The organism is Pseudomonas sp. RL_15y_Pfl2_60 (assembly GCF_963970595.1).
GTDB lineage: Bacteria > Pseudomonadota > Gammaproteobacteria > Pseudomonadales > Pseudomonadaceae > Aquipseudomonas.
Genome location: NZ_CAXAOE010000007.1, coordinates 56,565 through 114,235, shown reverse-complemented (window position 1 = coordinate 114,235; position 57,671 = coordinate 56,565). Strand labels below are relative to the sequence as shown.

The 57,671-nt window shown below is 56.1% G+C and carries 44 protein-coding genes and 2 tRNA genes (2 of these 46 cut by a window edge); 29 read left to right on the top strand and 17 right to left on the bottom strand.

Annotated elements, in window-relative coordinates:
- The 8 genes from grpE to AACY26_RS18755 all read left to right on the top strand — a co-directional run.
- Positions 1-303: the 3' portion of a nucleotide exchange factor GrpE gene (gene grpE / locus AACY26_RS18790; RefSeq protein WP_339516261.1), read on the top strand. It extends 267 nt beyond the left edge of the window; the window shows 303 of its 570 coding nt (coding positions 268-570); its start codon lies off the left edge, out of view; the stop codon is at positions 301-303.
- 99 nt (positions 304-402) lie between these two features.
- Positions 403-2,316 carry a molecular chaperone DnaK gene (gene dnaK, locus AACY26_RS18785; RefSeq protein WP_339516260.1) on the top strand — a complete coding sequence of 638 codons (1,914 nt, stop codon included), beginning with the start codon at positions 403-405 and terminating at the stop codon, positions 2,314-2,316.
- 364 nt (positions 2,317-2,680) lie between these two features.
- Entirely contained in the window at positions 2,681-3,823 is a 1,143-nt protein-coding gene (gene dnaJ, locus AACY26_RS18780) for a molecular chaperone DnaJ (protein ID WP_089360433.1), read from the top strand.
- Positions 3,824-4,000: 177 nt separating this feature from the next.
- Positions 4,001-4,804 carry a 4-hydroxy-tetrahydrodipicolinate reductase gene (gene dapB, locus AACY26_RS18775; protein WP_339516258.1) on the top strand — a complete coding sequence of 268 codons (804 nt, stop codon included), beginning with the start codon at positions 4,001-4,003 and terminating at the stop codon, positions 4,802-4,804.
- 218 nt (positions 4,805-5,022) lie between these two features.
- Positions 5,023-6,171 (top strand): glutamine-hydrolyzing carbamoyl-phosphate synthase small subunit, encoded by a 1,149-nt coding sequence (carA, locus tag AACY26_RS18770; protein ID WP_339516256.1) that lies wholly within the window; start codon positions 5,023-5,025, stop codon positions 6,169-6,171.
- A gap of 38 nt (positions 6,172-6,209) precedes the next feature.
- Positions 6,210-9,431, top strand: coding sequence for a carbamoyl-phosphate synthase large subunit (gene carB, locus AACY26_RS18765; RefSeq protein WP_339516254.1), 3,222 nt, complete (start codon positions 6,210-6,212; stop codon positions 9,429-9,431).
- On the top strand, positions 9,428-9,904 hold the full coding sequence (gene greA / locus AACY26_RS18760; protein ID WP_339516252.1) for a transcription elongation factor GreA: 477 nt from the start codon (positions 9,428-9,430) through the stop codon (positions 9,902-9,904). Before carB ends, greA begins: the two co-directional genes overlap by 4 nt.
- Before the next feature lie 43 nt (positions 9,905-9,947).
- The gene (locus AACY26_RS18755) at positions 9,948-10,349 is read left to right on the top strand and encodes a DUF4149 domain-containing protein (RefSeq protein WP_339516639.1); all 402 of its coding nucleotides are present in this window, start codon (positions 9,948-9,950) and stop codon (positions 10,347-10,349) included.
- A 168-nt stretch (positions 10,350-10,517) separates the two neighbouring features.
- Here the strand turns inward: AACY26_RS18755 and yhbY are convergent, their stop codons facing one another.
- Positions 10,518-10,829, bottom strand: a complete 312-nt coding sequence (yhbY, locus tag AACY26_RS18750; protein WP_339516250.1) for a ribosome assembly RNA-binding protein YhbY — start codon at positions 10,827-10,829, stop codon at positions 10,518-10,520.
- A 101-nt stretch (positions 10,830-10,930) separates the two neighbouring features.
- Here yhbY and rlmE point away from each other — a divergent pair, with 101 nt between their 5' ends.
- From rlmE to AACY26_RS18660, 18 genes are all read left to right on the top strand, one after another.
- Positions 10,931-11,554 (top strand): 23S rRNA (uridine(2552)-2'-O)-methyltransferase RlmE, encoded by a 624-nt coding sequence (gene rlmE, locus AACY26_RS18745; RefSeq protein WP_339516248.1) that lies wholly within the window; start codon positions 10,931-10,933, stop codon positions 11,552-11,554.
- 241 nt (positions 11,555-11,795) lie between these two features.
- Positions 11,796-13,721, top strand: coding sequence for an ATP-dependent zinc metalloprotease FtsH (gene ftsH, locus AACY26_RS18740; protein WP_339516246.1), 1,926 nt, complete (start codon positions 11,796-11,798; stop codon positions 13,719-13,721).
- A 159-nt stretch (positions 13,722-13,880) separates the two neighbouring features.
- On the top strand, positions 13,881-14,732 hold the full coding sequence (gene folP / locus AACY26_RS18735; protein WP_339516244.1) for a dihydropteroate synthase: 852 nt from the start codon (positions 13,881-13,883) through the stop codon (positions 14,730-14,732).
- 20 nt (positions 14,733-14,752) lie between these two features.
- Positions 14,753-16,090 carry a phosphoglucosamine mutase gene (glmM, locus tag AACY26_RS18730; RefSeq protein ID WP_339516242.1) on the top strand — a complete coding sequence of 446 codons (1,338 nt, stop codon included), beginning with the start codon at positions 14,753-14,755 and terminating at the stop codon, positions 16,088-16,090.
- A gap of 64 nt (positions 16,091-16,154) precedes the next feature.
- Positions 16,155-16,910 (top strand): triose-phosphate isomerase, encoded by a 756-nt coding sequence (gene tpiA, locus AACY26_RS18725; RefSeq protein WP_339516241.1) that lies wholly within the window; start codon positions 16,155-16,157, stop codon positions 16,908-16,910.
- A 4-nt stretch (positions 16,911-16,914) separates the two neighbouring features.
- Positions 16,915-17,298 carry a preprotein translocase subunit SecG gene (gene secG / locus AACY26_RS18720; protein ID WP_339516240.1) on the top strand — a complete coding sequence of 128 codons (384 nt, stop codon included), beginning with the start codon at positions 16,915-16,917 and terminating at the stop codon, positions 17,296-17,298.
- Between the two features lie 10 nt (positions 17,299-17,308).
- Positions 17,309-17,394: transfer RNA gene (locus tag AACY26_RS18715), tRNA-Leu, on the top strand.
- A 98-nt stretch (positions 17,395-17,492) separates the two neighbouring features.
- Positions 17,493-17,569, top strand: a tRNA-Met gene (locus AACY26_RS18710).
- 133 nt (positions 17,570-17,702) lie between these two features.
- Positions 17,703-18,161: a ribosome maturation factor RimP gene (rimP, locus tag AACY26_RS18705; RefSeq protein ID WP_010487552.1), complete on the top strand. Its 459-nt coding sequence runs from the start codon at positions 17,703-17,705 to the stop codon at positions 18,159-18,161.
- Between the two features lie 47 nt (positions 18,162-18,208).
- Entirely contained in the window at positions 18,209-19,690 is a 1,482-nt protein-coding gene (nusA, locus tag AACY26_RS18700) for a transcription termination factor NusA (RefSeq protein WP_339516239.1), read from the top strand.
- A 25-nt stretch (positions 19,691-19,715) separates the two neighbouring features.
- A complete protein-coding gene (infB, locus tag AACY26_RS18695; protein ID WP_339516238.1) occupies positions 19,716-22,214 on the top strand; it encodes a translation initiation factor IF-2 in 2,499 nt (832 codons plus the stop codon).
- Positions 22,215-22,323: 109 nt separating this feature from the next.
- Positions 22,324-22,725, top strand: a complete 402-nt coding sequence (gene rbfA / locus AACY26_RS18690) for a 30S ribosome-binding factor RbfA (RefSeq protein WP_089360426.1) — start codon at positions 22,324-22,326, stop codon at positions 22,723-22,725.
- Positions 22,726-22,729: 4 nt separating this feature from the next.
- The gene (truB, locus tag AACY26_RS18685; protein WP_339516237.1) at positions 22,730-23,647 is read left to right on the top strand and encodes a tRNA pseudouridine(55) synthase TruB; all 918 of its coding nucleotides are present in this window, start codon (positions 22,730-22,732) and stop codon (positions 23,645-23,647) included.
- Between the two features lie 199 nt (positions 23,648-23,846).
- Positions 23,847-24,116, top strand: a complete 270-nt coding sequence (gene rpsO, locus AACY26_RS18680; RefSeq protein ID WP_010487557.1) for a 30S ribosomal protein S15 — start codon at positions 23,847-23,849, stop codon at positions 24,114-24,116.
- 235 nt (positions 24,117-24,351) lie between these two features.
- Positions 24,352-26,457, top strand: a complete 2,106-nt coding sequence (pnp, locus tag AACY26_RS18675; RefSeq protein ID WP_339516236.1) for a polyribonucleotide nucleotidyltransferase — start codon at positions 24,352-24,354, stop codon at positions 26,455-26,457.
- A gap of 245 nt (positions 26,458-26,702) precedes the next feature.
- Positions 26,703-28,121 carry a tetratricopeptide repeat protein gene (locus AACY26_RS18670; protein ID WP_339516235.1) on the top strand — a complete coding sequence of 473 codons (1,419 nt, stop codon included), beginning with the start codon at positions 26,703-26,705 and terminating at the stop codon, positions 28,119-28,121.
- Between the two features lie 206 nt (positions 28,122-28,327).
- Positions 28,328-28,696, top strand: a complete 369-nt coding sequence (locus AACY26_RS18665) for a BON domain-containing protein (protein ID WP_339516234.1) — start codon at positions 28,328-28,330, stop codon at positions 28,694-28,696.
- A 122-nt stretch (positions 28,697-28,818) separates the two neighbouring features.
- Positions 28,819-29,016 carry a CsbD family protein gene (locus AACY26_RS18660; protein WP_339516233.1) on the top strand — a complete coding sequence of 66 codons (198 nt, stop codon included), beginning with the start codon at positions 28,819-28,821 and terminating at the stop codon, positions 29,014-29,016.
- 51 nt (positions 29,017-29,067) lie between these two features.
- Here AACY26_RS18660 and AACY26_RS18655 read toward each other — a convergent pair whose 3' ends face one another.
- The 16 genes from AACY26_RS18655 to AACY26_RS18580 form a co-directional block, all read right to left on the bottom strand.
- Positions 29,068-30,531, bottom strand: coding sequence for a rhomboid family intramembrane serine protease (locus AACY26_RS18655; protein ID WP_339516232.1), 1,464 nt, complete (start codon positions 30,529-30,531; stop codon positions 29,068-29,070).
- A gap of 58 nt (positions 30,532-30,589) precedes the next feature.
- Complete coding sequence (locus tag AACY26_RS18650) at positions 30,590-30,895, bottom strand: DUF2845 domain-containing protein (RefSeq protein WP_339516231.1); 306 nt, start codon at positions 30,893-30,895, stop codon at positions 30,590-30,592.
- A gap of 25 nt (positions 30,896-30,920) precedes the next feature.
- The gene (locus AACY26_RS18645; protein ID WP_339516636.1) at positions 30,921-31,208 is read right to left on the bottom strand and encodes a DUF2845 domain-containing protein; all 288 of its coding nucleotides are present in this window, start codon (positions 31,206-31,208) and stop codon (positions 30,921-30,923) included.
- 11 nt (positions 31,209-31,219) lie between these two features.
- A complete protein-coding gene (locus tag AACY26_RS18640) occupies positions 31,220-34,270 on the bottom strand; it encodes a DUF748 domain-containing protein (RefSeq protein ID WP_339516229.1) in 3,051 nt (1,016 codons plus the stop codon).
- Between the two features lie 100 nt (positions 34,271-34,370).
- Positions 34,371-35,387, bottom strand: coding sequence for a class I SAM-dependent rRNA methyltransferase (locus tag AACY26_RS18635; protein ID WP_339516228.1), 1,017 nt, complete (start codon positions 35,385-35,387; stop codon positions 34,371-34,373).
- A gap of 92 nt (positions 35,388-35,479) precedes the next feature.
- Positions 35,480-36,661 (bottom strand): acetyl-CoA C-acetyltransferase, encoded by a 1,182-nt coding sequence (locus AACY26_RS18630; RefSeq protein WP_339516227.1) that lies wholly within the window; start codon positions 36,659-36,661, stop codon positions 35,480-35,482.
- A gap of 175 nt (positions 36,662-36,836) precedes the next feature.
- Positions 36,837-37,709, bottom strand: coding sequence for an oxygenase MpaB family protein (locus AACY26_RS18625; protein WP_339516225.1), 873 nt, complete (start codon positions 37,707-37,709; stop codon positions 36,837-36,839).
- A 108-nt stretch (positions 37,710-37,817) separates the two neighbouring features.
- A complete protein-coding gene (acs, locus tag AACY26_RS18620; RefSeq protein WP_339516223.1) occupies positions 37,818-39,755 on the bottom strand; it encodes an acetate--CoA ligase in 1,938 nt (645 codons plus the stop codon).
- A 172-nt stretch (positions 39,756-39,927) separates the two neighbouring features.
- On the bottom strand, positions 39,928-41,592 hold the full coding sequence (gene pgi, locus AACY26_RS18615) for a glucose-6-phosphate isomerase (RefSeq protein ID WP_339516221.1): 1,665 nt from the start codon (positions 41,590-41,592) through the stop codon (positions 39,928-39,930).
- A gap of 260 nt (positions 41,593-41,852) precedes the next feature.
- The gene (gene panC, locus AACY26_RS18610) at positions 41,853-42,713 is read right to left on the bottom strand and encodes a pantoate--beta-alanine ligase (protein ID WP_339516219.1); all 861 of its coding nucleotides are present in this window, start codon (positions 42,711-42,713) and stop codon (positions 41,853-41,855) included.
- The gene (gene panB / locus AACY26_RS18605; protein ID WP_339516218.1) at positions 42,710-43,510 is read right to left on the bottom strand and encodes a 3-methyl-2-oxobutanoate hydroxymethyltransferase; all 801 of its coding nucleotides are present in this window, start codon (positions 43,508-43,510) and stop codon (positions 42,710-42,712) included. The genes panC and panB overlap by 4 nt, the downstream gene beginning before the upstream one ends.
- Before the next feature lie 265 nt (positions 43,511-43,775).
- A complete protein-coding gene (folK, locus tag AACY26_RS18600; protein WP_339516216.1) occupies positions 43,776-44,258 on the bottom strand; it encodes a 2-amino-4-hydroxy-6-hydroxymethyldihydropteridine diphosphokinase in 483 nt (160 codons plus the stop codon).
- Positions 44,258-45,664, bottom strand: coding sequence for a polynucleotide adenylyltransferase PcnB (locus tag AACY26_RS18595; protein ID WP_339516214.1), 1,407 nt, complete (start codon positions 45,662-45,664; stop codon positions 44,258-44,260). The genes folK and AACY26_RS18595 overlap by 1 nt, the downstream gene beginning before the upstream one ends.
- 694 nt (positions 45,665-46,358) lie before the next feature.
- Positions 46,359-47,795: a sigma-54-dependent transcriptional regulator gene (locus tag AACY26_RS18590; protein WP_339516212.1), complete on the bottom strand. Its 1,437-nt coding sequence runs from the start codon at positions 47,793-47,795 to the stop codon at positions 46,359-46,361.
- A 34-nt stretch (positions 47,796-47,829) separates the two neighbouring features.
- On the bottom strand, positions 47,830-50,784 hold the full coding sequence (locus tag AACY26_RS18585; RefSeq protein ID WP_339516210.1) for a sensor histidine kinase: 2,955 nt from the start codon (positions 50,782-50,784) through the stop codon (positions 47,830-47,832).
- Positions 50,768-50,944, bottom strand: coding sequence for a hypothetical protein (locus tag AACY26_RS18580; protein ID WP_003244646.1), 177 nt, complete (start codon positions 50,942-50,944; stop codon positions 50,768-50,770). The genes AACY26_RS18585 and AACY26_RS18580 overlap by 17 nt, the downstream gene beginning before the upstream one ends.
- Before the next feature lie 336 nt (positions 50,945-51,280).
- Between AACY26_RS18580 and AACY26_RS18575 the strand changes: the two genes are divergently transcribed.
- From AACY26_RS18575 to AACY26_RS18565, 3 genes are all read left to right on the top strand, one after another.
- Entirely contained in the window at positions 51,281-54,589 is a 3,309-nt protein-coding gene (locus AACY26_RS18575; RefSeq protein ID WP_339516208.1) for a transglutaminase family protein, read from the top strand.
- A 204-nt stretch (positions 54,590-54,793) separates the two neighbouring features.
- On the top strand, positions 54,794-57,289 hold the full coding sequence (locus tag AACY26_RS18570) for a circularly permuted type 2 ATP-grasp protein (protein WP_339516206.1): 2,496 nt from the start codon (positions 54,794-54,796) through the stop codon (positions 57,287-57,289).
- Positions 57,286-57,671: the beginning of a transglutaminase family protein gene (locus AACY26_RS18565; RefSeq protein ID WP_339516204.1), read on the top strand. 568 nt of this gene lie beyond the right edge of the window; 386 of the gene's 954 nt are visible here — the first part of the coding sequence; the start codon lies at positions 57,286-57,288; its stop codon lies off the right edge, out of view. Before AACY26_RS18570 ends, AACY26_RS18565 begins: the two co-directional genes overlap by 4 nt.

Sequence of the window (57,671 nt, the reverse complement as noted above, 5' to 3'; positions counted from 1 at the left end):
CTGTCGAGCCCGGATGATGAGGCGATCAAAGCAGTGCGTGAAGGCATGGAGTTAACCCTCAAGCTGTTCCGTGACACGCTGTCGCGTTACCAGTTGGAAGCGATTGATCCGCATGGCCAGCCGTTCAACCCAGAGTTGCATCAGGCCATGGCAATGCAGGAAAGCGAAACCCTGGAGCCAAACAGCGTGATCCAGGTGTTCCAGAAGGGTTACCAGTTGCACGGTCGTTTGTTGCGTCCAGCGATGGTTGTAGTGAGCAAGGCACCCGCCGCTCCGACACCATCAATCGATGAAAAGGCTTGAAATTAATTTTTTAGCCCCCATTAAACAATCAAGCGTTTTAGTGCTAGCGCAGTTGGCTCAGAACCAGTGCGCAATTATCAAAGTTTCGGGAGAGTAAACATGGGTAAAATTATCGGTATCGACCTGGGGACAACCAACTCCTGCGTCTCCGTTCTTGAAAACGGCAAAGCCAAAGTTATTGAAAACGCCGAAGGCGCGCGCACCACTCCATCGATCATTGCGTATGCAAACGATGGTGAAATCCTGGTGGGCCAGTCGGCTAAGCGCCAAGCAGTGACCAATCCGCACAACACCCTGTACGCGGTTAAGCGTTTGATCGGTCGTCGCTTTGACGAAGAAGTTGTACAGAAAGACATCCAGATGGTGCCGTACAAAATTGTCAAAGCTGACAATGCGGACGCCTGGGTTGAAGTAAACGATCAGAAAATGGCGCCGCCACAGATCTCGGCTGAAATCTTGAAAAAGATGAAGAAGACTGCCGAAGACTATCTGGGTGAAGCTGTTACTGAAGCGGTTATCACTGTTCCGGCTTACTTCAACGACAGCCAGCGCCAGGCGACCAAAGACGCCGGCCGTATTGCAGGCCTTGACGTTAAGCGCATCATCAACGAGCCAACCGCAGCCGCTCTGGCTTACGGTATGGACAAGGCCAAGGGCGACCACACTGTCATCGTTTATGACTTGGGTGGCGGTACCTTCGACGTTTCGGTTATCGAAATTGCTGAAGTTGATGGCGAGCACCAGTTTGAAGTGTTGGCGACCAACGGTGACACTTTCCTCGGTGGTGAAGACTTTGATATTCGTCTGATCGACTACCTCGTCGACGAATTCAAGAAAGAAAGCGGCATGAACCTTAAAGGTGATCCGCTGGCCATGCAGCGCCTGAAAGAAGCTGCCGAGAAAGCCAAGATCGAGCTGTCTTCGAGCCAGCAGACTGACGTAAACCTGCCGTACATCACTGCAGATGCGTCCGGTCCTAAGCACTTGAACGTGAAAATCTCGCGCTCCAAGCTTGAGTCGCTGGTTGAAGATCTGGTTCAGCGCACCATCGAGCCTTGCCGCATTGCGTTGAAAGACGCTGGCGTTGATGTCGGTGCGATCAACGACGTGATCCTGGTCGGTGGCCAGACCCGTATGCCGTTGGTCCAGAAGCTGGTTACTGACTTCTTCGGTAAAGAAGCGCGTAAGGACGTTAACCCGGACGAAGCTGTTGCCATGGGTGCAGCAATTCAGGGTGCAGTTCTGGCTGGCGACGTTAAAGACGTATTGCTGCTCGACGTATCGCCTCTGACCCTGGGTATCGAAACCATGGGCGGTGTGATGACTGCCTTGATCGAGAAAAACACCACGATTCCGACCAAGAAATCGCAAGTGTTCTCGACCGCTGATGATAACCAAGGCGCAGTGACTATTCACGTGCTGCAGGGCGAGCGTAAGCAAGCTGCGCAGAACAAGTCGCTGGGTAAATTCGATCTGGCTGAGATTCCACCAGCGCCACGCGGCGTGCCGCAGATCGAAGTGACCTTTGACATCGACGCCAACGGTATCTTGCACGTAGGCGCCAAAGACAAGGCGACTGGCAAGACACAGTCGATCGTGATCAAGGCTAACTCGGGTCTGTCCGAGGAAGAAATCGAGCAAATGGTGCGTGATGCCGAAGCCAATGCCGAGGAAGATCGCAAGTTTGAAGAGCTGGCGACTGCACGTAACCAGGGCGACCAACTGGTTCATGCAACCCGCAAAATGATCACCGAGGCTGGCGACAAGGCCACCGAGGAAGAAAAAGCGACCATCGAGAAAGCCATTGGCGAACTCGAAGTTGCAGTCAAAGGCGACAGCAAGGAAGAGATCGACGCTAAAGTGGCGGCGCTCTCGGAGGCGACTGCTCCTCTGGCGCAGAAGATGTACGCCGAGCAGCCGCAGCCAGGCGCTGAAGCCCAGCCAGAAGGCAAGGATCAAGGCGCTGATGATGTTGTTGATGCTGAGTTTGAAGAAGTCAAAGACAACAAGTAAGCCCAGGCTTGCTAGGCGCATCCCTGGTGGTTTCAGGGATGCGTTAAGGCTCCAGCCGGTTGTGGCGTGAGTCACAACCTGTATGATCCGCCGCGCGGGAGCTTGCTCCCGCGTTGGCATGTCTGGAGGGAATGATTTGCAAGGCAACGTCTGAAAAATTACTGCGCTAGGTATTACTGCGTTGAAAAACTGCTCAAAATGCTCATTTAGAACAACTAAAGTCGAGCGCGACCCCGGTCGCTTTTTTGCACTTTTTCGCCTTGTACTCCCGTCGCTCGCTACTTTTTTCAGAGGTTCCCAACGCGTTAATCAGAGACGCAGGTGCGATAGCTTTTTAACGATTTGTTCGAGGTGTTGAGGATTTATGTCTAAACGTGACTATTACGAGGTGCTCGGTGTTGAGCGCGGCGCCAGCGAAGCTGAGCTGAAGAAAGCTTACCGACGCCTGGCGATGAAGCATCACCCGGACCGTAATCCTGACGATAAAGTCTCGGAAGAAAAGTTCAAGGAAGCCAACGAGGCTTACGAAGTCCTGTCTGATTCGAGCAAGCGTGCCGCTTACGATCAGTACGGCCACGCAGGTGTTGATCCGAGCATGGGCGGCGCCGGTGCGGGCGGTGCAGGTTTTGGCGGCGCCAACTTCTCCGATATTTTCGGTGATGTGTTCAGCGACTTCTTCGGCGGTGCAGCGGGTGCTGGCGGCCGGGGGCGTGGTGGTGCGCAGCGCGGTAGCGATTTGCGCTACACCCTTGAGCTGGATCTTGAAGAGGCAGTACGCGGTACCACGGTAACCATTCGCGTACCGACACTGGCAAACTGCAAGACCTGCGATGGCTCAGGTGCGAAGAAGGGCACCACGCCTGTGACCTGTACCACCTGTGGCGGTATTGGCCAGGTGCGCATGCAGCAAGGCTTCTTCTCGGTGCAGCAAACCTGCCCGCGCTGTAATGGCAGCGGCAAGATGATTACTGATCCATGTGACTCTTGCCATGGTCAGGGTCGTGTTGAAGAACACAAGACCTTGTCGGTCAAAGTCCCGGCGGGTGTTGATACCGGCGACCGCATTCGTCTCTCGGGTGAGGGTGAAGCGGGCGCAATGGGTGGCCCGGCAGGCGACCTGTACGTGGTAGTGAATGTGCGCGAGCACGCGATCTTCCAGCGTGACGGCAAGCACCTGTATTGCGAAGTACCAATCAGCTTTGCTGATGCCGCCTTGGGTGGTGAGCTCGAAGTGCCGACGCTGGATGGCCGGGTCAAGCTGAAGATTCCTGAAGGCACCCAGACCGGCAAGTTGTTCCGCCTGCGTGGCAAGGGTGTTGCCCCTGTACGCGGCGGCGGTGCCGGTGACCTGATGTGCCGTGTGGCGGTGGAAACACCGGTGCACCTGGATCGTCGTCAGCGTGAGTTGCTTGAAGAGTTCCGCAAGTCGATTGACGGCGACAGCTCGCACTCACCTAAAGCCAATGGCTGGTTTGAGGGCGTTAAGCGTTTCTTTGGCGACCTGTAGCTCGTAGTCGTGCGCGAAGCGCTGTATTAAAAAGCTGCTTAATGTGCAGGTTTACCTAGTAAACTGCGGGTTAAGCAGCTTTTTTATTTGGGCAAAGCGCTTGCGGTATCTGTAGCGTAAGCCGGTAATCTTTAAGTGGGTGCCGGCCCGGGATTTTCAGTTTGGAGTGGTTTGGATATGCAACGTATTGCTGTGATGGGCGCCGCCGGGCGTATGGGCAAAACCCTGATTGAAGCGGTTCAGCAGGCCGAGGGTGCGCGCCTGAGCGCTGCAGTTGATCGCCCGGATAGCAGTCTGGTCGGTGCTGATGTCGGCGAATTGGTCGCATTGGGCAAGATCGGCGTGCAGTTGTCGGGCGACTTGAGCAGCGTACTTGATGATTTCGACGTGTTGATCGATTTCACTCATCCAACAGTTACCCTGAAAAACCTTGAGATTTGCCGCAAAGCCGGCAAGGCGATGATCATCGGTACCACCGGATTCAGTGTTGAAGAAAAGCAATTGCTCAGCGAGGCGGGCAGGCAGATTCCAATCGTGTTTGCGGCAAACTTCAGTGTGGGTGTAAATCTTTGCCTGAAGCTGCTCGACACTGCCGCGCGTGTGCTGGGCGATGAGGTGGATATCGAAATCATCGAGGCGCACCACCGGCACAAGGTGGATGCGCCATCCGGAACTGCGGTGCGCATGGGTGAAGTCGTTGCCAAGGCGCTGGGGCGTGATCTGCAGAAGGTCGCCGTTTACGGGCGTGAAGGCCAAACCGGCGCCCGTGATCGCGAAACCATCGGCTTTGCCACCGTGCGCGCCGGTGATGTGGTGGGCGATCACACGGTTCTGTTCGCCGCTGAAGGTGAGCGGGTTGAGATTACCCACAAGGCATCGAGCCGCATGACCTTTGCCAAAGGTGCCGTTCGGGCAGCTTTGTGGCTGCAGGGCAAGCCGGCAAAACTTTACGATATGCAGGATGTTTTAGAGCTTAACTAAGCACTTTGGCGGGCTCGCCAAAAAGTTGACTGCATTCTGCGGTTTTTAGCGCAAGTTGGGTGGACCAAAAATGCAGTTTCCTGTAAGCTTTCTGCTTTAGTGTGCCCACTAAAAGTTACGCAGAATGAATTCATAAAAAAAGCGGGATGACGGTTCACACGTCATCCCGCTTTTTTACAATCTGCGTTTGCTTCAAGCTTTGATTTTCGGAGGTTTTCTTGAGTAAGCCAGCCCCTAAAGCTGCCATTTTGGCCCTTGCTGATGGCAGCATTTTTCGTGGCGAGGCCATCGGTGCCGACGGCCACACAATTGGAGAGGTGGTTTTTAACACCGCCATGACCGGCTATCAGGAAATCCTTACAGATCCTTCCTATGCCCAGCAAATCGTAACCCTGACCTATCCGCACATCGGCAACACCGGCACCACGCCGGAAGATGCCGAGTCGAACCGCGTCTGGGCTGCTGGTTTGATTATTCGTGACCTGCCGCTGATCGCCAGTAACTGGCGTAACAAGCAATCGCTGCCTGATTACTTGAAGGAAAACGGTACCGTCGCAATCGCTAATATCGATACTCGTCGCCTGACCCGCATCTTGCGTGAGAAAGGCTCGCAAAATGGCTGCATCCTGGTCGGTGAAGATGCCACCGAGGAAAAAGCACTGGAGCTGGCGCGCAGCTTCCCAGGCCTCAAGGGCATGGATCTGGCCAAGGTCGTAAGCTGCACCGAGCAGTACGAGTGGCGCTCAACCGTTTGGGACTTGAAAACTGACAGCCACGCTGAAGTGCCTGCCAGTAAATTGCCTTATCACGTGGTTGCCTTCGACTACGGCGTCAAGCTGAACATCCTGCGCATGCTGGTGGCGCGCGGTTGCCGTGTGACCGTCGTGCCAGCGCAAACGCCAGCCAATGAAGTGTTGGCAATGAATCCTGATGGCGTGTTCCTGTCCAATGGCCCGGGTGACCCTGAGCCGTGCGATTACGCGATTCAGGCGATCAAGGATGTGTTGCAAACCGAGATCCCGGTTTTCGGCATCTGCCTCGGTCACCAACTGCTGGCACTGGCCTCGGGCGCTAAAACCCTGAAGATGGGTCATGGCCATCACGGTGCCAACCACCCGGTACAAGACCTCGACACCGGGGTTGTGATGATTACCAGCCAGAACCACGGCTTTGCTGTGGATGAGGCGACCTTGCCAGCTAACGTTCGGGCGATTCACAAATCCTTGTTTGATGGCACGCTGCAGGGTATCGAGCGTACTGACAAGGTCGCGTTCAGCTTCCAGGGTCACCCCGAAGCAAGCCCGGGCCCGAACGACGTCGCGCCTCTGTTTGACCGCTTCATCGAAGCCATGGCCAAGCGCCGCTAAGCCTGCTGACTGTGACCAACGGATTCGAGTGAGTAAAAATGCCAAAACGTACTGATATAAAAAGCATCCTGATCCTCGGCGCCGGCCCGATTGTTATCGGCCAGGCCTGCGAGTTTGACTATTCGGGTGCTCAAGCCTGTAAAGCGCTTAAAGAAGAGGGTTTCCGGGTCATTCTGGTGAACTCCAACCCGGCGACCATCATGACCGATCCGTCGATGGCTGATGCCACCTATATCGAGCCGATCAAGTGGTCGACCGTGGCCAAGATCATCGAAAAAGAGCGTCCTGACGCATTGCTGCCGACCATGGGCGGCCAGACTGCGCTGAACTGCGCGCTGGATCTTGAAAAACACGGCGTGCTGGAAAAGTTCGGTGTCGAGATGATCGGCGCCAATGCCGACACCATCGACAAGGCTGAAGACCGCTCGCGCTTCGACAAGGCGATGAAAGACATCGGTCTGGCGTGCCCGGTTTCCGGTATTGCGCACAGCATGGAAGAGTCCTATGCAGTGCTGGAGAAGGTCGGCTTCCCGTGCATCATTCGTCCGTCCTTCACCATGGGCGGCACCGGTGGCGGCATTGCCTACAACCGCGAAGAATTTGAAGAAATCTGCGCCCGCGGTCTTGATCTGTCGCCAACGCGCGAGCTGTTGATCGATGAATCCCTGATCGGCTGGAAAGAGTACGAAATGGAGGTTGTCCGCGATAAGAAGGACAACTGCATCATCGTTTGTACCATTGAGAACTTTGATCCAATGGGCGTGCACACCGGTGACTCGATCACCGTGGCGCCAGCGCAGACCCTGACTGACAAAGAATTCCAGATCCTGCGTAACGCATCCCTGGCTGTTTTGCGCGAAATCGGCGTAGAAACCGGTGGTTCGAACGTGCAGTTCGGTATTTGCCCGAACACTGGCCGCATGGTCGTGATCGAGATGAACCCGCGCGTGTCGCGTTCCTCGGCGCTGGCCTCGAAAGCCACAGGTTTCCCAATCGCCAAGATTGCTGCCAAGCTGGCTGTCGGCTACACCCTTGACGAGCTGTCGAACGACATCACCGGCGGTCGCACGCCTGCCTCGTTCGAGCCGGCTATCGACTACGTTGTGACCAAGATTCCACGTTTCGCCTTCGAGAAATTCCCGAAAGCCGACGCACGTTTGACGACCCAGATGAAGTCTGTGGGCGAAGTCATGGCCATCGGCCGCACCTTTCAGGAGTCTTTGCAGAAAGCCCTGCGCGGTCTGGAAGTGGGCGTTGCCGGTCTTGATCCCAAGCTGGACCTGAAAGACCCGGAAAGCGAAGGCACGCTCAAGCGCGAGCTGACCGTGCCGGGTGCGGACCGCATCTGGTACATCGGTGATGCATTCCGTGCAGGCAAGACAGTCGAAGAAGTCTTTGCCCTGACGAATATTGATGAGTGGTTCCTGGTTCAGATCGAAGACCTGATCAAGGACGAAGAGCGGATCAAGACCCTGGGCCTGACCAGCATCGACCGGGATGTGATGTTCAAGCTCAAGCGCAAAGGTTTCTCCGATGCGCGTCTGGCCAAGCTGCTGGGCGTGACCGAGAAGAACCTGCGCAGCCACCGCCATAAGCTGAAAGTGTTGCCGGTGTACAAGCGCGTTGATACCTGCGCCGCCGAGTTCGCCACTGACACTGCTTATATGTATTCGACCTATGAGGAAGAATGCGAAGCGAATCCGTCGACCCGCGACAAGATCATGATCCTGGGCGGTGGCCCAAACCGTATCGGCCAGGGTATCGAGTTCGACTACTGCTGCGTACACGCGGCGCTGGCGATGCGCGAAGACGGTTACGAGACCATCATGGTCAACTGCAACCCGGAAACCGTATCGACCGACTACGACACCTCTGATCGCCTGTACTTCGAGCCAGTGACCCTGGAAGACGTGCTGGAAATCGTCCGTGTCGAGCAGCCTAAAGGTGTCATCGTGCAGTACGGTGGGCAAACCCCGCTGAAACTGTGCCGTGCCCTTGAAGAGGCTGGCGTGCCAATTATTGGTACCAGCCCTGATGCAATCGACCGTGCAGAAGACCGTGAGCGCTTCCAGCAAATGGTTGAGCGCCTGAACTTGCGTCAGCCGCCTAACGCCACTGCGCGCAGCGAAGACGAAGCCTTTGCGGCCTCGAAAGCCATCGGTTATCCGTTGGTGGTGCGTCCGTCCTATGTTTTGGGTGGTCGCGCCATGGAAATCGTTTACCAGGAAGACGAGTTGCGTCGCTATATGCGTGAAGCGGTTCAGGTGTCGAACGACAGCCCGGTATTGCTTGACCACTTCCTCAACTGCGCGATCGAAGTCGATATCGACGCGGTCAGCGATGGTGAGCAAGTGGTGATCGGCGCAATCATGCAGCACATCGAGCAGGCGGGGGTTCACTCCGGTGACTCAGCGTGCTCGCTGCCGCCGTACTCCTTGCCTGCGCACATCCAAGACGAGATTCGTGACCAGGTCAAGAAAATGGCCCTCGAACTCAACGTAATCGGCTTGATGAACGTGCAGATGGCTGTGCAGGGCGAGGACATCTTCGTTATCGAAGTGAACCCGCGTGCATCGCGTACCGTACCTTTCGTTTCCAAGTGCATCGGCGAGTCGCTGGCTAAAGTGGCTGCACGAGTCATGGCAGGCAAGACATTGGCTGAAATTGGTTTCACCAAGGAAATCATTCCGCCGTTCTTTAGCGTCAAGGAAGCGGTGTTCCCGTTCGCCAAGTTCCCGGGCGTCGATCCGATCCTCGGCCCGGAAATGAAGTCCACTGGTGAAGTCATGGGTGTTGGCGACAGCTTCGGCGAAGCCTTCGGCAAGGCCCAGCTGGGTGCCAGTGAAATCCTGCCAAACTCGGGCTGCGCCTTTATCAGCGTGCGTGATGATGACAAGCCACAAGCGGCCGACGTTGCACGTGACCTGATTGCGCTGGGCTTCGAGGTTGTGGCCACCGCTGGGACTGCTAAAGTAATCGAGGCTGCAGGCTTGCCTGTGCGTCGCGTCAACAAGGTGACTGAAGGTCGCCCGCATGTTGTCGATATGATCAAGAACGATGAAGTGACCTTGATCATCAATACCACTGAGGGGCGTCAGTCGATTGCTGACTCCTACTCGATCCGTCGTAACGCCCTGCAACACCGGATTTGCTGCACAACCACCCTGGCGGCGGGTGCGGCGATCTGTGAGGCGCTGAAGTTTGGTCCCGAGAAGACCGTGCGTCGCTTGCAGGATCTCCATGCAGGAATCAAGGCATGACTAAATACCCAATGACCGTCCAGGGCGCGCGCGCCCTGGAAGAAGAACATTTGCACCTGACCAAGGTCGTGCGCCCCAAGCTGAGTGAAGACATCGGCACGGCGCGTGAGCTGGGCGATCTCAAGGAAAACGCTGAATACCATGCCGCACGCGAGCAACAAGGCATGGTTGAGGCGCGCATCCGTGATATTGAAGGTCGCATGCAGAACGCGCAGATCATTGATGTCACGACCATCCCTCACACCGGCAAGGTGATCTTTGGTACCACGGTTGAGATCGCTAACTGCGAAACCGACGAAAGTGTGACCTACCAGATCGTTGGCGACGACGAGGCCAATATCAAGCTGGGCAAGATTTCGGTCAGCTCGCCAATCGCCCGTGCCTTGATCGGCAAGGAAGAGGGTGATGTCGCCGTGGTCAAAACGCCCGGCGGCTTGATTGAGTACGAAATTGTCGAAGTCCGTCATATTTAGGTCGGGTGATGCGCGTGCAGTGCCGCAAGGGGCTGCTTCGCGGATGAATGCGGGGGCGATCAGTTGGTTGATCGTCCAGACGTTCTGGGTGGGTGGTATCTGGTTGTTGCAGTTTCTGGTGCTGCCCGCGCTGAGCAAATTGGGGCTGGCGCCGTTGCTGATCGATGATCTGGCGACGTCGCTCAAGCCGTTATTGCTAGGTTTGGCGGCATGTTGTGCGGGGTTGCAGGCGCTTGTGCTGGTGGCTGCGCTGGGCTTGCCGGCCTTGTGGCGCGATATCCGCGGGCAATTGCTGCTCACGGTACTGTTGATGGTCGCGGGTTACTTTGCCGTGCACTGGATCCGGCTGGAGGCGCCACGCTGGCAGCTGTTCAATTACATGGTGCTGGCGTTCTGTGGCTTGTTGCTGGTGCTGCAGCCGGTGCCCGCTAAGCATGGGGGATAAGGCTTCATCCATCCATCGCTGATGCGATAAACTTATACGGTTGGTTTTGGGTGTTTGATGCTGGTGGACAAGCTGCGCGTTGTCACACCCTGGCGATTCATGCCGGTTAGGCTGAATGGCGCTTTACCCATCCGCCACCAATTGTGGCGGATGGTCGAGCTGCAGGCATTAGCCCTGAAAACGTTTGATGTTCGACAGGTTTTTATTTACGTTCGGATTTTTGCGATAGATCAACGCCATTTTGCCGATGATCTGCACTAATTCGGCGTTAGCTGACTTGCACAACTCATTGATCGCGGTGATACGGTCTTCGCGCTCGGTGATGCGAACCTGTACCTTGATCAGTTCGTGGTCACTAATTGCGCGTTCTAGCTCGGCTAAGACGCCCTCGGTCAAACCATTGTCGGCGACCATTACTACCGGTTTCAGGTGGTGGCCGATAGACTTGTACTGTTTCTTCTGCTCTTGAGTGAGCGGCATAATCTGACCCCTGCGTCTGATCTGGTGAAAATATGGCGCTCAGTTTACCCGAGCGCTGTATTGCTCGCCCAGAAATTCACGATTGTTATTAGAGGTGCCACGTGGCGCGTTCCAAAACTAGCCAGCGTTGGCTGAAAGAACACTTCGATGATCCCTACGTCAAGATGGCGCAGCGGGATGGTTATCGCTCGCGCGCCAGCTACAAGTTGCTGGAAATCCAGGAGAAAGACCGAATCCTGCGTCCGGGCATGACCGTGGTCGACCTGGGCGCGGCGCCCGGCGGCTGGTCTCAGGTGACCAGTCGGGTGATTGGCGATAAGGGCACGTTGATCGCATCCGATATCCTGGAAATGGACAGCATCCCTGATGTGACCTTTATTCAAGGCGACTTTACCGAGGATGAGGTATTTGCGCAGATCCTTGAGGCTATCGGTAATAATCCGGTAGACCTTGTGATTTCGGATATGGCCCCCAATATGAGTGGAGTAAGGACTGCAGATCAGGCTCGTGCGATGTATTTGTGCGAGCTGGCTCTGGATTTGTCCGCGCGCGTGCTCAAGCCTGGCGGTGATTTTTTGATCAAAATCTTCCATGGCGAAGGTTTTGATGCATACCACAAGCAAGTACGTGAGATGTTTGAAAAGGTACAGATGCGTAAGCCGTTGTCTTCACGCGACCGTTCGCGCGAGCAATACATGCTCGGGCGTGGCTATCGCGGTAATTAATCGGCTTGAGAGACTGGCGCTATGAAACCTAGGTCGGGCTTGCCAGTCTTAACCAAACCCAGGTATTACAAGGGTTTGCGGATTGTGTTTTCGCGAGTCGCTGTCGGCGGCTCATAAAGGGTTACAGACAGTGCCTGCAAGAAAGGCGCGTTGTGTAGTAAGTTAGATCGGTACATAACTGGTCGTCATGCGAGGCATGCTCGCGCACGGGCTTGCTTCAGAGGGTAGGTAATTGAACGACATGGCAAAGAATCTGATCTTGTGGCTGATCATCGCGGCTGTTCTGGTAACCGTGATGAATAATTTTTCGAGTCCGAACGAGTCGAATAAGCTCAATTACTCTGAGTTTATCCAGCAGGTTCAAGAGGGCGAGGTCAAGCGCGTAACTGTTGATGGCTACATCATCAGTGGTGTGCATACTGATGGCAGCTCGTTTGAAACCGTGCGTCCGGCTATTCAGGACAATGGCCTGATCAAAGATTTGATCGACAATAAAGTCGATATCGTAGGCAAGCAGCCTGAGCGCCAGAGCATCTGGACCCAGTTGCTGGTCGCCAGCTTCCCGATTCTGGTCATCATTGCTGTGTTCATGTTCTTCATGCGCCAAATGCAAGGCGGTGCCGGCGGTAAAGGCGGCCCAATGAGCTTTGGCAAGAGCAAGGCGCGCCTGCTGTCCGAAGACCAGGTCAAGACCACCTTTGCTGACGTCGCCGGTTGCGACGAGGCCAAGGAAGAAGTCAGTGAGCTGGTTGAGTTCCTGCGTGATCCGGGCAAGTTCCAACGTCTGGGTGGGCGTATTCCGCGCGGCGTACTGATGGTCGGCTCGCCGGGTACGGGTAAAACCTTGCTGGCCAAGGCTGTTGCCGGTGAGGCGAAGGTGCCGTTCTTCACCATTTCCGGTTCTGATTTCGTTGAGATGTTTGTCGGTGTAGGTGCTTCGCGTGTTCGTGACATGTTCGAGCAGGCCAAGAAGCATGCACCCTGCATCATCTTTATCGATGAGATCGATGCGGTTGGTCGTCACCGGGGCGCCGGTATGGGCGGCGGTCACGATGAGCGCGAGCAGACGCTTAACCAGTTGCTGGTTGAGATGGATGGCTTTGAAATGAATGACGGCATCATCGTCATTGCAGCGACCAACCGTCCCGATGTACTCGATCCAGCCTTGCTGCGCCCAGGTCGTTTCGACCGTCAAGTGGTCGTGGGGCTGCCGGATATTCGCGGCCGTGAGCAGATTCTCAAAGTACACATGCGCAAAGTGCCGATGGGTGAAGACGTCAATCCTGCGGTCATTGCCCGTGGTACTCCGGGTTTCTCTGGTGCTGATCTGGCCAACTTGGTCAACGAAGCCTCGCTGTTTGCTGCGCGAGCAGGCAAGCGCCTGGTTGAAATGAAGGAGTTCGAGCTGGCTAAAGACAAGATCATGATGGGCGCAGAGCGCAAAACCATGGTCATGTCGGATAAAGAAAAGCTCAACACTGCTTATCACGAAGCTGGTCATGCAATTGTCGGCCGCTTGGTGCCTGAGCATGATCCGGTTTACAAGGTGTCGATCATCCCCCGTGGTCGTGCGCTGGGTGTGACTATGTTCCTGCCTGAGGAAGATCGTTACAGCCTGAGCAAGCGCGCCTTGATCAGCCAGATCTGTTCGTTGTTCGGTGGCCGTATCGCCGAAGAAATGACCTTGGGTTTTGACGGCGTTACCACGGGCGCTTCCAACGACATCATGCGTGCCACGCAGTTGGCGCGGAACATGGTGACCAAGTGGGGCTTGTCGGAAAAGCTTGGGCCACTGATGTATGCCGAGGAAGAAGGTGAAGTCTTTCTGGGTCGCAGCATGGGTAGCCAGGGCAGCAACGTCTCGGGCGATACCGCCAAGCTGATTGACGAAGAAATTCGCAGCATCATCGACGGCTGCTACGACACGGCTAAGCGTTTGCTTGAGGAAAACCGTGACAAGCTTGAGGCGATGGCCGAGGCGCTGATGAAGTTCGAGACAATCGATGCCGATCAGATCGAAGACATCATGAGTGGCCGTGCACCGCGTGAGCCTCGTGATTGGACAGGCGGTGGTGATGCGGGCACACCAATTGATCCGTCCTTGGGTGCGGATAACAAGCCAGATACACCTGAAAAGCCGATTGGTGGCCCAGCAACTGAAGTCTAAGGCTCGGTTGTTGTCCCATTGCAATTAGGTTTAAAGCGCCGGAATACTTCGAAGAGGGGTATTCCGGCGTTTTGTTTTGCTGGCCAGGAAAGTTTGCTCGCCGATACAGGCTGGGTAAAATGCCGGGCTTGAATCGCTTGTGGTCTATTCGGGTTATACATGACGCTAAAACACAATTTTAGCCCGCTGCCTTGTGGCGGCCGGTTGCTTGATCTGACTCGCACCCAGGTGATGGGGATCCTCAATGTAACGCCTGATTCGTTTTCAGATGGTGGGCGTTTCAGTCAGCGAGATGCAGCTTTGCGTCACGCCGAGGCAATGTTGCGTGCAGGCGCTACGCTGATCGATATTGGTGGTGAGTCAACGCGCCCGGGTGCGCAGGCGGTATCTGCTGATCAGGAGCTTGAGCGTGTTGCGCCGGTGATAGAGGCCGTTGCGGCTGAGTTGGATGTAATTATTTCGGTCGATACTTCAACACCGCAGGTTATGATCGAGGCAGGGCGCCTGGGCGCAGGCTTGATTAATGATGTGCGCTCATTGCAGCGTGAAGGTGCTTTGGCGGCTGCGGCTGCAACAGGTTTGCCTGTGTGCCTGATGCATATGCGTGGCGAGCCGACGACCATGCAGCAGAACCCGCAATATCCAGATGTGGTTGCCGAGGTCGAGGGTTTTTTGCTTGAGCGCATGGCTGCTTGTGCGGCTGCCGGCATTGCCACTGACAAGTTAATGCTGGACCCGGGTTTTGGCTTTGCCAAGACGCTTGAACACAATTTGAGTTTGTTCAAGCGTTTGGAGTCGCTGCATGCGTTGGGGCGCCCTTTGCTGGTGGGTGTTTCGCGCAAGAGTATGATTGGTCGGGTGCTTGGGCATGAGGTCGATGGTCGTTTGCATGGCAGCCTGGCGCTTGCAGCGCTCGCTGTTGCCAAGGGCGCGCACATCCTGCGGGTGCATGATGTGCCTGAGACAGTTGATGTAGTGCGGATGATTACTGCGGTCGATGCTGCAGAATAACTATTTAGGGAAGACGATTTATGGCGCGTAAATATTTTGGCACCGACGGTATTCGTGGCCGTGTGGGTGATTACCCCATTACTCCGGACTTTATGCTCAAGCTTGGCTGGGCTGCAGGCATGGCCTTTCGCAAGCAGGGGGCGTGTCGCATCCTGATCGGTAAAGACACGCGTATCTCTGGTTACATGTTTGAGTCGGCACTGGAGGCGGGTTTGTCCGCTGCCGGGGCTGACGTAATGTTGCTCGGGCCAATGCCAACCCCGGCTATTGCTTACCTGACACGTACATTTCATGCCGATGCGGGTATCGTAATCAGCGCATCGCACAATCCGCATGACGATAACGGCATCAAGTTTTTCTCGGGGCAGGGCACCAAGCTGCCGGACGAAGTCGAGCGGTTGATCGAGGATTTGCTGGATACGCCAATGACCGTGGTTGAGTCCGCCAAGTTGGGCAAGGTGTCGCGAATCAATGATGCAGCAGGGCGCTACATCGAGTTCTGCAAAAGCAGCGTGCCTACCAGTACCAGTTTTGCGGGGCTCAAAGTGGTGCTCGACTGCGCCCATGGTGCGGCCTACAAGGTTGCACCGAGTGTGTTTCGTGAGTTGGGTGCGGAAGTGGTCACGCTTTCTGCTGAGCCGAATGGCTTGAACATCAATCATGACTGCGGCTCAACCCATATTTCAGCGCTGCAGGCAGAAGTGGTAGCTCGTGAAGCTGATCTGGGCATTGCCTTCGACGGTGATGCTGATCGCGTGTTGATGGTTGATCATACTGGCGCCCTGGTTGATGGTGACGAGCTGCTGTTTATCATCGCCCGTGACCTGCAGGAGCGCGGCAAGCTACAGGGTGGCTTGGTCGGTACGCTGATGAGCAACCTGGGGCTTGAGCTGGCTTGCGCCGAGCTGAACATTCCTTTTGAGCGGGCTAATGTAGGCGATCGCTATGTGATTGCCGAACTGCTTGAGCGCGACTGGGTGCTCGGTGGTGAAAACTCGGGTCACATCGTTTGCTTCCAGCACACCTCTACCGGGGACGCCATTATCGCTGCCTTGCAGGTATTGCTCGCCGTGCGTCGCCGTGGGCAGCCACTGGCGCAAGTTCGCCAAGGCATGCGCAAATGTCCGCAAGTATTGATTAATGTGCGTTTCAAGGGCGGTGTGGATCCATTGCAGGATCCCTTGGTTAAAGATGCCTGCGCACGCGTGACCGAAAAAATGGCTGGTCGCGGGCGCGTTTTGTTGCGCAAATCAGGCACAGAACCGCTGGTTCGGGTCATGGTCGAGGGTGAGGATGAAGACCAGGTTCGCGGCTATGCCGATGAATTAGCTAAAATTGTTGCACAAGTATGTGGTTGAACAGCTTGCCAGTCACGACCGCGCTGGGTATCATCTGCGCCCTCTTTGATCGACGAGGTATTGCATGCGTCGCCCCATGGTAGCTGGTAACTGGAAAATGCACGGTACCCGCGCCAGCGTCGCAGAGCTGATCAAGGGTCTTCGTCAGTTGGCGTTGTCGACTGGCGTAGATGTCGCAGTGTTTCCGCCTTGCTTGTACGTCAGCCAGGTTGTTGATGGTTTGGCTGGTAAGTCGATGGTTGTAGGGGCGCAGAACTGCGCGTACGAGCCATTGCAAGGTGCGCTGACAGGTGAAGTGGCTGCCAGTCAGTTGCATGATGCGGGTTGCAAGATGGTCCTGGTTGGGCACTCTGAGCGGCGTTTGCTGCTAGGTGAGTCGGATGAGGCCGTGGCACGCAAATTTGCAGCAGCTCAGTCATGTGGCTTGACGCCGATTCTGTGTGTGGGTGAAACCCGCGAGCAGCGTGAGGCAGGCAAGACGTTGGAAGTGGTCAGTCGCCAGCTTGATAGTGTTATTGAGTCGCTGGGGGTTGGGGTTTTTGCCCAGGCTGTGATCGCTTATGAGCCTGTTTGGGCAATTGGCACCGGCTTGACGGCTACACCGGATGAAGCGCAGAGCGTACACGCGGCAATACGCGCACAGCTCTCAGCAGAAAATGCTGAAGTGGCACGCGGCGTAAGAATTTTATATGGCGGCAGTGTCAAGGCCGCCAATGCAGCCGAGTTATTCGGTATGCCAGATATCGATGGGGGGCTTGTAGGTGGAGCCTCTCTGAATGCGGATGAATTCGGTGCGATATGTCGCGCCGCGGGAAACTGAGAAAATGCTGGAAACAGTCATAGTAGTACTTCATCTGTTGGGCGCTATTGGCGTTGTCGTGCTGGTTTTGTTGCAGCAGGGCAAGGGTGCCGATGCGGGTGCATCTTTTGGTTCGGGTGCTTCAGCTACTGTATTCGGTAGCCAAGGTTCCTCTACCTTTTTGAGTAAAGTTACTGCTATACTCGCCACCGCTTTTTTCATAACTAGCTTGGGCTTAGGCTACTTAGCTAATGAAAAAGCTGAAGTGTTGTCTCAAGTAGGTTTGCCAGATCCGGCAGTCTTGGAAACACCTCAGACCAAACCGGCAGTTGAAGATGTGCCGGTGCTCGAAGAGCCACAAGCAGTCGATAAGGCCGCTGATGTACCTCAAGCTCCAGAGCAGCAGTAAAACGTAATTTGCCGAGGTGGTGGAATTGGTAGACACGCAACCTTGAGGTGGTTGTGCCCATAGGGTGTAGGGGTTCGAGTCCCCTTCTCGGTACCAATTTTCAAGCAAGCCCGCTACATGCGGGCTTTCTTGTCGATGGGGCTCTGGTTGACCCGTAGCAGGGTTCGGCCGTATAATCCGGCCCCCAGCTTTGACGCGGGATGGAGCAGTCTGGTAGCTCGTCGGGCTCATAACCCGAAGGTCGTTGGTTCAAATCCAGCTCCCGCAACCAGTAGTAGCTGAGCCCCTTTCCAAGGGGCTTTTTGCTAGCTGAGAGACAGCTTTACTTACCTTGCGAAGAGGTAAGCTAAATGGATGGGCGTTTCGCCCATTTTTTATTTGCACAGCATGCGCGAGGGGTTCGAGTGTCGAGCAAGCTAGAACAGTTGCAGGACTTGCTGGCCCCGATAGTCGAGGAACTCGGCTATCAGTGCTGGGGCATTGAGTTTCTGTCTCAGGGGCGGCATTCGCTGCTAAGAATTTATATTGATCATGCCGATGGTGTTCTCGTCGAAGACTGCGAGAAAGTAAGTCGGCAGGTCAGTGGTGTTTTGGATGTAGAAGATCCGATCACGGCTGAATATACCTTGGAAGTTTCATCTCCAGGTATGGATCGACCACTTTTCACCTTGGAGCAATTTGCAGCATTCACGGGTGAACAAGTAAAAATCAAGCTGCGTTCGCCTTTCGAAGGGCGCCGTAACTTTCAAGGCCTTCTGCGCGGTATTGAAGAGCAGGATGTCGTGGTGCAGGTTGATGATCATGAATTCCTTTTGCCGATCGATATGATCGACAAGGCCAACATTATCCCTAGGTTTGATTGAGACGCGGATCCCGCGGATCCAATGGATTGCGAAAGGCGAGGCGTACGATGAGCAAAGAAGTATTGCTGGTTGTTGAGTCGGTATCCAACGAAAAAGGTGTACCGGCCAGTGTGATTTTTGAAGCGCTGGAGTTGGCTTTGGCCACGGCGACCAAAAAGCGATTCGAAGACGAAGTCGACTTGCGTGTAGCGATTGATCGCCACACCGGTAACTATGAGACTTTTCGTCGTTGGACCGTTGTTGAAGATGCAGAGCTGGATGATCCAGCGCATCAACTGACTCCAGATATGGAGCAAGCAATGAAATCCGACGCTAAAGTCGGTGACGTGCTTGAAGAAAAGATTGAGTCGATTGAATTCGGTCGTATCGCTGCACAGACTGCAAAACAAGTCATCGTGCAAAAGGTTCGCGAAGCAGAGCGCGCTCAAGTAGTTGAAGCGTATCGCGAGCGTTTGGGCGAGATCGTTTCGGGTACGGTCAAGAAAGTGACCCGCGACAACGTGATTGTCGACCTGGGTAACAACGCTGAGGCGCTGTTGGCTCGCGAAGATATTATCTCGCGTGAGACGTTCCGTGTGGGTGCGCGCCTGCGTGCACTGCTCAAGGAAATTCGCACCGAGAATCGTGGTCCCCAGTTGATCCTTTCGCGTACTGCGCCGGAAATGCTGATCGAGTTGTTCCGCATTGAAGTGCCAGAAATCGCTGAAGGGTTGATTGAAGTAATGGCTGCATCCCGTGATCCGGGTTCGCGCGCCAAGATTGCAGTCCGCTCGAAAGACAAGCGTATTGATCCACAGGGTGCCTGTATTGGTATGCGCGGTTCACGCGTTCAGGCGGTCTCTGGTGAATTGGTTGGTGAACGTGTCGACATCGTGCTGTGGGATGACAATCCTGCGCAGTTCGTTATCAATGCGATGTCTCCTGCCGAAGTCGCTGCAATCATCGTCGACGAAGATGCCCATGCCATGGACATCGCCGTAGGCGAAGACAACCTCGCTCAAGCAATTGGGCGTGGCGGTCAGAACGTGCGTTTGGCTAGTCAGTTGACTGGCTGGACGCTCAACGTGATGACCGAGGCGGATATCCAAGAGAAACAACAGGCAGAGACTGGCGATATTCTGCAGCGTTTCATCGACGAGTTGGAAGTTGATGAAGAGTTGGCGCAGGTGCTGGTTGAAGAAGGTTTCACCAGCCTGGAAGAAATCGCCTATGTACCGATGGAAGAGATGCTCAGCATCGACGGTTTTGATGAAGAAATCGTCAATGAGCTGCGTTCGCGGGCTAAAGACCGCCTGCTGACTCGCGCCATCGCTACAGAAGAAAAACTGGCAGACGCCCAGCCAGCCGAAGACCTGCTCTCACTTGAGGGTATGGAAAAAGGCCTGGCACAGGAACTGGCAGTACGCGGTGTGGTTACCCGCGAAGACCTGGCCGAGCAGTCGATTGACGACCTGCTCGACATCGACGGCATCGACGCAGATCGTGCCGGCAAGCTGATCATGGCCGCCCGAGCCCATTGGTTCGAGTAGTTTTACGGCCTGAGGAGAGAAGTGCATGACGCAAGTCACGGTGAAAGAACTGGCCCAAGTGGTCGACACACCGGTAGAGCGCCTGCTGCAGCAGATGCGTGAGGCGGGATTGCCGCACAGCAGTGCCGAGCAAGTTGTCACCGATAACGAGAAGCAAGCATTGCTTGCTCATCTCAAGAGTAGTCATGGCGATAAAAAGGCTGAAGAGCCGCGCAAGATTACTCTGCAACGCAAAACCACCAGCACGCTACGTGTTGCTGGCAGCAAAACTATCAGTGTTGAAGTGCGCAAGAAGAAAACCTTCGTTAAGCGCAGCGCTGAAGAGATCGAAGCTGAGAAGCAGCGTGAGCTCGAAGAGCAGCGTGCTGCAGCTGAAGCCGCTCGCCTGAAGGCTGAAGAGGAAGCCAAGCGTAAAGCTGCCGAAGAAGCTAAGAATGCTCCTGCGGCAACACCAGTTGCTGAGGCGCCAGCGTCGGCTGCTGCTGAAGTGCCTGCGCCTGTTGCGACGCCGATGCCGGTTGACGTTCCAGTGGTTGAGGAGCGCAAGAAAGACGAACCTCGTCGTCCTGACAAAACGCGCAATGACGATGATCGTCGTACCGAGCGTAAGGCCGGCTCCCATCGTCCAGCTGTTAAAGAGAAAGCACCGGCTCCACGCGTTGCGCCTCGCACAGTTGACGAAGAGAGCGATGGTCACCGTCGTGGTGGTCGTGGCAAGTCGAAGCTGAAAAAACGCAATCAGCACGGTTTCCAGAGCCCGATGGGCCCGGTTGTTCGTGATGTTGCCATCGGCGAAACCATCACTGTTGGCGAACTCGCTGCACAGATGTCGGTTAAAGCCGCTGAAGTCATCAAGTTCATGTTCAAGATGGGTACCCCGGTGACCATCAACCAGGTACTGGACCAGGAAACTGCCCAGTTGATCGCCGAAGAGCTGGGCCACAAGGTCAAGCTGGTCAGCGATAACGCACTTGAAGAGCAATTGGCTGCATCGTTGAAGTACGACGGTGAGTCTATCGCTCGTGCACCGGTTGTGACCGTAATGGGCCACGTTGACCATGGTAAGACATCGCTGCTCGACTACATTCGTCGTGCCAAGGTTGCTTCTGGCGAGGCAGGCGGTATCACCCAGCACATCGGTGCCTACCACGTAGAAACCGATCGCGGCATGGTGACCTTCCTCGATACTCCGGGTCACGCTGCATTTACCCAAATGCGTGCTCGTGGTGCCAAGGCGACCGATATCGTGATTCTGGTTGTTGCTGCCGACGACGGCGTAATGCCGCAGACCGAGGAAGCTGTTCAGCACGCGAAAGCTGCTGGCGTTCCATTGGTTGTAGCTGTCAACAAAATCGACAAGCAAGGCGCTGATCTTGATCGCATCAAGAACGACCTCGCTGGCCGTGAAGTTGTGCCGGAAGAGTGGGGTGGTAACACTCAATTCGTCCCGGTTTCGGCCAAAGAAGGTACTGGTGTCGATGAGCTGCTTGAAGCGGTATTGCTGCAAGCTGAACTGTTGGAACTCAAGGCAACTCCGTCGGCTCCAGGTCGCGGTGTAGTGGTTGAATCGCGCCTTGATAAAGGTCGCGGTCCAGTTGCAACTGTGTTGGTTCAGGACGGTACGCTGCGTCAGGGCGACATGGTTCTGGTTGGTTCGAACTACGGCCGCATCCGCGCCATGATCGACGAGAACGGCAAATCGATCAAAGAAGCAGGTCCTTCGATTCCGGTTGAAATCCTCGGCCTCGACGGTACGCCTGAAGCTGGCGATGACATGACGGTTGTTGCTGACGAGAAGAAAGCCCGTGAAGTGGCTCTGTTCCGTCAAGGCAAGTTCCGCGAAGTGAAACTGGCGCGTGCTCACGCAGGCAAGCTGGAAAACATCTTCGAGAACATGGGCCAGGAAGAGAAGAAGACGCTTAACATCGTCCTCAAGTCTGACGTTCGTGGTTCGTTGGAAGCGTTGCAAGGTTCGCTTAGCGGCCTGGGTAACGACGAAGTTCAGGTGCGTGTAGTTGGCGGCGGCGTCGGTGGTATCACCGAGAGCGATGCTAACTTGGCGCTGGCTTCCAACGCGGTACTGTTTGGCTTCAACGTTCGTGCCGATGCCGGTGCGCGCAAGATCGTCGAGCAAGAGTCGCTGGATATGCGTTATTACAACGTGATCTACGACATCATCGAAGACGTCAAGAAGGCCCTGACCGGCATGCTTGGCAGTGATGTTCGCGAGAATATCCTCGGTACTGCCGAAGTGCGTGACGTGTTCCGTTCGCCTAAGTTCGGCGCCATTGCCGGTTGTATGGTTATTGAAGGTGTTGTCTACCGTAACCGTCCAATCCGTGTACTGCGCGACGACGTGGTGATCTACGAAGGCGAACTCGAGTCGCTGCGTCGCTTCAAAGACGATATGGCTGAAGTGCGTAACGGCATGGAGTGCGGTATTGGCGTCAAGAGCTACAACGACGTCAAGGTCGGCGACAAGATCGAAGTGTACGAGAAAGTCCAGGTGGCTCGCAGCCTGTAAGGCGCCTGCTGCAACATGCAACGCCCGGCCCTGCTTACGCACGGCCGGGCGTTTGCCGCTTTTGAGTCTGATGCTTGTGTGGCTTCAGGCGGGTAATTAGGTAGTAAAAATGGCAAAAGAATACAGCCGTGCCCAGCGTATCGGCGACCAGATGCAGCGTGAGCTGGCGCAGTTAATTCTTCGCGAAGTCAAAGATCCCCGCGTCAGTGGCTTGGTAACTGTGACCGCAGTCGAGGTGAGCCGCGACGCTAGTCACGCCAAGGTATTTGTTACTGTGATGGGCGCCGAGATTGATGCCGAGAGCATTCGTCAGAGCGTCAAGGTGCTCAACGATGCCAGCGGCTTCCTGCGTATGCAGTTAGGCAAGGCGATGAAGTTGCGTAGCGTGCCAAACCTGCGTTTCCACTATGACGAAAGCGTTATTCGTGGTGCCCAGTTGTCGGCGTTGATTGAGCGCGCGGTGACTGAAGATCGTCAGCACGACGACGAAGCAACTGACGCCAAGGAGTAAGTACGTGGCTCAGGTAAAGCGTATTCGTCGCAAGGTTAACGGCATCATCCTGCTGGATAAGCCAAAGGGCTTCAGCTCCAACGCGGCCCTGCAAAAAGTGCGCTGGTTGCTCAATGCTGAGAAAGCCGGACACACCGGCAGCCTCGATCCATTGGCGACGGGCGTATTGCCGTTGTGCTTTGGTGAGGCGACCAAGTTTTCGCAGTATTTGCTCGATGCTGACAAGGGCTATGAAACCCTGATGCAGCTGGGTGTCACCACCACCACGGCAGATGCCGAGGGTGAAGTGATCGAGCGTAAGCCGGTTAATGTCCAAAGCGCTGATATCGAAGCTGTATTGCCGCAATTTCGCGGTGATATAAAGCAGATTCCGCCGATGTATTCGGCGTTGAAGCGTGACGGTCAACCGCTGTACAAGCTGGCCCGTGCCGGTGAAGTCGTCGAGCGTGAACCCCGTGCCGTGACAATTTCCCACTTGGAGCTGTTGTCCTGCGAGGCAGAAGTTGCGCGTCTTGCCGTAGATTGCACCAAGGGCACTTACATCCGCACGCTGGTTGAAGACATCGGTCATCTGCTGGGCTGTGGCGCCCACGTTGCCGAATTGCGCAGAACCAAGGCTGGTCCGTTCAGTCTGACCCAGACCGTCACATTGGAAGAACTTGAAGCGGTGCATGCGGAGGGTGGTAACGAAGCTGTTGATCGCTTCCTGCAGCCCGTCGATAGCGGTCTGGAACACTGGCCGTTGTTGCAGTTTTCCGAGCACAGCTCGTTCTACTGGTTACAGGGCCAAGCGGTGCGCGCACCGGATGCACCCAAGTTCGGCATGGTTCGGGTGCAGGATCACAACGGTCGCTTTATCGGTATTGGCGAAGTCAGTGAAGATGGCCGTATTGCACCACGTCGGTTGATTCGCTCTGAGTGAACAAACCGTAGTAGAATGCGCGGCCAGAGAATTTAGTGATCTAAGTTTGAGACAGAATTTGAGAGCTGCTTAGCTATAAGGGGCTCTCACACCGAGGATGGCTGTTAATAGGCACGGTCACTCCTCACTTTAAAACATGGGAAGCAGTTCCCAGCCTATTGCGACCGCCCTGCGGTTGCTTGAATGAGAGGAAGCCAACATGGCACTCAGCGTTGAAGAAAAAGCCCAAATCGTAAACGACTACAAGCAAGCTGAAACTGATACTGGTAGCCCAGAAGTGCAAGTTGCACTGCTGTCTGCCAACATCAACAAGCTGCAAGGCCACTTCAAGGCCAACGGTAAAGATCACCACTCGCGTCGTGGTCTGATCCGTATGGTTAACCAGCGTCGTAAGCTGCTGGATTACCTGAAGGGTAAAGATGTTAGCCGTTACAGCGCCCTGATCGGTCGCCTGGGTCTGCGTCGCTAAGCGATGCTTGCGCGTAGCTGAATGCTGAAGCTGGAAGTGGGTTTACCCCACTTCCAGCTTTTGTGTTTCAGCTACATGCATTTTGGACAGTCACGGGCCGACTCCCGCAGCTGCCCACGAATTGTTTTACGCAACATTCAGGTGGTTTCGCAAAGCCCCATGAGCGTGTCTGACGCCGTCGCTTTTCGCAGCCCCTTCAGGTTTCCCCCAAGGCAATATAGAGAAGGAAAACACCGTGAACCCGGTAATCAAGAAGTTTCAATTCGGTCAATCGACCGTAACCCTCGAGACAGGCCGTATCGCCCGTCAAGCTTCCGGCGCTGTGCTGGTCACCGTTGATGACGACGTTGCCGTTTTGGTTGCTGTAACTGGCGCCAAGACCGCTGACCCGAGCAAAGGCTTTTTCCCGCTGTCTGTGCATTACCAGGAAAAAACCTACGCCGCAGGTAAAATCCCTGGTGGTTTCTTCAAGCGTGAAGCGCGTCCTTCCGAGAAAGAAACCCTGACCTCGCGCCTGATCGACCGTCCGATCCGCCCGCTGTTTCCAGAAGGCTTCCAGAACGAAGTGCAGGTAATCTGCACCGTTATCTCCACCAGCAAGAAGACTGATCCGGACATCGCTGCGATGATCGGTACTTCGGCTGCTTTGGCTATTTCGGGCATCCCGTTCAATGGCCCAATCGGTGCCGCTCGCGTGGCTTTCCACCCGGAAACCGGCTACCTGTTGAACCCTAACTACGAGCAGCTCAAGGCTTCGAGCCTGGACATGGTTGTAGCTGGTACCAAAGACGCCGTACTGATGGTTGAGTCGGAAGCCAAAGAGCTGACCGAAGACCAGATGCTGGGCGCTGTGCTCTTTGCCCACGATGAGTTCCAGGTTGTTATCAACGCTGTTGCCGAACTGGCCGCAGAAGCCGCCAAGCCAACTTGGGACTGGCAGCCAAAAGCTGAGAACACTGCACTGCTCAACGCTATTCGTGGCGAATTTGGCGATGCTATCTCTCAGGCTTACACCATCACCGTTAAGCACGAGCGCTATGCGCGCCTGGGCGAGCTGCGCAATGAAGTCGTTGCCAAGTTCTCTGGTGAAGAAGACCAGCCGACTGCCGGCGAAGTCAAAGACATCTTCGGTGAGATTGAATACCGCACCGTGCGCGAGAATATCGTTAACGGTAAGCCGCGTATCGACGGCCGTGATACCCGCACTGTGCGTGGCCTGAACATCGAAGTGGGTGTTCTGGACAAGACCCACGGTTCGGCGTTGTTCACCCGTGGCGAAACCCAGGCGCTGGTTGTTGCAACTCTGGGTACCGCCCGTGATGCCCAGCTGCTCGACACCCTTGAAGGCGAGCGTAAAGACCCGTTCATGCTGCACTACAACTTCCCACCGTATTCGGTTGGTGAGTGTGGCCGCATGGGCGCAACTGGTCGTCGCGAAATCGGTCACGGCCGTCTGGCGCGTCGTTCCGTTGCCGCCATGTTGCCAAATGCCGATGAATTCCCGTACACCATTCGTGTGGTATCGGAAATCACTGAATCTAACGGTTCCAGCTCCATGGCTTCGGTCTGTGGCGCCTCCCTGGCGCTGATGGACGCCGGTGTACCGATGAAGGCTCCGGTTGCCGGTATCGCCATGGGTCTGGTTAAGGAAGGCGAGAAATTCGCAGTTCTGACCGACATCCTGGGTGACGAAGACCACCTTGGCGACATGGACTTCAAGGTAGCGGGTACCGATAAAGGTGTTACCGCACTGCAGATGGACATCAAGATCCAGGGCATCACCGAAGAAATCATGGAAATCGCCCTGGGCCAAGCCCTTGAAGCGCGCCTGAACATTCTCGGCCAGATGAACCAGGTTATCGCCCAGTCGCGTACAGAGTTGTCGGCTAACGCCCCAACCATGATTGCGATGAAGATCGATCAGGACAAGATCCGTGATGTGATCGGTAAAGGCGGCGCGACCATTCGTGCGATCTGTGAAGAAACCAAAGCGTCGATCGATATCGAAGACGACGGTTCGATCAAGATCTTCGGCGAAACCAAAGAAGCAGCAGAAGCGGCTAAGCAGCGCGTTCTGGGCATCACCGCAGAAGCTGAAATCGGCAAGATCTATGTCGGTAAGGTTGAGCGTATTGTTGACTTCGGCGCCTTCGTAAACATCCTGCCGGGCAAAGACGGTCTGGTGCACATCTCGATGTTGAGCGATGCTCGCGTTGAGAAGGTCACCGACATTCTTAAAGAAGGTCAGGAAGTTGAAGTACTGGTACTGGACGTGGACAACCGCGGCCGTATCAAGCTGTCGATCAAAGACGTTGCCGCTGCCAAGGCATCGGGCGTTTAATCGCGAGCTGTCTGTAGTCTAGAAAAGGGCCTTTGCGGGCCCTTTTTTTTGCGCGCGTGCCAGTCCCGGTTCACTTCAATCGTTTGGATAGCGTTTTTCTCATCGCCCATTGAGTTGCTTAGGTCGCTACGATGGTAGTGAGCGTGATGCGCTGCATGGCTCTGGTGTTTTCCAGGTGCAGATAATGCCCGCTGGCATTAGGCTATCTCTGTGGAAGGCATATTGAGCACTCAGGAATATCACTTATGGACAAGACCGCTTGCCGTTATCACCCCGAACAGCCTTCGACCTGGCTGTGTCGCTCGTGCGAGCGGAGTTACGGTGATTGTTGTATACCGTTGAATATGGATGCACCGGATGACGCGCCGCGTTGTCCCATGTGCAGCAACCAGCTGGAGTTTCTGGGGGCGGCGAATACTGCGCAGCCGTTTTGGCAGCGCTTGCCAACATTTTTCCTCTATGCCTTGCAGCCCGGGCCGCTGGCATTTGCCGCGCTGTTGGCTGTTGCCAGCATCTTTATGCCGCGCTCGATTATTTTATGGGTGATTCTGTTCAGCATCGCCACCAAGTATTTTCACAGTGTGATTGAGGCCAACAGCCTTGCGGTAAAGGCTGCGCCGAGTTTGACCAGTGCCTTTACTGGAGAAGGCTTCAGCCTGTTTTTCAAGCAGTTGGCGGTATTTTTGATCGCTTTTGCGATCTTGTGGCTCGCGGCGGACTTCAACAGTGAAGCGATCTATTGGTGTGTAAACATCGGCCTGTTGCTGGTCATGCCTGCGAGCATCATCCGTTTGGCGCTGGATAAAGACTTGTCCTCGGCATTGAGCCCGGAACAGATTGGGCAGGTCATCACCGCGATGGGCTGGCGCTACCTGATTCTTTGCGCATTCCTGTTTATTCTCTGGCAGTCGCCGGGCTGGGTCGCTTATATGTTGTCTCATGGCTTGCCACGGGTGATCTTGCTGCCGGTGATGGCATTTGCCTTCGCCTATTTCGGCGTGGTGATGTGCGCGATGATGGGCTATGTCGTGTTCCAGTACCAAGGCGCACTGGGTTACGTGATTGTCGATGAGGACAGCCAGCAAGGATTTCCGGCAGAGGAATACTTGCGGCGCAAGGCGCTGGCTGAAACCGAGATTCGCTTGAAAGAAGGGCAGAGTGATAATGCTCTTGAAACGCTGACCGCGGCACTTGAGAAGCATCCTGACGATCTCAAGCTCAATGAGCGTTTTCATCAACTGCTTTTTAATCTCAATTCAGGCGAGCGCTGCTTGCGCCACCTTCAGCACTATATGCCGCTGGCTGCGCGTCTTAACCCGGCGCTGGCTGCTACAGCTTTGCTCAATGCTCGTCGGTTCAAGGCTGATTACCTGCCTGATGATCCTTTGGTTTGTGAGCGCATTGCCGAGGCCTTGGCGGTGCGCCACAAAAATCGTGAGGCCCTGAGCCTGCTGCGGAACCTGCATCAACGCGCACCTGACTACCCGCAGATTCCGCGGGCTTATCTGCTGGCGGCACGTATTTTTGCCGAGGGGCTTGGGCAGGTTGAGCAAGCACAGAAATTGCTGCAGTTCGTTCGCCTGCGATATCCACAGTCACCACTGCTCGCCGAGGTGACCAATCTGGAGGCGACCCTGGCCAAATTATCGAGCATGCCGGGTTGATCCGAATATATCGTGCAATATGCCCGGTAAAATTTGAACGAACATGCGCATTGCACGAAAACCGAAAATCAATGATGTGTGTAAGTTGTTGATTTATAAGTATTTATTCGAGTTTTAAAAGTTGGCACAGGGCCTGCAATAGTACTGGTGAGACTGCAGCTAGGATCTGGCATGCAGAATAATCAAAATGTACAGGAGCGATACCCATGAAAACGCCAATTAATAAGTTCGCCATTGCCGCTATCACCGCGACCGCCCTGAGCTTGCCGCTGGCGGGTACCGCATTTGCCGATACCTCAAGCGCCATGCAGCCAACAATGCTGGCCGCCAATGACACCATGGACCAAGCGGGTGAAGTGGTTACCGATACTTGGATCACCAGCAAAGTGAAGTCGACCTTCCTGGCTGACGACAGCCTCAGCGCCTTGGACATCAAGGTTGAGACCAACAAAGGTGTTGTGTCGCTGTCCGGCGTCGTAGCCAGCGATGCTGAGCGTGACCTGGCAGTGGCTAAGACCAAGGAAATCAACGGCGTCAAAGACGTTTCCGCTGATGGCCTGAAAACAGCTGAGTAATTCAGTTTGCCAGGTGCAATAGCACTTGGCGGCTTCAACGCTAGTTAATGTACGCATTTTAGAGACCTCTGAAGCAGCAAGGAATGCAGCCGTTTTTCAGCGGTCTCGAACAGGAGCACACCATGAATTCTGACGTAATCAAAGGTAAGTGGAAGCAGCTCAATGGCCGCATCAAAGAGCGTTGGGGCAACCTGACAGACGATGATATGGACGTAGCTGAAGGTCACAGCGAATATCTCGCAGGGAAGCTGCAAGAGCGTTATGGCTGGAGCAAGGAAAAAGCTCAGCAAGAGTTGCGTGATTTCAGCGAAAAGCTGTAAATCAGTCTAACGACAAAGGCCCAGGGTTAACCACCTTGGGCCTTTGTCGTTTCAGCTCGGTTGATTGTTCAGGTGCTGCCGGTAGATGTGCACTTGCATTGTTTGTTCGGCATCGGGATAGACACGATTAAGAAACTGCGAGACTTCGGCCAGTGCCTTGAGGTCTTGTTGACGCCCAAGTTGTTTTGCCAGCTGCAGGGTCATCGCTGGCAGCATTGGTGGGCGTTGCTTGGCTTGGCTGAGCAAACGCCAGGCACCAAGTGCGCTAGCGCCTTGATCCACACGAAGGAGTCGCTGCAATAGATGCAGTTGCACGCTTGGGTGCCTGAGCAAGTGCTGTTGCGCGCCATTGCTCTCAGCCACCATCCGCTTGAACAGCCCCAAGCTCTGCGGTGAGTCTGGTAGCTTGAAAACCTGCTTGAGCACGGCGCTGAGCAAGGCTTTATCCTGGCGATTAAGTGCCAGTGCATACAGCTTTTCCAGCAATTGGGGGCGGTTCGGGTATTGCTCAACAAGGGTCAGGCCCCGGACGCTGGCGCGCTCCAGTTCAAAGCCGGCAATGAGCTTGTCGAGGCTGGCCAGTTCACGTTTGAATTGCGCATCTGGATCGGTTTTGTTCAAGTAGTCTTGATCGACCCTTAATTTACCGCCCAGCTGGCTCAGATAAATTGCCAGAAAGCCCGCGCCCAGCCCGCCCAGGTGTGCGTAGTAGTTGGTGTTGTCGTTGGCCATGAGCAGTCCATAGAGCTCCTTGCCCATCCACACCGGTAGAATCCACAGTGCGGGCGCTCGAAAATAACCGAACAATGGCCCCAGCCAGTAGAAAAAGTTGATCCTGCGCAGGCCGTAGACCGCCAGATACATACCCATTAAGCCGGAGATCGCTCCGGAGGCGCCAACGCCAGTGACCCACGCCGGGTCCATGATCCACCAGAGCAGATGAGAGGCAACGCCGCAAGTCAGGTACAGGCCGAGATAGAGCCAGCGACCAAGGGCTATCTCAAGGGCAAAGCCGAAGATAAATAGAAACAGCATATTGCCCGCAAGGTGAGAAAAGCTGCCGTGCAGGAACATGGCACCGAATAGGCCTTCAAGGCTAAAGCGTGCTGGAATAAAACCAAATCGCATGCTGCTGATTTGGTCACGCAGCTGCTCAACCTTGCTGCGCTGGGCTTGCCAATTGCTGTCGGCCAAATAGTCTGGGTTGTTGTGAATCGAGTTCTCAAACTGCAGGTCATAGAGCACCATGCGCGTCATCTGGCTACGGCGCACGCGCTCGAGTTGTTTGGTTTCACTCGCGCTCAGCTCGTGCCGGGCACTGAATGATTCAACAAAGAGTGGACGCTCACGGCTCAGCAAGCCTGCTTGCAGGTAGCTGTCGACCGCTTTAGCTTCGCGAGCACTGTCGCCACCTTGGTAGCCGAAGTAAATCAGCACATTAAGGGCGATAAGCAGCAAGGTCATGACTGGAGGTTTTTTCCAGTCCAGCGGGTGCTCGGCGGGGAGAATTAACATCAGAAATCGATCCGTGATGGCATTTTGGCTTGGAGCCTAGCACCCGCTGTTTATGCTGTCAGTTACCGCGTTTACTGGTGACTCGTTTTAAGCGGTTGCCCTCAAAACGAATGAAATGATACATGCCACTTCGCGGCCCATAGGCCCATTCCTCAATGGCCACTTCGTTGGTGTAGCCGAATGAGTCGACGATTTGTTTATAGCCGAGAAAGTCGCGGCTGACAGGTTCGCCGCACTTATCGAAGACTTCACTGCTCGTGTCATCAGTGGTGACCAAGGCACTGCCGCAGCGCAGGCTGTCAGCCAAGGCCAGGCTGCTGCAACTGAAGACTACAAAGGCTGCCAAAAGATGCTTCACGTGCATTCCTAAGAGGTGGGCTTGGGCTCGATTACTGGCGCTTGCGTTCAATACGCAGCAGGCGGCTGCCTTCGAATGTGAGGATGCTGTTGACGCCGTTACTAGGGCCGTAGACCCATTCCTCGATTTTCATCTCGCGGCGCTCATACGGGCCCAGTGTGTAGCCGATGACATCACGAAACGCCGGTGGACCGCACTTGTCTTCGACCTCGAATGCGCGGTCCCCGGTGCTAATCAGTTGGCTGCCACAGCGCATGGTGTCATCGGCATGGACGACACCCGCGCTGAGTGCAAGCGCCAACAGGACAAAACCTGGCATCAACTTTTCAGTCATTCGCTACCCAGTTGCAGTGGTGTGGCTACACGGCCGTCAGCCTCGGCGCTGCCCAAGCTGACATCAAGCAGATAGATACGCTCATCACTCAAGCCGTTTTGGGCCAGGTAATCCTTGATGCTTGCCGCCCGCTCTTGCGCCAGTTTACGCAGTAACAATTCGCTGGTGCTCCATTGCGCTACAACTGCGTCGCTGAGCATCTTGGTGCGCTGTTCGTCATCCAGTTCGGCCCACTGCGCGGGTGGCTGCTTTTTCAGGCGCGCGCGGTAAATACCTTCGAGCATGGGGCCCTTGATGTCTTCTGGCACCTCAAGCTCGTCGGGATCGGCAGGCACAGTATCGCCGCGCCGCTGGAGCATTTTGTAGTAGGTCGATTGATATTCACGCTGCAGGCGCTGTTCGGCAAGCAACGAGCCGTCAGCGGTTTGCGCGCTCATGCCTTCTACTTCCAGGCGCAAGGCCGGACGTTCGCCGAGGGCCTTGATCAAGGTGTCTAGCGAGCTTTGCGCGGACTTATCGAGTTCGCTGCTGCCTGCGGCAAACTGCACATTGCTCAGGTCAACATCACTGCCGCCGGAAACCAAGCCGCCAATGAACTTGAAGGGCGCTGTTGCTGCGCGAACCACCAGGTTGCGCAGGGTCTGCCAAACGATGGGCATCACACTGAACTGCGGGTTGTTGAGATCGCCCTGCACCGGCAGCGCCAGGGAGATCTTGCCATCGCTGTCTTTGAGCAGTGCCACTGCCAGCTTGATCGGCAGATCCACAGCGCTTGGGCTGTCGACTTTTTCACCCAGCTGCAGTTGCTCTACGACCACGCTGTTTTCGGCATTGAGCTTGCCGTTATTAATCTTGTAATGCAGGTCCAGGTTGAGCCGGCCTTTGCGGATGCGATAACCGGCAAACTTGCCGGAGTAGGGCGTAAGAGTAGTGAGTTCGACGCGCTTGAACTGGGTCGCGATATCGAGGCTGGCCAGCGGATCAAAAGGATTCAGACTGCCTTTGATGCTAACGGGTGCGTATTTGTCGACTTTACCGGCAATATTGATTTTTGCAGGTTTTGGCGCCCGGCTATCGATAGTGCCTATCTGGCCGTTGAGCTGCTGGATCGCGGTGGCGAAGTTGGGCGTCAGGCTAAAGTCGGCAAAGTTGGCTGAGCCATCGGCAATATTGATTGCGCCAATATGGATACCCAGCGGCTTGCCTGCCGGCTCGGCTTTGGCATTGGGGTCAGCAGGCTGCGGGATCACCAGTTCACTGACATTGGTGGTCAGGTCTTCGTTGATCAAAAAGCGCGCGTAAGGGTTGTCCAGGCTGACTTTGTCGATGCTCAGGCTGTCGCCGTGCTGATACTTCACACCGGCAAGGTCAAGGGTCTTCCAGCGTACAAAGTCGCGCTGTTTGATGGTGTCGAGGGTGTGCAACTGGGTCACTTGGGCGTTACCGGTAACGCTCAGCTGCAAGGGGTCGGTGCTGGTCAGCGCTACATTAAGCTGGCTGCCAAGAATACCGCTACGCAGTTCCAGGCGCACAAATGGGTCCATATAGGCTTGCGCCACGCGCAGGTCGATATTGCTGGTGGTGACGTTCAGGTTGGCGGTGGTTGGCGTCAGCTGAACCTTACCTTCTGCCTGGAGCTTGCCTTGCTTGCCTATGCCGGTATCAAGCTTGATATCGAACGGCGTGGTGCCCTGGCTGTTGAAGTTTTTGATATCCAGATTGAGCGGGCCAAGCTCAAGGGCCAGGTCTTTTTCAGGCACCTTGTCGGCCAGATGCACCTGATAGTCGCGCAATTGCACGTCCTTGAGCAGCACAACCCATGGTTTGCTGGCTTCAGGGGTGGCGGCTGCTTTTGTTGCTGGTTGGCTTTCTGGAGTGACTGCAACCGGCTCGTCTTTGCTGGCTTTGTCATTGGCTGCAGGCGCGTCAGCGGCTGGTGCTTCGGCCACGGCTTGTGGTTCTTGCGCCTCGCTTGATGCCGCATCAGAGGGTTTGGCGGTTGGCGCAGCTGCTGGTTTTTCCGGGGCCTTCTTGGGCTCGGGTTGGCTGGCAAAGAGTTTTTGCCAATCGAGTTCGCCATCGGCTTCGCGACTGGCCCAGGTTTCGAGTTTCTGGCTGCGAATCTTGCCGACTACAACTTCCTGTTTTGCCAAGTCGAGGGTTGTATCGCTGACTTCCAGGTTTTCAAGGTTGACCAGGGGACGGCCGTCCGGCGCCTTGATGGCGAAGGGCGATACTTTTAGCTTGATCTTGCTGAGTTTCAGTTCCGTACTTTTGGACAGGTCCAGCTTGTAGTCGCTCGACAGGCTGAGCACGCCTTTTTCAAGATCCAGGGGTACGGCATCGCGCACATAGGGCCAGAAGCCTTGCATCTGTGCGTCGGTGATCTTGATACTGCCAGTCGAAGTGATGGGCACCAGGCTGACTTTTCCGGTCCAGTCGATGCGGCCACGGTGTGGACCAGTGGCCGCGAGGGTCATTGCGGCGTTGTCATCGGGCAGGGTGCTGAGGTTGTTCAGCTCAAGGTTCAGCGCGTCGTATACGAAATTGATCGGCTCGCTTGGGCGCAGATCCTGGAAGTGCAGGTAGCCATCAACCAGCTTAATTTTGTCGATACGCACGGGGAACGGATCGCTAGGCGGCGCTTCAACTTCAGGCTCTGGGCTTTCTGGAAGCTTGAACAATTGCGTCAAGTTCAGCCCGCCCTGCTTGTCGAAAAGAATTTCGCTGTGGGCTTTCACCAGTTCAATGTCTGCCAAGTGCAGCGCTTTGGTCCAGGCGCTATCGGTCTCGACATTGGCATACAGGCGCTCAAAGGCAATGTGTTTGGTTTCACCGGCACCAATGCTCATGCCCCAGAGTTTCAGCTCCAGGCTGAAGGGGTTGAGCTGCATGCGTTCAAGCTTGGCCGGTTGGGTGGCGTACTGCGCCAGCTGCTGATTGATCACGCGCAGGCCGACGCCCGGAATGATCAAAAAGCCCAGCAGGGCATACAGGCCGAGGCCAAAGATAAGGGTGCCAGCGGTGTATTTCAGTCCTTTGTACATAGCTAAGCGTCATCTATCCCGACAAGAAATGCTTTTGAGTATGGCACGCTTGAATGGGTTCAATGAAGTCAGTGTGAGATTGCTCGGTGATGCGCTTCCCTTAAAACTGCAAAATCAGGGTTTTCAGTGGTGGTTGGCCATCATTTGACGGAAAGTCAGCTGCGGGGCTGATTAGCTGCCAGTCACGTACAGGGCGTCCCAGTTTATTTGCACAACGCAGAACTTGCTCGCGCCAGTCGCTAATCGCCACTTTGGCCAGGTTGTTACAGCAGATCAAAACGCCGTCGTCTGCAGTGGCCAAGATCGCAGGCTTTAGCAGGCTTTGGTAATCGCGCAGCAGATCGACTGTGCCGAATGCGCTTTTCGCCCAGGCGGGTGGATCAAGCAAGACCAAGTCGAATTGCTGCGGGGCGAGTCGTGGATAACTGGGTAGTTTTTGTCCGCGGCGCTGGGCAATAGGCAAACCGGCGAGCTGACGGATAGCCGGGAAATAATCCGATTGAATAAACTGCATGGGCAGTAACTGCGGGTTGAGCGCACCATTTTCGCGGCCAACGGCCAGGTTGCCTTCTGCGAAATCGAGATTTGTCACCGCGCTAGCGCCGCCAGCGGCTGCGGCCAAACCGACGCCACAGGTGTAGGCGAAGAGGTTGAGGACGCTTTTACCCGCGCTGTGCTGCTTGACCCAGCCGCGCGCGTTGCGCAGATCGAGGAACAGCAGCGGATCTTGCCCGGCGTGGCGTCCGCGGACCCTATAGTTAAGGCCCCATTCATGACCGATCAGATCCTCTAGTGCTGCGTCTTGCGCCTTATACACCGGGTCCTGGCGGTCTATCCGTGAGTTACCTTTTGAGCGGTCGTTGTAGACCAGCAGCAGGGGTTGGTCGAGAAACGCATTGCATTGATCTGCAAGTTGCAAAAGCGCTTCTGTGGTCAGGCTCTGATGAAAGCTCTGAGCCAACAATTGCGGGCCATAACGGTCGATAGTCAAGCCGCCAGCACCTTCTTGGCTGCCGTGGAACAGGCGATAGCAATCCGTGCCCTGGCCGTGCAGTTGCTCGATTAGCGGTTTACGGTTTGCCAGTGCGGCGCGCAGCGCCAATGTGAGAGCGGACATGCGCGACGACTCAAGAGGGGAAAGTGAGCTAGTTTATCAATAAAAATGCCGGTGCTGAGCGACAGCACCGGCATTTAGGAGGAGGGCGTTACTTAATTGCGCTCAATGGCAAGGGCAACACCTTGGCCGCCACCAATGCACAGGGTGGCCAAGCCTTTTTTGGCATCACGCTTGATCATTTCGTGCAGCAAGGTCACCAACACGCGGCAACCGGATGCACCAATCGGGTGGCCGAGGGCAATGGCGCCACCATTAACGTTGATCTTCTGCGCATCCCAGCCCAGCTCCTTATTAACCGACAAGGCTTGTGCTGCAAAGGCCTCGTTGGCTTCGACAAGGTCGAGATCCTCAATTGCCCAGTTGGCTTTCTCCAGGCAGCGGCGGGTGGCCGAAACGGGGCCTATGCCCATGATCGCCGGATCTACACCAGCGTTGGCATAGCTGGCGATGCGCGCCAGCACAGGCAAGCCCAGCGCCTTGGCTTTGTCTGCACTCATAAGCAGTACTGCTGCAGCGCCATCGTTGAGGCTCGAAGCATTGCCAGCCGTGACCGTGCCGTCCTTTTTGAACGCCGGCTTGAGCTTGCCCAGTGATTCTGCAGTGACCCCGGCGCGTGGGCCTTCATCCTTGGCGAAGGCAATCGGATCGCCCTTGCGCTGCGGGATCATGATCGGGGTGATTTCAGCGTCAAAGCGTCCGGCTTCAGCGGCCGTCACGGCTTTTTGCTGTGAGGAGGCGGCGAAAGCATCCTGCTGCTCACGGCTGATGTCGTATTTTTCGACCAGGTTCTCGGCGGTGATGCCCATGTGATAGTCGTTGAACGCATCCCAAAGACCGTCGGTAATCATGCTGTCGATGATTTTCGCGTGGCCCATGCGCAAGCCGGTGCGTGCGCCTGGCATAACGTATGGCGCCAGGCTCATATTTTCCATGCCGCCTGCAATAATCACATCGGCGTCACCGCAGCGTATTGCCTGCGCGCCCAAGTGCAGGGCTTTTAGACCGGAGCCGCAGACCTTATTCAGAGTCAGCGCCGGCACTGCATTTGGCAGCCCTGCAAGGATCGACGCCTGACGAGCCGGGTTTTGGCCCGAGGCTGCGGTCAACACCTGGCCGAGGATGACTTCATCGACTTCAGCGGGATTCAGCCCGGTTTGTTCAAGCAGGCGGCGAATAACGGCAGCGCCCAACTCAGGCGCTGGAATGCTCGACAGCGCACCTTGAAAACTACCAATGGCGGTACGTGTGGCGGCGACTATTACGACTTCTTGCATGGTGCTGTCCTCATCCTCAAAGGGCGGGCAAGGCTAAGCTTGTCCACCATAATTGCGCGACTAACCCGGGTGTTCGCAGGTGCAAATGGCGGATGATAAGTGCGTCATCCGCTCTACAGTTGTACGTCTGGTCCATATGTTGGCACATCGGCTGGAGTCGCGACCAGCCTTCAGCTTATTTGACAAGCCCCAAGCGGCGGCGCGCGCGATGGATTGAGCCGTTGCGCACGGCCCAGCGCAGCAGGGGCGCAAGTCGGTTGATGCGCAGGCGAATCCAACGGCTGCGACGCTGGCTGACCGTTTGTCCAAGCATGCCCTGCGCCCAGTCCGGCAGCAGGTCGATGCCGCCTTGCATAAATAGCTTTGCGGCGACCCCCGCCAGCCTGCTGGGCGCGGGAGCATTGAGTAAGATTCGCAGAATCTCCAGCGAACGTTTATCGCATAGTAACTGCGGTCGCATGGCTTCGAGGTATTGGGCGATCTCGGTCCGGCTGCGCGGGACCCTGGTTGCACCCAGGCGCTCGGCAATCTGCGCGACTTCGCGGTAGTACTTATCCTGATCCGCCTCCGATAGCCCTGGGTTGCGGTAGCGCAGGTGCGACTGCAGAAAGCTATAGACTTCCGCGACGTGAACCCATGTCAGAAGCTCTGGGTCGCTGGCTGCATAAGGGCGTCCATCGGGGGCAATGCCGGTGACTTGCAAGTGGATGGTTTTGACCCTTTCGATCAACCAGTCTGCATCGGCTTTAGCGCCATAGGTGGTGCCGGAGATGAATAGCCCGGTGCGCCGCAAGCGGCCGAGCAAGTCTTCACGAAAGTTCGAATGATCCCAAACCCCAGCCAGTGCCAACGGGTGCAGCGCCTGCAATAACAGGGCGCTGATACCGCCGACCAGCATGCTGGTGAAGTCGCCATGGACTTGCCAGCTGATTGATTCGGGGCCAAATAGGCCGGGGTCGCCTTTGGGCTTTTCAAAGTCAATTTGCCCCAGCGCGAGACCGCTGAGTGCTAAAACCTGACTTTCTATTTTTCGGCGAATGTATTCCATGGCGCAAGTGTGCGGTTTATGCGCCTGGGCCACAAGATAGGCTGGCAATATGGCGCTTGGCCCCGTTAAAACCCGGCTATAGGTTGTAACGGGGCGTGCGCCTGGGCCTTAACGATTGAGGCGCTTATCGATCAGATCATCGACGACCGATGGATCCGCCAGGGTTGATGTATCGCCCAAGGTATCGAGTTCGTTGCAGGCAATTTTGCGCAGGATCCGCCGCATGATTTTGCCCGAACGGGTTTTCGGCAAGCCGGGGGCCCATTGCATCAATTCCGGTTTGGCAAAACTACCAATTTCCTTGCTGACCAGCGCCAGTAGTTCCTGTTGCAGGGCGTCGCTGACGTCCACCCCGTTCATTGGCGTGACGAAGGCGTAGATGCCCTGGCCCTTGAGGTCATGCGGATAGCCGACGACTGCAGCTTCTGCGACCGCGTCATGCAGCACCAGTGCGCTTTCGATTTCTGCGGTGCCAATGCGGTGGCCGGAGACATTAATCACGTCATCGACCCGTCCGGTGATCCAGTAATAGCCATCTTCGTCACGACGTGCGCCGTCGCCGCTGAAGTAGTAGCCAGGATAGGCGGAGAAATAGGTGTCGATCATGCGCTGGTGATCGCCATAGATACTGCGGATCTGGCTTGGCCAGCTGGCCTTGATCGCCAGAACACCTGCGCCTGCGCCGTCGATCTCCTTGCCTTGCTCATCAAGCAGCACTGGTTGCACGCCAAAGAACGGGCGAGTGGCTGAGCCGGGCTTCAGGTCAGTGGCACCGGGCAGCGGCGTGATCATGATGGCGCCAGTTTCGGTCTGCCACCATGTATCCACAACCGGACAGCGCTTGTCACCGACCACATTGAAATACCATTCCCAGGCTTCCGGGTTGATCGGCTCGCCGACGCTACCGAGCAGCCTCAAACTGCTGCGCGAAGTGCTTTTGACCAGCTCGTTACCTTCACGCATCAGGGCGCGCAGGGCTGTTGGCGCGGTGTAGAAGATATTGACCTGGTGCTTGTCGATCACCTGCCAGAACCGCGAAGCATCCGGGTAGTTCGGCACGCCTTCAAATATCAGGCTGGTTGCCGCATTGGCCAGCGGGCCGTAAACGATATAACTGTGGCCCGTGACCCAGCCAACATCGGCTGTGCACCAGTAAATTTCGTCGGGGTGATAATCAAACACATAGTTGTGGGTCATCGCCGCCTGCAGCAAGTAGCCGCCGGTGGTGTGCAGCACGCCTTTGGGCTTGCCCGTGCTGCCGGAGGTGTAGAGGATGAATAATGGGTCTTCAGCATCCATAGGCTCTGGCGGGCAGTCCGGGCTCGCGTCGTGCATGGCCTCGTGATACCAGATGTCGCGGCCTTTAACCCATTGAACATCGCCTTCAGTGCGCTGGGCGACAACCACCGTCGAGACGTTCGGGCAGCTCTGTAGCGCCTTGTCGACATTGGCCTTGAGCGGCACATATTTCCCGCCGCGAACGCCTTCGTCAGCGGTAATCACAGTGCGGCAGTCTGCATCGAGTATTCGGTCGCGCAGGGCATCGGGGCTGAAGCCACCAAACACCACCGAGTGCACGGCGCCAATCCGTGTACAGGCCAGCATGGCGTAGGCAGCTTCAGGGATCATCGGCATGTAGATACACACCCGATCACCTTTTTCCACGCCGCGGCTTTTCAACACGTTGGCCAGGCGGCAAACATTATGGTGCAGTTTGTTGTAGGTGATATTGGCCGACTCTGCTGGGTTGTCGCCCTCCCAGATCAGTGCAATTCGCTCGCCATGCTCGACAAGGTGGCGGTCTATGCAGTTGAAGCTGACGTTGAGTTTGCCGCCCTTGAACCAGCTTGCATGACCCTTGCGCATGTCGACCTTGTGCACGCTTTGCCAGGGTTCGAACCAGTCGAGGAAAGTCTTGGCCTGCTCAGCCCAGAAGGTTTCAGGCGCATCGATCGATTGCTGGTACAGGCGCAAGTAGTCGTCGTTGTTGATGTGTGCACGCTGGCGGACATCATCGGCAACAGGGTGGCGAGTGATCTCAAACATGGCGGGTTCCTTAATTTTTATATCCGCGACTGTTTTAGGTTAGCACTCCATGGCCTGTGGTTGTCGATGGGGGCCGCGCTTCACGCTAAGTGGTCGCGTCGGCCTGGAATTCTTGCGCTGCTAAGCAAAACCCCGGCAGTTGCCGGGGTTTTGCTGGACATACAAGGCGTTTTCAGCCGCGATGACGTGCGCGGAAGAAATCGATCAAGCCTTGGGTCGAGGCGTCTTCAGCGCCATTTTGCTCGGTGCCAGTCAGGCGTGAGTAAACCCCCTTGCCCAGTTCCTTGCCCAATTCCACACCCCACTGATCGAAGGCATTGATGCCCCAGATGACGCTTTGGGTGAAGACTTTGTGCTCATACAAGGCAACCAGCGCGCCCAGGCGACGTGGGCTTATGCGTTCCAGCACCAATGTGTTGCTGGGGCGATTACCGGGAATCACCTTGTGCGGCGCCAGTTCGGCAATCTTAGCCTCATCCATGCCTTGGTTACGCAGTTCAGCCTGGGCTTCGCTAAAGCTCTTGCCGAGCATCAGCGCCTGGCTTTGCGACAGACAGTTGGCGTACAGCCATTGGTGATGGTCAGCCACAGGGTTGTAGCTGACCACCGGCACGATAAAGTCCGCAGGAATCAGTTGGGTGCCTTGGTGCAGCAGCTGGTGATAGGCATGCTGGCCATTACAGCCGACGCCGCCCCAGATCACCGGGCCAGTCGCGCAGTTCACCGGGCTGCCATCTTGCATCACCGACTTGCCGTTGGATTCCATGTCGAGCTGCTGCAAGTGCTTGGTGATGTTGCGCAAATAGTGGTCGTACGGCAGGATCGCTTGGCTTTGAGCGCCCCAGAAGTTGCCATACCAGACACCGAGCAGCGCCATCAGCACCGGCATGTTCTGTTCAAACGGCGCGGTCTGGAAGTGGCGGTCCATGCTGTAGGCGCCGGACAGTAATTCCTTGAAGTTGGACATGCCGATGGTCATCGCAATCGGCAAGCCAATCGCCGACCACAACGAGTAACGGCCGCCCACCCAATCCCACATCGGGAAGATGTTTTCTTCACGAATACCAAAGGCCACAGCGGCCGAGGTGTTGCTCGACACCGCGATAAAGTGGCGGTAGAGCTCGGCCTCGCTGCCGCCCTGAGCCAGATACCAGGCCCGCGCTGCCTGCGCGTTCTTCAGGGTTTCCAGGGTGCTGAACGATTTTGACGAGACGATAAACAGCGTGGTCTCGGCGCGCAGCTTGGCGGCCAGGTCGTGAAATGAGCTGCCGTCGATATTGGCCAGGTAATGACAACGCACGCCGCGTTGGGCAAAGGGCAGCAAGGCTTCGGAGACAAGTTGCGGGCCGAGGAAGGAGCCGCCGATGCCGATATTGACCACGTCGGTGATTGGCTTGTCGGTGTAACCACGCCACAGACCGTCATGCACGCTGCCGACCAAGGCGGTCATCTTGTTGAGCACCTGCTGGACTTGCGGCATGACATCAACACCCTCGACAAGCACCTTGTCACCTATTGGGCGGCGCAGGGCAGTATGCAGGGCGGGGCGGCCTTCGGAGGCATTAAGGTGTTCACCGCGGAACATGGCATCTATTGCGGCTTGCAGATCAACATCGCGCGCCAGCTTGACCAACAGGTCGCGGGTTTCGGCGGTCATCAGGTTCTTCGAATAGTCGAGGAACAGGCCGCAACCGCTCAGGCTGAAAGTCTCGAAACGCTGCGGGTCGTTAGCGAAGGCTTCGCGCATGCTGAAGTTCTGCAAGCTGGTTCGATGTGCCTGGAGTGCTTGCCAAATGGGCTGGGCAGTAACATCGAGAGGCTGCTGATAATACGGCATATGCGCGGGCTTCCTTTTATGAAGAGTTATAGGTTTGTCCAGGGTTGGCGGTAACAGGTTCATCGCATTTTGCGTTAAACCAAGCCAAGTGCAAATTGCTACGTTACTGCGAGTGCAGACCTTGTTACCAGCAGCATAAGCAGCTTTTAGCTTAGCCTCTTATCGCACGGCTTCGTCTACAGTCTTGCTGTTGATGCGCTGGCTGGCTCATCCATGAGCGGGCTGGGCGTGTTGCGCAGGGGGATTAGCGCATTGGCTAATTACGCAGGCGTGTCGAGATCAACCAATAGGTTGTCGATCAACCGGGTGTTACCAATAAAGGCTGCGACCAATATAACCAGATGACGATCCTCTGCCGTGACCGGACGCAGCGTATTGGCATCGCGTACTTCAAGGTAATCAGGGCGAAAGCCAGCCGCTGCGTGTTGGCTTTGCGCTTGGGCGATCAGCTTTCCAACGTCACGCTCGCCGGCTTTGAGTGCTGCCGCCATCTCTTGCAGCGAGCGGTACAGAACGGTTGCAGCATCACGTTGCTCATCACTCAGGTAACCGTTGCGAGACGACAGCGCCAAGCCATCGGCTGAGCGAACCGTCGGTTCGCCAATAATCTGGATCGGCATGTTCAGGTCGTTGACCAGGGTACGGATAACCGCCAGTTGTTGAAAATCCTTCTGGCCGAAGATCGCCAGGTCAGGCTGGACCATATTGAACAGCTTGCTGACCACGGTCGCTACGCCGTCGAAGTGACCGGGACGACTGGCGCCGCACAGGCCTTCGGAGATGCCGAGCACGCTGACCCGGGTTTGCTCGTTCATACCCTGCGGGTACATTTCTTCAACGCTTGGGGTGAACAGCAGGTTGCAGCCGGCCTTGATCAGTTTTTCCTGATCGGCAGCCAAGGTGCGCGGGTATTTGTCGAGGTCTTCATTGGCGCCAAATTGCAGCGGATTGACGAAGATGCTGGCCACCACGAAATCGCTGAGTTGGGCGGCTTTCTCGACCAGTGTCACATGCCCGGCATGCAGATTGCCCATGGTTGGGACCAGGCTGATGTGTTTACCTTCGGCACGGGCTGCCGCAACAGCAGCGCGTAATTCGCGAACGGTTGTAACCCTGTTCATGCAGAGAATCCATGTTCGGCAGCTGGGAAGCTTTGGTCTTTGACGGCCCTGACGTAGGCGGTCATGGCACCCTGGATGCTATTTTGTCCAACCATGAAGTTCTTCACGAACTTTGGTGTGCGGCCTGTGAGGGAAAGACCAAGCATGTCATGTACAACCAGCACTTGGCCGTCTGTACCACCGCCGGCGCCAATACCAATCACCGGAATATTGACCGCTTGGGTGATCTCAGTCGCCAGTTCGCTCGGTACACACTCAAGTAGCAGCATGGCTGCACCCGCTTGTTCCAAGGCCATGGCGTCAGCGCGCATTTGGCGGGCCTGGGCTTCCTGGCGGCCTTGCACCTTATAGCCGCCCAATACGTTTACAGCTTGTGGGGTCAATCCCAGGTGCGCGCACACCGGGATGCCGCGCTCGGCCAGCAGGCGGATGGGTTCTGCCAGCCAGACCGCTCCTTCGAGCTTGACCATATGCGCGCCAGCTTGCATCAGGCTTGCGGCGTTGTTCATGGTTTGCTCAGTAGTCGCGTATGCCATGAAGGGTAAGTCAGCGACGATAAGCGCGCCTTGGTTACCGCGTTTGACGCTGGCGACGTGGTACGCCATTTCAGCGGTGGTCACAGGCAGTGTGCTGTCGTGTCCTTGTAGAACCATCCCCAGCGAATCGCCAACCAGTAGCACATCCACGCCGGCCTGGCAGGCTGCGTTGGCGAAGGTTGCATCGTAACTGGTCAGCATGGCGATTTTTTCGCCGCTTTGCTTGAGGCTTTGCAGAGTAGTCAGGGTGATATCAGGCATTTAGATTGTCCTCACTCAGGCATTATCAAGCAGATAACTGCTCTAATTTGGCCTGCATTGGCCTCGGTTTGCACCGGTGCTGGGCAACGGGACGCCTATAGTCCTGATGACGAAGCCGTAAGTCAATTGCAGGTGTTACCGTCTTGTTACCGAGGCGCATTGCAATGGCGGGTCTCGATTGGCTATCTGGCCCGTCAATAATGCCTACAGGCCGCAGCATTGCTCGCTATCACGGCTGGTGTTACCTCGGTGACGACAGGTTTGTTCAGGGCAGGCGCTCAAGGCCTTCGAATGGGCACTTGGCAACCAAGGCGGCTAAGGTTCGGCCGTCCGGCAATTGCAGGTCAGGGGCAAGTTCGGCGAGCGGATAAAGGACAAAGGCCCGCGCATGCATGTGATAGTGCGGAACGGTCAGCCGGGGCTCGTTGAGTATTTGCTGGCCGAACAACAGGATGTCCAGATCCAGCGTTCGCGGCCCCCAGCGCTGGTCTTTGCGCTCACGGCCTTGTTCGAGTTCTATCGCTTGCAGCGCGTCCAGTAGCTGCAATGGACTCAGCTGGGTGTCGAGCGCCGCCACCGCATTTAGATAACGCGGCTGGTCTGCGGGGCCTAGTGGGTCGCTGGCGTAGAAGCTTGACTGTGCAACCAGTTGCGTTTGCTCAATCCTGGCGAGCGCCGCCAACGCTGCATTGAGCTGCTGGTGCGGCGTTGCCAGGTTGCTGCCTAGACCAATGTAAACACGTGTCATTAGTCGTTGCTTGGGGCTGGACTGTTGTCGGTCGCCGGGTTGCGCTTGCGGCGCGTGTTGCTCCGACGGCGCTTGCGCGGTGCGCCCGGGGTGTCATCTTTTGCGCTGAGGTCGCGAATCATGTTGCGGCGCTCACTGTCACTGGCGTCTTGGTAGACCGTCCACCAATCGCCGAGGCCATTGGTTTGTTCGCCCGCGCTTTCACGCAGTAGCAAAAAGTCATAGCCGGCACGGAAACGCGGGTTCTCCAGCAGCGCATCGGCGCGCTTTCCGCTGCGGCGTGGCAAGCGTTCCTGCATGTCCCATATTTCACGGATTGGCATGGTGAAGCGCTTGGGAATAGCAATTCGCTGGCATTGCTCGGCAATCAATTCGTGCGCGGCTTCCTGCATGGCAGGAATTGGCGGCATGCCGCGTTCCTGCAAACGCAGCACCCGAGCGGGTAGCGCAGGCCAGAGCAGCGCGGCAAAGATGAATGCCGGGGTTACAGTCTTGCCCTGTTTAATGCGCTGGTCGGTATTGACCAAGGCATTGTGGATCAGGTCGTCGGTGTAGTCCGGGTTTTGCTTGAGTGCGGCAGCGGCGGCCGGGAACAGTTGGCCAAACAGGCCGTAGTCGACCAGCAGTTCGTAGGTGTAGACCGCGTAGCCTGCGAGGAACAACTTCAGCACTTCATCAAACAGGCGCGCTGAAGGGATTTCGTTCAACAGCGGCGCCAGCTTGTAGATGGGGGCAGCGCTGTGTTTCTCGATATCAAAGTCGAGCTTTGCAGCGAAGCGAATCGCCCGCAGCATGCGCACAGGGTCTTCCTGATAGCGTTGGGTCGGGTCACCGATCAGGCGTATCAGGTTGTTGCGGATATCGTGGGCACCGTTGGCGTAATCAAGAATGCGCTCGTTGGATGGATCATAGTACAGCGCATTGATGGTGAAGTCGCGGCGTTGAGCATCGTCTTCAAGATTGCCGTACACGTTGTCGCGCAAAATCCGGCCGCTCTCGTTGCGTGAAGACAGGTTGCTGTTTTCTTCCTCGTCACCCTCAGGGTGGTTGGCGCGGAAGGTCGCAACTTCGATGATCTCGCGACCAAAATGCACATGCACCAGTTTAAAACGTCGCCCGATAACCCGGGCATTACGAAACTCGGCGCGTACTTGCTCAGGTGTGGCGCTGGTTGAGACGTCAAAGTCTTTCGGTTCGACATCAAGCAGCAGGTCGCGAACACAGCCACCCACCAAAAATGCCTGATAACCAGCATTTTGCAGGCGCTCGACGACACTTATCGCGTAGCGGCTGATTTGCCCACGCTGGATAGGGTGTTGGTTGCTATTAAGCACAACAGGAGTGCTGTGCGCATGCTTTGCATTGCGTACAGGGGGGCGTAACGACTTGAACAGCTTTTTCAGCATGGGATGCACTGTATAGCGAAATGGCCGGCCAGTATTAATGTTGGCCGCAGGATTGGCGCGGATTCTAGCATTATGCGGGGATATGGTGTAGGAGGGAGGTGAATCATTGTCGAAGTGCGCAAAGCACTGAGGGAGCCGAAGCTCCCCCTTAAATGGTTACGTGCTTTATTGTTATTATTATTTCGGGCTTGTTGTTTTTGTTCAATTGCCCGTTCCTTTTGGCCTGAAGCCTTAGGAAAACCTCCCAAGTCGGGAGTTAGTAGCAAACGGATTTCTTTGGATGCTGACATTGCGATGATCATTCCTTGATCCAACCAGTTCAGGTGCTGCTTATAAGCAGTTTTGTTGTTCTCTACCTGGTCGCGGGGCAAGCCCCAAAAGCATATCCTCTCCAAAAGAATCAGTTTTCTGCGCCTCCTGTCCTGTTGTTTTTGTTGTACTGGAGTCGTTACGTTTTATTTTTATTATCTTTATTGCTGCTTGTTATTGTTGTTGTGCAATAGATAAAGCATTTGCCGTGCCAGCTTTTGTGATTCCTTTAAAATCAAGGGTTTACGGATATTGGTGGTAGTAGGTAGATACAAAAAAGCCGGGGTGACGTTACCGTAACTCCCGGCTTTTGTTACTAAGTATTGAAACGGTAACAATCGGTGGAACCCATTTGGCTCGCGCCTGTCACCACGCGCAAGGGTTGTTACCCGCTGACCGCGCCAGATTTGCGCCGAGGAATTCCCAGTCGCTGGCGACGCTCCCAAAGGCATTTGCGACTGATGCCCAATTTGCGCGCCAGTTCGGTTTCGGTCATGTGGTCCTGATGTTCAAGGACGAAGTGCTGGAAGTAGTCCTCCAGCGACAGGTCCTCGGTCGGCTCGTGGCTGTTGTTGCTGGTCTGGGCGCTGTTCGACATGCTGCTGTCGAAGTCATCGTCTTCCATATCATCGAGTTCAACATCGATACCCAGTAGCTCGGCGGTGATCAGTGGGCTTTCACACAGGATCACTGCACGCTCAATGGCGTTTTCAAGTTCGCGCACGTTACCGGGCCAGGGGTACTGGCGTATTGCATGCTCGGCATTTGCGGCGAAGTGCAGGTCGTTACGGCCAATTCGCGCTGACTGACGCTGGAGAAATGCCTGGGCAATTTCCAGTACGTCCTTGCCGCGTTCACGCAGGGCTGGAAGCTTGAGCGCGATTACATGCAGGCGATAATAAAGGTCTTCACGGAATTGACCGGTTTTGGCTAGGGTTTTCAAGTCGCGGTGGGTCGCAGCAATCAGGCGGACATCGACTTTTTGTGATTGCACAGAGCCAACCCGGCGAATTTCACCTTCTTGCAACACGCGTAATAGTCGCGCTTGTGCTTCGAGTGGCAACTCGCCAATTTCATCGAGAAACAATGTACCGCCATCCGCGGCTTCAACCAGGCCTGCGCGTGCCGCACTGGCGCCGGTAAAGGCGCCTTTTTCGTGACCAAAAAGCTCGGATTCGATCAAGGTCTCCGGAATTGCAGCGCAGTTGACCGAGATCAGCGGCGCTTTCGCGCGTTTGGACAGATTGTGCAGTGCGCGGGCTACCAGTTCTTTACCGGTTCCCGACTCGCCCTGGACCAGGACGTTGGAGTCTGTCGGTGCGACTTTGCGGATTTTGCTGTAAAGCTCAAGCATTGACGGCGATGAACCGATGATGCCGATTTCGCCGTTGCTGGCGTCTGTTGCCTTGTCGCTGGCCGGTTGCGCGCCGTTGGCGCGTTCAGGTGTCGTGCCCAGATTGCTCTTCAGTGCCTGGTGATCGCGCAAAATGCGGGCAACGGCTTGAAGCATTTCGTCATGGTCGAAGGGTTTGGCAATGTAGTCGACTGCGCCCATCTTCATCGAGTCTACGGCTGAGCGCAGGCTCGCGTAGCTGGTCATGATGAGTACAGGGGTGCCTTCCCCGAGTTTGATCAACTCGGTACCGGGGGCGCCAGGCAAGCGCAAGTCACTGACAATCAAGTCAAAGCTGGGAATACTGAAGCGCTCTTGGGCTTCTTGTACGGATCCGGCTTCGCTGACTTCGTATTGATTGCGCTCAAGCAGGCGGCGCAAGGCAGAGCGGATAATGGTTTCGTCTTCGACGATCAAAATATGAGGCATTAATTCGGTCTCTCGACGGTCTCAGGTCGCTGGTTTAAGTCGCTATTGACGTCGCTTCAACATGCCGCGGCAATGTCACCCTGATTCGGGTGCCTCGTTGCAGTTCGGTATCAGCCGGGCTGTCGATTGTTATTTGTCCATAATGCTCTTCCACGATGGAATAGACCAGCGCAAGGCCGAGTCCGGTTCCACTGCCAGGATCTTTTGTGGTGAAAAATGGTTCGAATAAACGGTCCATTATCGCCTTGGGAATACCGCTCCCTTCGTCCTCGACAATCAGGTCAACGGTATGCTCGAAAGCCTCGCTCTTGACCCGGATAGCAGTATTCGCGGAGGAGGCGTCGCGGGCATTGGACAACAGGTTGATCAAGACCTGCGCCAGTCGTTGGGGGTCGCCCACGACCCAGTGATCGCAATCACACAAATTATAAAAATGTACTTCGACACTTTGCCTGTTTAAAGAGAGCAAACCAATGGCATCTTGCGCCACTTCAGCCAGGCACACCGGCTCATCGGCGTGTTGATGGGAGCCTGAGTGGGCAAAACTCATCAGCGATTGAACAATTCTCGACACCCGCTTGGTTTGCTCAATGATTTGCTGGCTGATTTCGGTCAACTCGCCGTCGTCCTCACGTTCTTCGCGCAGGTTTTGCGCCAGGCAGGCGATGCCGGTGATTGGGTTGCCGATTTCGTGGGCCACGCCGGCGGCGAGCCGGCCAATACTGGCCAAACGTTCGGAATGCACTAGTTTGTCTTCGAGCACCTGGGTGTCGGTCATGTCTTCGAGCAGGATTACCAAGCCGCTGTTGCCGGGGGCCAGGGGCTCAATAATTGCTGCTTTATGCAGGCTGAGCCAGCGGATCATGCCGTCTTCACTCAGGCGATGTTTATGCAGGTGCTGGTCGGGCAGCTCGATGAAGTCCATGAGCAGGCTGCGCCAAGGTTCGCCCAGGGTGCCCAGGCGTGAGCCGACCACACGCTGCGCCGGCACATCGGTGAGCTCCTCCATGGCTTTGTTCCACATTAGGATTTCCTGATCCTTGGCCAGTGAGCACACGCCCATTGGCAGCTCCTGCAGGGTTTGGCGGTGATAGCGGCGTAGCGCATCAAGCTCCGCTGCAAGGCCGGTCAGGCGTGAGTGGTAATCCTCCAGGCGGCTCTCTATAAAATGTATATCTTCGGTCACATAGGCTTCGCTGCCGCTTTTAAAGGGCAAAAAGGTTTCGACTATGTCTTGTGACACGCTGGGGCCCATCAAGCCTGACAGGTTCGCCTCTATACGGTCACGCAGGCGGCGCAATGCGTATGGGCGGCTTTCATCGAACGGCAGGTGCAGGTCGCGCAGGGCCTGTTCGATTTCCCGTTGAGCAGTCTTGGCACCCAGGGGTTTAGCCAGTTGGGTGGCGAACTCTTGTGGTGATGCAGCCAGTAGTTCACGGCGCTGTGGGCGGCGTACGTTATCCACCGCGCAGGCTTGTGCGGCACTTTTTTCCTCTTCACTGGCTTCGCTGAACAATGAAACCAGGGTGAAGACCAGCACGTTGGCGGCGAGTGAGCCGGTTGCGGCAAGATGCCAGCTGCTGTCGTTGAGCACATACACCATCTCGACCACAGGCAGGTAGATGTTCTGCAGGTTGCCGAGCAATGGCATCAGCATGCTGACGGCCCAGACGGCGATGCCTGCAAGGAGCCCGGCGATAAAACCGCGTCGATTGGCCGTTGGCCAGTACAGAACCGACAGCACCCCCGGAAGAAACTGCAGGGTGGCGACAAAGGCCACTATGCCCAGATTGGCGAGGTCTTGCTCGGCGCGCAGCAGGGCGTAGAAACCGTAGCCAGCCATGATGATCAAGACGATCAGGGCGCGTCGGGTCCACTTCAGCCAACGGTAGATATTGCCTTCAGCCGGGGGCTGGTACAGCGGTAACACCACGTGGTTGAGCAGCATGCCCGAGAGCGCCAGCGTGGTGACGATGATCAGCCCGCTGGAGGCTGATAATCCACCGACATAGGCAATCAGTACCAGTGTCGGGCTATTGACCGCCATGCCCAGGCCAAGGGTGAAGTATTCGGGATTGGTGGTCGCGCCGAGTTTGAGTCCTGCCCAGAGAATCAGCGGCACGGCCAGGCTCATCAACAGTAGAAACAGCGGTAGGCCCCAGCTGGCACTGACCATTGCCCGCGGGTTGATATTCTCGGTGAAGGTCATGTGGTACATGTGCGGCATGACGATCGCAGAGGCGAAAAACACCAGCAGCAAGGTGCGCCAAGGGCCTTCCTGAAGCGGTGTATGCAGGCTGGTAAGGGCCGCCTGGTTTTGTACCAGCCATTGTTCTAGATCATGGGGGCCGTTAAACACCCCATAAAGTGCATAGAGGCCGATGGCGCTGATCGACACCAGCTTGACCACCGATTCAAACGCAATGGCGAAAACCAGGCCTTCGTGTTTTTCTCGCGTTGCAATGTGGCGTGCGCCAAAGAGGATGGTAAACAGGATGATCAGCACGCAAAAACTGATCGCAACCCGTGCCTGCATGGGCTCGTGCGTAAGGATGCTGATGGTGTCTGCGACTGACTGAATCTGTAGGGCGAGCAGGGGTAAGACCCCAATAAACATGAAAACGGTGGTCAACGCGCCGGCCCATGTGCTGCGGAACCGAAAGGCAAACAAGTCAGCAAGCGAGGAAAGCTGGTAAGTCCGGGTGATGCGTAATATCGGGTAAAGCAGCACCGGCGCTAGCAGGAAGGCGCCCGAAACCCCCAAGTAACTGGCGAGAAAACCATAGCCATATTGGTAGGCCAGGCCGACTGTGCCGTAGAACGCCCAAGCACTGGCGTACACACCCAGTGAAAGGGTGTAGGTCAGCGGGTGGCGGATGACTTTACGCGGGATCAGCCCGTGTTCACTGGCCCAGGCCACGCCAAACAGCATGAGCAGGTAAGCGGCGCTGATGAGTATCAGTTCGCCAAGACTAAAGCTCATCGGCATCTCGTTGACTCTGCAGAATAAATGTCACCACGATCAGAATCAGCCAAAGCAGATAAGGTCGGTACCAGGCACCGTTGGGGTCAATCCACCAATCCATGATGGCCGGGGAAAACAGGTAAATTCCCACCACCAGAATCAGCACGAGTCGATAGATATACATGCCGCATCTCTTTTCGTGAGTATGCCGATGTTACCGGATGCGTGAGCGGCTGCGTAGTTTGCGAATGCCTGGTTGTTAACATGCCTGATGCGAAGAGCTCAGCCCTGAGATAGCTTGAACGGTATCTTTAAACTGCAATGGCCATGAGCCAGTCTTGGGTTTCGACTCAAGTTACCGGTTTTAGACCTTATTTTGTGCGTATGATCAATGACAGATGCGCGGCTGCGCGATTCTGGTGCTTCAATGGTTGGCCCAGGGGTCGAACACCCACGGAGTAGGGGCCTGGCATAAGTTTTGCGCAGCGTGTTTATCGCTCAGGCTAGCAGGAGGCCCGCTGTGTCGATCCATATCGCATTACATCACGTTACCCATTACCGGTATGACCGGGCCGTTAATCTGGGCCCGCAGATTGTGCGGTTACGTCCCGCGCCGCATAGCCGCACCCGGGTGCTGTCTTATGCGCTGAACGTCGAGCCTGGCGAGCACTTTATCAACTGGCAGCAAGATCCGCAGGGTAACTACCTGGCGCGCTTGGTGTTTCCGGAGAAAACCCGAGAGCTGAAAGTTGAAGTGGATCTGGTCGCGGAGATGGCGGTCTTCAACCCGTTCGACTTCTTTCTGGAGCCCTACGCGGAAAAAATCCCGTTCAACTACACCGCAAGCGAGCAGCGTGAGCTGGCGCCGTATTTGGTGACCTTGCCGAGCACTCCGCTATTCGATAAATACCTGGCGGGCATTTCCCGCGAGCCATTGCCGAGCATCGATTTTCTGGTGGCGATCAACCAGCGCCTGGCGGATGACATCAAGTACCTGATCCGCATGGAACCAGGGGTGCAGACACCCGAGCAAACCCTGAAAAACGCTTCGGGTTCATGCCGCGACACCGCCTGGCTGATGGTGCAGTTGTTGCGCCAGTTGGGCCTGGCTGCGCGCTTTGCTTCAGGCTATTTGGTTCAGCTGACGGCGGATGTGAAGTCGTTGGACGGGCCGTCGGGTACGGATGTCGATTTCACGGACCTGCACGCCTGGTGCGAGGTTTACTTGCCGGGAGCAGGCTGGATTGGCCTGGACCCTACCAGTGGCTTATTTGCTGGCGAAGGTCACATTCCGCTGGCCTGCAGCCCCGAGCCTTCATCGGCTGCGCCAATCAGCGGCGGGGTTGATGAATGCGAGTGCGAGTTCTCCCACGAAATGCGCGTCGAGCGTATCTGGCAGGCGCCACGTGTCACCAAGCCCTATAGCGAAGCGCAATGGCTGGCGATTAACAGCCTGGGCAAACAGATAGACTCTGAACTCAAAGACGCTGATGTGCGCTTGACCATGGGCGGTGAGCCGACGTTCGTGGCGCTTGATTACCCTGATGATGCCGAGTGGAATACCGCGGCGCTGGGGCCGAACAAGCGGCTGTTGGCAGCGGATTTGTTTCACCGTTTGCGCGAGCATTACGCGCCCAATGCGCTGGTTCATTTTGGCCAAGGCAAGTGGTATCCGGGCGAGCAGTTGCCGCGTTGGTCGTTGAATTGCTACTGGCGGCGTGATGGTCAGCCAATTTGGCGCGATGCCAAGCTGTATGCCGACGAACACAGTGATTACGGTGCCGATGAAGCCCTGGCCGCCACATTCTTGAATACACTTGCCGGGCGTTTGGGAGTATCTGCGCAGCACCGTTTCCCCGCCTATGAAGATGGCTTTTATTACCTCTGGCGCGAACGCAAACTACCCAGCAACGTGACCCCGGACGATCCGCGCCTGGCCGATCCGCTGGATCGCGCGCGCCTGCGTAAAGTCTTTGAGCAAGGGTTGGACAAGGTTATCGGCCATGTCTTGCCCTTGGCGCGCAACGCCGCTGAAACTGAATGGCTGACTGGTAGCTGGCAATTGCGTGATGAACATTGCAGGCTGATCCCAGGCGACTCTCCGTTGGGTTACCGCTTACCGCTGGAATCGCAGCCTTGGGTCAGCAAAGCTGATTATCCCTACGTAAACCCGGTCGATCCTTCGCAGCAGATGGCGCCGCTACCTCCGACAGCGCAGCTCCAAAGTCAGTTACGTGGTGTTTGGCAAGGCAGTCAAAAGACAACAACAAAGCCTGCGCCGCTGCACACATCGGCTCAAGATGTTGTGCGTACGGCGCTGTGTGCTGAGCCTCGCGAAGGGCGCTTGTATCTGTTTATGCCGCCCTTGGCGCGCCTGGAAGACTATTTGGAGCTGGTTGCCGCCATTGAGGCCACCGCCGCCGAACTGGATTGCCCAGTGCTGCTTGAGGGGTACGAACCGCCAAATGATGTGCGCTTGCAGTTTTTCAGGGTGACCCCTGACCCGGGGGTGATTGAGGTCAATATTCATCCGTCTGCGAGTTGGGATGAATTAGTCGAACGCACCGAGTTTCTTTACGAAACCGCCCGGCAGTGCCGCCTCAGTAGCGAAAAGTTCATGATTGATGGTCGCCACACCGGTACCGGTGGCGGTAACCATTTTGTGCTCGGTGGGGCAACGCCAGCGGATTCACCATTTTTACGGCGGCCAGATTTGCTACGCAGCTTGATCAGCTATTGGCACAATCATCCGTCGCTTTCGTATTTGTTTTCAGGGCTGTTCATTGGCCCGACCTCGCAAGCGCCGCGTGTGGACGAAGCGCGTAACGATGCGCTTTATGAGCTGGAAGTGGCCTTTGCGCAAATGCCTGAACCGGGCAAGGAGTGTGCGCCGTGGCTGGTCGATCGCTTGCTGCGCAATTTGCTGGTCGACGTTACCGGTAATACGCACCGTGCCGAGTTCTGTATCGATAAACTCTATTCGCCAGATTCAGCCTCGGGACGGCTTGGTCTGCTTGAATTGCGCGCCTTTGAAATGCCGCCACATGCGCAAATGAGCCTGGCTCAGCAGCTCTTGCTGCGTGCGCTGATCGCACGTTTCTGGAAACAGCCCTATCAACCCGCAAGGCTGGTGCGCTGGGGCACCGAACTGCATGATCGGTTTATGCTCGCGCATTATGTCGAGCAAGACTTCAATGATGTCCTGCAGGAGTTAAGCGCCGAGGGTTACAAGTTTCGCGCCGAGTGGTTTGCGCCGCACTTCGAGTTCCGCTTCCCGAAAGCCGGTGACTTTAATGTCAAAGGCATCGACCTGGAGTTGCGTCAGGCGCTTGAGCCTTGGCATGTGCTTGGCGAAGAGGGCACGGCAGGCGGCACTGTGCGCTATGTCGATTCATCCCTCGAGCGCATGCAGATCAAGGTGCGCGGCATGGCTCCGGATCGCTATGTGATTACCTGCAATGGCGTACCGGTACCGCTGCATTCGACGGGCAAGGTGGGTGAGTTTGTTGCGGGCGTTCGTTATCGGGCCTGGCAGCCCGCCAATTGCCTGCAACCCAACATTGGCGTGCATGCGCCGCTGGTGCTTGATGTGCTGGATACCTGGATGAATCGCTCGCTGGGTGGCTGCCAATACCACGTTGCGCATCCGGGTGGACGTAATTATGAAACCTTGCCGGTTAATGCTTATGAGGCTGAAAGCAGGCGTTTGGCCCGTTTCTTCAGGCTCGGCCATAGCCCAGGTAAGCGTGCGCCAATCGCGCCGATTGCAAACAATGAATTGCCGATGACCCTCGATTTGCGTCTGAGTCCTACAAGTCGCAAAGACTAAACTTTAGTTTGATGGCGCGTTATCCGTGCGCAATCCCCCGGTTCAGCAATCATGAGCCGGGTAATTGCGCGAGCGGATCTTTTGGGTTCAGCCTCTATTCGCTGTTAAGCGGGGCTGGTTCGCGGTGCATTTATGCACAAGCCTAAAAAATAACCACGTGCAAATGCTAAAGTTCGCGCATGTAAATGACTGTCTGAGATTTTGATGGCTGACCAGCTTGCCGACTATCCGCTCATTGACGCGGCTTACAACGAACTGCTCGATGCTGACGGGCAGGTGCGGCCTCACTGGCGGCGGATCGTCGAGCAATTGCAGCGCAATACGGCGTTTCAGCTACAGCTGCGCCAGGACTTGCTGGCGCGGCAAATCCAAGAGAATGGCATTACCTACAACGTTTATGCCGACCCAGAAGGTGCCGATCGTCCTTGGGAACTGGACCTGCTGCCAAATGTAATTGCTGCGGATGAATGGCAGGTGATTGCCAAAGGCGTGGCCCAGCGTGCGAATTTGCTCAATCAGGTGTTGGCAGATCTTTACGGCCCGCAAACCTTGCTCGCTGATGGCTTGCTGCCGGCTGAACTGGTCTTTGGCCACAATAACTTTCTCTGGCCTTGCCAAGGCATCGAGGTGCCGGGCGACACCTATTTGCACATCTATGCGGTTGATCTGGCTCGCGCCCCCGATGGCCGTTGGTGGGTAACCGCAGACAGGACCCAGGCGCCGTCCGGCGCAGGCTATGCCCTGGAAAACCGGCAGATTGTCTCGCGCGCATTCCCGGATCTTTATCGCGACATGCGGGTGCAATACCTCGCAGGTTTCTTCCGTACATTGCAAGAAACCATCGCCAGGCAAGCGCCTGCTGAAGGTGAAACCCCGCTGGTCGTAGTGCTCACGGCGGGGCGCCTCAACGAAAGCTACTTCGAGCACCTGTACCTGGCCCGCCAACTGGGTTATCCCCTGGTTGAAGGTACCGACCTGACCGTACGTGACTCCACGGTTTACCTTAAGACCTTGGCCGGTTTGCGCCGGGTCCATGCGATTTTACGCCGCCTGGATGATGACTTCTGCGACCCCTTGGAGCTGCGTATCGACTCAGCGCTCGGTGTGCCGGGCCTGCTCGATGCCGTGCGCCAGGGACGTGTGCTGGTAACTAACGCATTAGGCAGCGGTGTGCTTGAGTCGCCCGGTTTCTCGGGCTTTTTGCCTGCCATCAGTGAGAAGCTGCTGGGCGAGTCTTTGCTGTTGCCGAGTATTGCCAGTTGGTGGTGTGGAGAACCGCCGGTACTTGAAGAGGCGCTTGGCAAATTACCGGAACTGTTGATTCGCCCTAGTTTTCCCTCACAAAGCTTTGATTCGGTATTTGCCCGAGATCTCGACAAACAACAACGCGAAGCCTTGGCGCAGCGCCTCAAGAACCGGCCATACGCTTATGTTGCGCAAGAAGTTGCGCAGTTGTCGCAGGCGCCAGTTTGGCAGAGTGATAAAGGCTGCTTGCAGCCGCGCGCCATTGGGATGCGGGTGTTTGCGGTTGCCGGGCCAAATGGCTACCGGGTCATGCCCGGCGGCTTGACCCGAGTTGCCGCGCAAGCTGATGCGGAAGTTGTTTCGATGCAGCGTGGCGGTGCCAGCAAGGACACTTGGGTGCTGGGCAGTCGCAACACGGGTAGTGAGTCCTGGCAGGGTGCACGACCTTTAGGCGTTGCCGACCTGGTTCGCAGTGACCCCTATTTACCTTCGCGGATCGTCGAAAACCTGTTCTGGTTTGGGCGCTATAGCTCTCGCTGTGAGGGTAATGCGCGCCTGTTACGGATCATGCTGTCACGCTATGTCGATGATGACGACGACCCGCGTGCGCTTGAGGCTGTGCTGAGCCTGGGTGAGCGCCTTGGCTTGCTGCCGGATGCGGAGGATGGCGACTCATTGGAGCAGCGGCTTGAGCAAGCCTTGCTCGGTGATGAGTGGCCGGTCAGCCTGCGGACAAACTTGCAGAACTTGATCTGGACCGCAGGCAGCGTGCGCGGCAAGCTATCCCAAGCCAACTGGCAGGCCTTGCTGGAGTTGCAAATCGAGGCGCAGGAGCTTGAAGTCCAGCAGGCCGACTTTGGCGAGGCGCTGGATTTCCTAAATGGTTTGGTGATGTCGCTGGCAGCGCTTTCAGGTTTTGCCTTGGACGACATGACGCGTGATGATGGCTGGCGCTTTCTGGTGATTGGCCGCTGTATTGAGCGTTTGCAGTTCATGAGCGAGAGTATTGCCAGTTTTATTCGCAGCCCGATGGCCGATGATCAGTCGGCATTGGAGTGGTTGCTGGAACTGGGTAACAGCAGCATCACTTACCGGACCCGTTACCTTGCGACGGCTCAGTTAATACCGGTCCTCGACCTGCTGTTGCTTGATGATCAGAACCCTCATGCGGTGTTGTTTCAATTGCGAACCCTGCTTAATTCTCAAGCTCGGCTGGTTGAGCGCTTCGACCTGCCAACTTCGCCAAAGCTGGCCAGTCTGGAGCGCCAGCTCAGCGGTTTCAGCCTTGCAACCCTGGAAAACTCCTTGTTTGGCCCGAGCAGCATACGTGCCGTCTTGAATGGTTTGGCGCAGTTGCTTGAAAGCATTGCCCAAGCCAGTGCAGAGACCTCTGACCAACTGGCGTTGCGCTTTTTCGTCCACGTTGACCCCAGCCAGCGGACGCAGTCGTCATGAGTACGCAGCAGATGCACGGCGATGAGCCGGAGGTAAAGCTGGCGCGCTACCAGATTATTCATGACACCCATTACCGTTACTCGGCCCCCGTGTCCCTTGCGCAACAGCTGGCGCACCTGGTGCCGCGCGATTGTGCGTGGCAGGTTAAGCATCAATGCCAGCTAGAGGTCAGTCCCAAGCCCTGCATGCGTCATGATGGTCTGGACGTGTTTGGCAACCCGCTGACGCGTTTGGTGTTTGAACGCCCGCACGACACATTGAAAGTCAGCGCCCAGATGCGTTTGGATGTCCTGGCGCGCCCGGCTGCCGTGCTACAGGACTCGCCAGCCTGGGAAGATGCTTGCGCTGCGCTGAGTTACAGCGGAGCGGCGCTGCCCGCGGA

What these genes read in the sequence shown, in the direction of transcription:
- dnaK (WP_339516260.1), top strand. Translation starts at nt 403, where the DNA reads ATGGGTAAAATTATCGGTATCGACCTGGGGACAACCAACTCCTGCGTC.
- dnaJ (WP_089360433.1), top strand. Translation starts at nt 2,681, where the DNA reads ATGTCTAAACGTGACTATTACGAGGTGCTCGGTGTTGAGCGCGGCGCC.
- dapB (WP_339516258.1), top strand. Translation starts at nt 4,001, where the DNA reads ATGCAACGTATTGCTGTGATGGGCGCCGCCGGGCGTATGGGCAAAACC.
- carB (WP_339516254.1), top strand. Translation starts at nt 6,210, where the DNA reads ATGCCAAAACGTACTGATATAAAAAGCATCCTGATCCTCGGCGCCGGC.
- greA (WP_339516252.1), top strand. Translation starts at nt 9,428, where the DNA reads ATGACTAAATACCCAATGACCGTCCAGGGCGCGCGCGCCCTGGAAGAA.
- AACY26_RS18755 (WP_339516639.1), top strand. Translation starts at nt 9,948, where the DNA reads ATGAATGCGGGGGCGATCAGTTGGTTGATCGTCCAGACGTTCTGGGTG.
- yhbY (WP_339516250.1), bottom strand. Translation starts at nt 10,829, where the DNA reads ATGCCGCTCACTCAAGAGCAGAAGAAACAGTACAAGTCTATCGGCCAC.
- ftsH (WP_339516246.1), top strand. Translation starts at nt 11,796, where the DNA reads ATGGCAAAGAATCTGATCTTGTGGCTGATCATCGCGGCTGTTCTGGTA.
- folP (WP_339516244.1), top strand. Translation starts at nt 13,881, where the DNA reads ATGACGCTAAAACACAATTTTAGCCCGCTGCCTTGTGGCGGCCGGTTG.
- glmM (WP_339516242.1), top strand. Translation starts at nt 14,753, where the DNA reads ATGGCGCGTAAATATTTTGGCACCGACGGTATTCGTGGCCGTGTGGGT.
- tpiA (WP_339516241.1), top strand. Translation starts at nt 16,155, where the DNA reads ATGCGTCGCCCCATGGTAGCTGGTAACTGGAAAATGCACGGTACCCGC.
- secG (WP_339516240.1), top strand. Translation starts at nt 16,915, where the DNA reads ATGCTGGAAACAGTCATAGTAGTACTTCATCTGTTGGGCGCTATTGGC.
- nusA (WP_339516239.1), top strand. Translation starts at nt 18,209, where the DNA reads ATGAGCAAAGAAGTATTGCTGGTTGTTGAGTCGGTATCCAACGAAAAA.
- infB (WP_339516238.1), top strand. Translation starts at nt 19,716, where the DNA reads ATGACGCAAGTCACGGTGAAAGAACTGGCCCAAGTGGTCGACACACCG.
- rbfA (WP_089360426.1), top strand. Translation starts at nt 22,324, where the DNA reads ATGGCAAAAGAATACAGCCGTGCCCAGCGTATCGGCGACCAGATGCAG.
- rpsO (WP_010487557.1), top strand. Translation starts at nt 23,847, where the DNA reads ATGGCACTCAGCGTTGAAGAAAAAGCCCAAATCGTAAACGACTACAAG.
- AACY26_RS18670 (WP_339516235.1), top strand. Translation starts at nt 26,703, where the DNA reads ATGGACAAGACCGCTTGCCGTTATCACCCCGAACAGCCTTCGACCTGG.
- AACY26_RS18665 (WP_339516234.1), top strand. Translation starts at nt 28,328, where the DNA reads ATGAAAACGCCAATTAATAAGTTCGCCATTGCCGCTATCACCGCGACC.
- AACY26_RS18660 (WP_339516233.1), top strand. Translation starts at nt 28,819, where the DNA reads ATGAATTCTGACGTAATCAAAGGTAAGTGGAAGCAGCTCAATGGCCGC.
- AACY26_RS18655 (WP_339516232.1), bottom strand. Translation starts at nt 30,531, where the DNA reads ATGTTAATTCTCCCCGCCGAGCACCCGCTGGACTGGAAAAAACCTCCA.
- AACY26_RS18650 (WP_339516231.1), bottom strand. Translation starts at nt 30,895, where the DNA reads ATGCACGTGAAGCATCTTTTGGCAGCCTTTGTAGTCTTCAGTTGCAGC.
- AACY26_RS18645 (WP_339516636.1), bottom strand. Translation starts at nt 31,208, where the DNA reads ATGCCAGGTTTTGTCCTGTTGGCGCTTGCACTCAGCGCGGGTGTCGTC.
- AACY26_RS18640 (WP_339516229.1), bottom strand. Translation starts at nt 34,270, where the DNA reads ATGTACAAAGGACTGAAATACACCGCTGGCACCCTTATCTTTGGCCTC.
- AACY26_RS18635 (WP_339516228.1), bottom strand. Translation starts at nt 35,387, where the DNA reads ATGTCCGCTCTCACATTGGCGCTGCGCGCCGCACTGGCAAACCGTAAA.
- AACY26_RS18630 (WP_339516227.1), bottom strand. Translation starts at nt 36,661, where the DNA reads ATGCAAGAAGTCGTAATAGTCGCCGCCACACGTACCGCCATTGGTAGT.
- AACY26_RS18625 (WP_339516225.1), bottom strand. Translation starts at nt 37,709, where the DNA reads ATGGAATACATTCGCCGAAAAATAGAAAGTCAGGTTTTAGCACTCAGC.
- acs (WP_339516223.1), bottom strand. Translation starts at nt 39,755, where the DNA reads ATGTTTGAGATCACTCGCCACCCTGTTGCCGATGATGTCCGCCAGCGT.
- pgi (WP_339516221.1), bottom strand. Translation starts at nt 41,592, where the DNA reads ATGCCGTATTATCAGCAGCCTCTCGATGTTACTGCCCAGCCCATTTGG.
- panC (WP_339516219.1), bottom strand. Translation starts at nt 42,713, where the DNA reads ATGAACAGGGTTACAACCGTTCGCGAATTACGCGCTGCTGTTGCGGCA.
- panB (WP_339516218.1), bottom strand. Translation starts at nt 43,510, where the DNA reads ATGCCTGATATCACCCTGACTACTCTGCAAAGCCTCAAGCAAAGCGGC.
- folK (WP_339516216.1), bottom strand. Translation starts at nt 44,258, where the DNA reads ATGACACGTGTTTACATTGGTCTAGGCAGCAACCTGGCAACGCCGCAC.
- AACY26_RS18595 (WP_339516214.1), bottom strand. Translation starts at nt 45,664, where the DNA reads ATGCTGAAAAAGCTGTTCAAGTCGTTACGCCCCCCTGTACGCAATGCA.
- AACY26_RS18590 (WP_339516212.1), bottom strand. Translation starts at nt 47,795, where the DNA reads ATGCCTCATATTTTGATCGTCGAAGACGAAACCATTATCCGCTCTGCC.
- AACY26_RS18585 (WP_339516210.1), bottom strand. Translation starts at nt 50,784, where the DNA reads ATGCCGATGAGCTTTAGTCTTGGCGAACTGATACTCATCAGCGCCGCT.
- AACY26_RS18580 (WP_003244646.1), bottom strand. Translation starts at nt 50,944, where the DNA reads ATGTATATCTATCGACTCGTGCTGATTCTGGTGGTGGGAATTTACCTG.
- AACY26_RS18570 (WP_339516206.1), top strand. Translation starts at nt 54,794, where the DNA reads ATGGCTGACCAGCTTGCCGACTATCCGCTCATTGACGCGGCTTACAAC.